The sequence below is a fragment of the Pseudoflavonifractor sp. An187 genome, assembly GCF_002160275.1.
Lineage (GTDB): Bacteria > Bacillota > Clostridia > Oscillospirales > Oscillospiraceae > Enterenecus > Enterenecus faecium.
Window position 1 is genome coordinate 1 of the sequence record NZ_NFKG01000011.1, and the last position, 56,143, is coordinate 56,143.

A 56,143-nucleotide genomic window follows, 5' to 3' on the forward strand; every position below is an offset into this window, starting at 1 on the left:
CCAGGGCAATACAAGGGAACCAACGGGCCGGGCAAGCCACGGCCCTTACCGCAGCGCAACAGGATGGTGCAGCAAAACCCCCGGCGGCGGGAACGCCGCTTCTCCAGGGGAGGCCCGGACATGGGAACTGCCCAGCTGTAGGGCCAGCTACCCAAGGTCGCCTGGTGTGGTGGCAGTGACAGAAACCACAGTAAGGGTGACGGGCCGAACCTAGGCTTGACGCAGGTCCGGCCTTGTACCCAAGGGAGGTCCTTAGGGGGGAACGCCCTAAGCGGGTTTTGGTACCTTTTGCCCGGTCAAAAGGTACCCCCAGCGGGAAGCGTCCCCGCCAGGCTGGCAAGCCGAAACCATGTGTGGTTAGAAGAACACCACATCGTCTACCTGACGGCAGACAGTCCCCCTTGCACCGAGGTGCCTTTGGGCCTGACAGATACATGAACTCCCAGGCCAGAGGGCTGGAATAGAGAACCCATAGAACGAACAAACAACGGATGCAGGTTTAACTCTGCATCCGTTGTATTTTTCCTCCCAGCCCCATTGACACCCATACTTGAATGTGCTAATATATGAGCAGATGTTCATATGTTGTTTGAAAGGAGGAGCAGACATGGACCAGGACGGGAAGAAACTGGCGGCGGAGAACTGCTGCCACGGCCACAACATGGAACAGGTGGAGGAGATGATGCCCACCGACGAGTGTTTGTACGACGTGGCGGAGCTGTTCAAGCTCTTTGGCGACTCCACCCGCATGAAGATTTTGTACGCCCTCTTTGAGTCGGAGCTGTGCGTGTGCCACATGGCCCAACTGCTGGGGCTGACCCAGTCGGCGGTATCCCACCAGCTGCGCATCCTCAAGGGCGGGCGGCTGGTGAAGCCCCGCCGGGAGGGGAAAACGGTGTATTACTCCTTGGCCGATGACCACGTACGCAAGATCATCGCCCAGGGCATGGAACATATTATGGAACAACAGGGGGTAATGGTATGAAAAAGGTATTCAAACTGGAAGAGCTGGACTGCGCCAACTGCGCCCGCAAGATGGAAGAGGCCATCGGAAAACTGCCCGGGGTACACAGTGCCTCCATCAGCTTTATGACCCAGAAGCTGACCCTGGAGGCGGAGGACGGCCGCTTTGATGAGATTGTGACGGAGGCCCAGAAGTGCATCTCCCGGGTGGAGCGTCACTGCCGTATCGTCAAGTGAGGATGTGAACAGCCATGACCAGACGGCATAAACAGACCTTGGCCCGCATCCTCGTGGCGGGCATACTGCTCATTGCGGCGGTGCTCACCCCCCAGGCGTGGGGGCTGTGGCGGCTGCCCATCTTCCTCGTCCCCTATGTTGTAGTGGGGTGGGATGTGCTGTGGGAGGCCATTTGCAACATCGCCCACGGCGAGATTTTTGACGAAAACTTCCTCATGTGCGTGGCCACCCTGGGCGCTCTGGTGCTGGGTGAGTACGCCGAGGCGGTGGGAGTTATGCTCTTCTACCAGGTGGGCGAGTTGTTCCAGAGCCTGGCGGTGAGCAAGTCCCGCCGCTCCATTGCCCAGCTCATGGACATCCGCCCGGACAGCGCCCACGTGCTGCGAAAGGGCAAAGAGGTCACTGTGGACCCGGACGAGGTGCAGGTGGGGGAGACCCTGGTGGTGCGCCCCGGCGAGCGCATCGCCCTGGACGGTGTGGTGGTGGAGGGTTCCTCCTCCCTGGACACTGCCGCCCTCACCGGCGAGTCCATGCCCCGGGACGTGGAGGAGGGCCAGGAGGTCAGCTCCGGCTGTGTCAATCTCACAGGCCTGTTGCACATTGAGGTCAGCCGTCCCTTTGGCCAGTCTACCGTGGCCCGAATTTTGGAGTTGGTGGAGAATGCCGCCGCCAAAAAGGCCAAAGCGGAGCACTTTATCACCCGTTTTGCCCGCTGGTATACCCCGGTGGTGGTGCTGGGCGCTGCGGCTCTGGCCATTGTAGGCGGCCTGGTTACCGGACACTGGGGGGAGTGGGTGCGCCGCGCTCTCATCTTCCTGGTCATCTCCTGCCCCTGCGCCCTGGTCATCTCCATTCCCATGGCCTTCTTTGGTGGCATTGGCGGGGCCTCCCGGCAGGGTGTGCTGGTGAAAGGCGGCAACTATCTGGAGCTGCTGGCTAAGACAAAAACCGTAGTCTTTGACAAGACCGGTACCCTCACCCAGGGAAAATTTGCCCTCTCCGGGCTGTATCCGGTCCGGGACGAGGAAGAGGAGCCCCTGCTGCGGTGGGCGGCTCTGGCGGAGAGCCATTCCAACCACCCCATTGCCCAGTCTCTGCGCCGTGCCTGGCAGGGAGACGTGAAGGACCACACCGTCACCGACGTGGAGGAGATTCCCGGCCGGGGCGTCTGCGCCACGGTAGACGGGGTGGAGGTGTTGGCGGGCAATGCGGTCTTTCTCTCGCAGCACGGCTTTACCCCTGCCCAGGACGTCCCCGCCGGGACGGTGGTGCACGTGGCGGCCCAGGGCCGATATCTGGGCTTTGCTCTCATTGCCGACCAGGTGAAGGACCACGCCGCTGAAACCATCGCCCAGCTCAAGGCCCAGGGCGTGCGTACCGTGATGCTCACCGGGGACAGCCGGGAGGTGGGCGAGCAGATGGCCCAACGGCTGGGGCTGGACCAGGTCCACGCCCAGCTGCTGCCCCAGGACAAGGTGGACCAGCTGGAACAGCTGCTGGAGCAAAAGCCGGAGGGTACCGCTCTGGCCTACGTGGGCGACGGAGTCAACGACGCCCCGGTGCTGTCCCGGGCGGACGTGGGTGTGGCCATGGGCGGCATGGGCTCGGATGCCGCCATTGAGGCCGCCGACGTGGTGCTCATGGACGACGACCCCGCCAAGCTGCTCACTGCCATGTCCATTGCCCGCAAGTGCCGGGCCATTGTCATTGAGAATATCGTCTTTGCTCTGGGGGTGAAGGGGCTGTTTTTGGCCATGGGCGCTTTCGGCGTGGCCACCATGTGGGAGGCGGTGTTTGCCGACGTGGGGGTGGCGGTGATCGCCATTTTGAACGCCAGCCGGATGCTGTATCATAAAAAGTCTATATAAAAAGAGACCCGCTTTCAGCGATGAAGAGCTGAAAGCGGGTTTTTCCTCATTTCAGGCTTGCCAGCCGGGGGACGCGCTCCGCTGGGCCCCATTTCTCCCGAGGAGAAATGGGGGAAAGAATCGCCTAGGGGTTGTACCCCTAGGTACCCCCTGAGGTCTCCTTACATGGCGCTGGAGTATCCCACACCGACGCTGAGGTATTGGGAATTGGCCGTCCTCCTTGCGCCGCTGTCGCTGACATCTTCTGCGTAGAACTATGGTGCTTCTTTGGTAACAGCGTCTGAATTGGGTGCAGGCGGGCATATACCACCTACGGCAGGCCCTGTCCTTCTGGGGCAAGTGCTTCCCACACTAGAACATGCAGCGGTAGCGGATATAGCGGCACAGAGTATCGGCTTATCTCTGGGCCGGTTTGGAGTGCTCCGACAGCTTAGGGCTGCTGACCCAAGGGAGGTCCTTAGGGGGGAACGCCCTAAGTGGCTTTTCGTCCATTTTGGCCAGTCAAAATGGACCCCAGCGGAGCGTTTTCTTTTTCGTACACTCCGCACATTGCAATTCCCAGTAAGGAGGTGTACAATACCGCAGTTAGCATGATAAGAGAACGAGGTGAGCGAGTATGGTTCAAGAAGAGAAGCAGAACCTCTCTTTACAACAGCTGGAGCCGGGGCAATCCGGTATCATTCGGGCCATCAACAACCCCCGGGGCCCGGTGAAGCGTCGGCTGGTGGATATGGGGCTGACCCCCGGCACCAAAGTGACGGTGCGGAAGATTGCCCCCTTTGGCGACCCCATCGAGGTCAATCTCCGGGGGTATGAGCTGTCGTTGCGCAAGGAGGATGCCTGCAACATCCTCCTGTGTGCCCCTGGGGAGGAGCCCCACGGCACGCGTCCTGAGCACACTGCCCCTGACCAGGAGACAGTGCGGCGGATGACCCAGGCCCACGAGCACCATCAGCGGGAGCACGGGGGCAGCAAGCAGGACAACCACGACGTCCGTGAGATGAAAATTGCCCTGGTGGGCAACCCCAACTGCGGCAAAACTACCCTCTTTAACGCCCTCACCGGGTCCAACCAGTATGTGGGCAACTGGCCCGGCGTCACGGTGGAGAAGAAGGAGGGCGTGGCCCATGTGGATGGCCGGGACGTGACCATCGTGGATCTGCCCGGCATCTACTCCCTCTCCCCCTACTCCATGGAGGAGATTGTGGCCCGTGACTTTGTGGTGGGGGAGCACCCCGACGCCATCATCAACATTGTGGACGCCACCAACTTAGAGCGCAACCTGTACCTCACCGCCCAGCTTCTGGAGCTGGAGCGGCCCATGGTCATTGCCCTGAACTTCATGGACGAGGTGGAAAAGCGGGGAGATAAGCTGGACCTGGTGCGGATTTCCCGGGCCCTGGGTGTCCCTGTCATCCCCATTACCGCCCGCACGGGCCAGAACATCCAGAAGCTGCTGGAGGAGGCCCACCACCAGATGCACACCGGCTTCACCGTGGAGCCCGACGACCTGTACGACGACTTTACCCACTACATCCACCACCAAGTGGACGCCCTCATCCACGACCGGGCCTACGCCGTGGGTATCCCCGCCCACTGGGCCTCCATCAAGCTCATTGAGGGGGACGAACTGGTGGAGAAGGCCCTGGGGTTGGACGAGGCCACCCGCTGGAAGGTGGACCGGGTGGCCCAGAGCTATGAACAGGCCTACCCCCTGGGTGACCGGGAGACCCTCATTGCCGACGCCCGCTACCGCTTCATTCAGCGGGTGGTGAAGGTGGGAGTGCAGCGGGGCCAGCCCCTGGGCACCATGACCCTCTCGGATAAAATTGACGCCATTGTCACCCACCGCTTCCTGGCGGTCCCCGTGTTTTTGGTGATGATGTTGGCCCTGTTCGGCATCATCTTCGGCCCCGGCCAGATTCTGGCCGACGGGGTGGACTACTTCTTCAACGACTGGCTGGCTGGCGTGGTCAGCGGCGTTTTGGACCAGGCAGGCACCGCCCCCTGGGTGTCCTCTCTGCTGGTGGACGGCGTGCTGTCCGGCGTGGGCGGCGTGCTGGTGTTCCTGCCCCAGATCGCCCTGTTGTTCCTGTTTTTGTCCTTCCTGGAGGACTCCGGGTACATGGCCCGGGCCGCCTTTATCATGGACCGGGTGCTGCGCCGCTTCGGCCTGTCCGGTAAGGCCTTCATCCCCATGCTCATGGGCTTTGGCTGTACTGTCCCCGCCATCATGGGGGCGCGGACCATGGAAAATGAGAAGGACCGCCGCATGACCATGATGCTGGTGCCCTTCATGTCCTGTTCCGCCCGTCTACCGGTGTACGGCCTGATGACCGCCGCCTTCTTCCCCAAGCATGCGGGTCTGGTGATTTTCTCCCTGTATGTGCTGGGCCTGCTGTGCGCCATTGTGTCCGGCATCATCCTGCGCCACACCATGTTCCGGGGCGAGCCCGCCGCCTTTGTGCTGGAGCTGCCCCCCTACCGCCTGCCCACCGTCCGAAACTGTCTGACCCATGTGTGGGAGCGGGTGCGGGGCTTCCTGGTGAAGGCGGGTACCCTGATTCTGGCCATGAGCGTGGTGCTGTGGTTCCTCCAGAGCTTCGGCGTCACCTCCCACGGCCTGGTGATGGTGGAGGAGCCCAGCCGTTCTATGCTGGGTACCATCGGCTCTCTGCTGGCCCCCGTGTTTGGGCCTCTGGGCTTCGGCACCTGGCAGGCCGCTGTGGCCATCCTCACCGGCCTGGTGGCCAAGGAGGCGGTGGTGTCCACCCTGTGCCTGCTCTACGGCGTGTCCACTCTGGACGCCGGGGCCACGGTGGCCACCGCTCTGTCCGGCACCTTCCACACCCCTGTAGCCGCCTACGCCTTCCTGGTGTTCATCCTGCTGTATGTGCCCTGTGTGGCGGCCGTGTCCACCATGGTGCGGGAGATGGGCAGCTTGAAGTGGACCGCTCGCTCCATCCTCTGGCAGCTGGCGGCGGCCTGGCTGGTGTCGTTTGTGGTGTTCCAGGTGGGAATGCTGCTGTTTTAAGGAGTTTTCTATGAAATATGTGATTTATGCCCTGGTGGCGGCCCTGGCGGTGTGGGCGGTGTGGTACTTGGTGCGCACCATCCGCCGCCAGCTCCGTGGCCAGTGCAGCGGCTGCTCGGGAGACTGCTCCCGCTGCGGCAAGAAATAGCGGACACGGGCGCACCCCATCAGGGGGGCGCCCGTGTTTTTTCACAAAAATACACCCTGTGAATCTGTGTGGGCTGACAAAAGTCGGTGGATTCGAGGATTCTTTCTTGACAAACCCATGTCAGTGCGCTATTCTGTCCCTGGACAATTTCAAAGGGACTTGTGACTGGTCAAGCAGGCAAGATCAAACCGATGCAGTGGGAAACCATATCCGTATATGGCAATATGGCACTGTAGGTTTGGTCTTTTTATTTTTTCTCAGAGGAGGTGAGCACATGGAAAACATTCCACCGGAAAACCAAAAGCCTGGCGCATACCGCATTGTCCGAGCCATCGGCAACAATTTTGTGTGCGCCAAAGACAGCAGCGGCCACGAGGTGGTGCTGCGTGGACCCGGCATCGGCTTTAAAAAAGCCCCAGGGGACGTGGTAGCCCCGTCCCGGGTGGAGAAGGTGTACGCCCTGCAAGACCACAGTCAATCCCAGCGCCTGACCCAGCTGATGGTGGAGCTGCCTCCGGAGTACCTGGAGGTGAGCACCCAGATCATTGAGAGCGCCGAGCGTCTGCTGGGTCGGCACCTGTCGGGGAATGTGTACATCACCCTCACCGACCATATTTCCTTTGCCCTCCAGCGGCACAAAAACGGGGTGTACTACCCCAATCAGCTGCTGTGGGAGATCAAAACCTTCTACGCCCAGGAGTACGAGGTGGGTCAGATGGCCCTGGAGATCATCGAGAGCGCCTTGGGGGTGCAGCTGCCCGAGGACGAGGCGGGCTTCATCGCCTTGCACATCGTCAACGCCCAGTTGGACGGGCGCATGTCGGACATGGTGCGCATCACCGAGCTGGTGCGTGAGATCATGGCGGAGGTGGCGGAGTTCTATGGTGCTGCCCCCTGTCAGCAGGGGCTGGACTACGAGCGGCTCATCACCCACCTGAAATTCTTGGGCCAGCGGTTGGCTCGGCCCAGGCCCCAGGCCCGGGAGGATGCCACCTTCCAGGGGATGATCCGAGAGCACTATCCCCAGGCCTTTGCCTGCGCTTTGCGGGTGAAGGAGCGGCTGAAACGGGTTTTTGACCTGGATCTGCCCGGCGAGGAACTCACCTTTCTGACCGTTCATTTACAACGCTTGGCCCTGGCCATGGGACAAGCAAAGGAGGAGAATTTCTGATGAAAGACAAAGTATTCGGCGTATTGCAGCGGGTGGGCCGCTCCTTTATGCTGCCCATCGCCATTCTGCCCGTAGCGGGCCTGTTTTTGGGCATCGGCGGGTCCTTTACCAACACCACCATGCTGGAGACCTACGGCCTCATGGGCATCATGGGCCCCGGCACCTTCATCTACGCCATTTTGCAGGTGCTCAACGCCGCCGGTTCGGTGGTCTTTGACAACCTGCCTCTGATCTTCGCCATGGGTGTGGCCATCGGTATGGCCAAGCAGGAGAAGGAAGTGGCGGCCCTGTCGGCAGCCATCGCCTTCTTCGTGATGCACGCCACCATAGGGGCCATGATCAACGCCTTCGGCGCCCCCGACCTGTCCGGCGCCACCACTACTGTGGTGGGCCTGAACTCCCTGCAAATGGGCGTGTTCGGCGGCATCATGGTGGGCCTGGGTGTGGCAGCCCTGCACAACCGGTTCTATAAGATTCAATTGCCCCAGGTGCTCTCCTTCTTCAGCGGCACCCGGTTCGTCCCCATCATCTCCGCCGCCACCTACCTGGTGGTGGGCATCGCCATGTACTACATCTGGCCCACCATCCAGACTGGCATCAATCACCTGGGCGGCTTTGTGCTGGCCAGCGGCTACGCCGGTACCTGGCTGTACGGCTTCATCGAGCGTGCCCTCATCCCCTTCGGCCTGCACCACGTGTTCTACATCCCCTTCTGGCAGACCGCTGTGGGCGGCACCGCCACCGTGGCCGGACACCTGGTGGAGGGCGCTCAGAACATCTTCTTTGCCGAGCTGGCCACCCCCGGCATTGAGCACTTCTCCGTGGCTGCTACCCGCTTCATGAGCGGTAAGTTCCCCCTGATGATCTTCGGCCTGCCTGGCGCTGCTCTGGCCATGTACCGCTGCGCCCGGCCGGAAAACCGTAAGGTGGTGGGCGGCCTGCTGCTCTCCGCCGCTCTCACCTCCATGATTACCGGTATCACTGAGCCCCTGGAGTTCACCTTCCTCTTTGTGGCTCCCGCCATGTACATCGTCCACTGCGTGTTCGCCGGTGCTGCCTACATGCTCATGCACATCTTCAACGTGGGCGTGGGTATGACCTTCTCCGGCGGCCTCATCGACCTGACCCTCTTCGGCATCATGCAGGGCAACGCCAAGACCAGCTGGATTTGGGTGGTCATCGTGGGCGCGGTCTACTTCGTGCTCTACTTCCTGGTGTTCTCCTTCATGATCAAGAAGTTCAACTACATGACTCCCGGCCGTGAGGAGAACGCCGGCGAGATCAAGCTGTACACCCGCCAGGACGTGGACGCCCAGAAGAAGGGCGCAGAGGGTACCAAGGGCGGCAACAGTGACGACGCCCTCAGCGCCGAGATCGTCCGTGGTCTGGGCGGCAAGGACAACATCTCCGACGTGGACTGCTGCATCACCCGCCTGCGCTGCACCGTCAAGGACGGTGCCAAGGTGGATCAGGCGGTTCTGAAAGCCACCGGAGCCTCCGGCGTCATCGTGGCCGGTAAGGGTGTCCAGATCGTGTACGGCCCCCGGGTGTCTGTCATCCGCTCCAACGTGGAGAGCTACCTGGCCAACTATCAGGAGCCTGCTGCTGTGGAGGCCAAGACCGAGGCCGCTCCCGCTGTGAAGGGCGGCATGGTGGCCAGCCCCTTCACCGGTAAGGTCATCCCCGTGTCTGAAGTGGGGGACGGCGTGTTCTCCGAGAAGATGGTGGGCGATGGCTTTGCCGTGGAGCCTGACGACGACAAGGTGTATTCCCCCGTGGACGGCGAAGTGACCATGGTGTTTGACACCAAGCACGCCTTCACCATCCAGACCGACGGCGGCCTGGAAGTGCTGGTGCACATGGGCATTGACACGGTGCAGCTCCAGGGCAAGCCCTTCATGCTCACCATTCGCCAGGGCGACAAGGTACGTTGCGGTGACCTCATAGGCACCATGGACCGCAAGGCCATCCAGGACGCTGGCTACCGCACCATCACCCCCGTGGTGGTGGGCAACGTGGACGACTTCGACACCTGCCAGCTGGTGACGGAGGGCCAGGTGGAGCACGGCACCGATGTGCTGGACGTGCACTAAAACCCCATAGAGATATCAGAACAGGAGCGCCGCAGCTGCGGCGCTCCTTTTGCTATGCTTCACGGCCTGAAAAATTGACCTCTTCCCGGCCTTCTCTCCGCCTTGCCAGCCTGGCGGGGACGCTCCCCGCTGGGGGTGACTTTTGCCCGGTCAAAAGTCACCAAAACCCGCCTAGGGCGTTCCCCCTAGGTACCCCCCTTGGGTACGAGGCCGGGAATGCGTCAAGTCTGGATTCGGCCCGTCACCCTTGCTGTGGCTCCTGGTACTGCCACCACACCAGGCCACCTTGGGTAGCTGGCCCTATGGCCAGGCGGTTTTCACCTCCGGGCCTGCCCTGGAGAAGCGGCGTTCCCGCCGCCGGGAGCCAGGTCGCTGTGGTAGGGGAGGGGCTTGCCCCTCCCGAATCCATCAGGGCAATGCCAGGAAAGCAGCGGGCTGGGCAAGCCTGAATCGGGGAACTACAAAGGCGAAATTTCCGTACGTTGCAAACACACCCCTGTGCTGACAGAGTAAAATGAGGTATAATCAGGATAGATAAACCGAAAGTTGTCAGGATTACTGGAAAAGGAGGAAAAAGAATGGGATATCCAGAGGATGGAGTTGTTCAGACGTGGTTGGATGCGTTGCAGGGATTAAATGTCCGGGTCAAAAAGATGTTTGGGTGCTACTGCCTGTACTGCGACAATCAGCCGGTGGGATGGCTGCATGAGGGCGTTTTGTCCCTGCGGGAAGTGGGGCTGACGTATTTGCCCGACCATTTGAAACGGCCGTCCCCGGGGGATTCGATTCAGGAAATTCCCATCCCTCTGGATGACTGCCATTGCCTATGGCTGCCGCAGGCAGTGCAAGACACCGCCGACCGACGCAAGGAGCAGGGAAAGGGACCCCATGAGAGAAAATCAAGGGGGTAAAAAGGCTGTTGTATGAAAAAAGACGGTGCAGACTGATAGGTGGTCTGCACCGTCTTTCCTTGTTTATGGGGAATGGAAACGGAAGGATTAATCCTTGTTATCCAGGATAGAAAGGATAATTTCCTTTTGGTTGGGGGGCAGCGTCTCCGCAATCTCCCGGGCACGCTGCTCCAGAGCTGGGGCCTGGTGCGCCTGCTCCTCAAACAGAGGACAGAGCTGAGAGAGCAGGGCACAGGTGAGAGCAATGCCCCAAGGTTCTTGTTCGGATTCGTAGAGGGGGAGGGCTTGGAATAGGAGTGTCAGTACTTGAGCGTAATCATTAGAATCCAGATAAAGAAAAGCTCTGCTTCGGAGTGTGTTGGCGAGTCCCAGGTTGTCCTGCTCCTGGCGATACAAGGATTCGGCCTGGGCATAGAGGTCCAGAGCTTGTTGGAGCTGCCCGGTGCGGGATAGGAGGTCGGCCCGGCTTTTGAGTGTGTTTGCAAGGCCTAGGTTGTGGTGCTCCTGGCGATACAAGGATTCGGCCTGGGCATAGAGGTCCAGGGCTTGTTGGAGCTGTCCGGTACGGCGGAGGAGGTCGGCCCGGCTTTGGAGGGTGTTGGCGAGGCCCAGGTTATTCTGCTCCTGGCGATACAAGGATTCGGCCTGGGCATAGAGGTCCAGGGCTTGTTGGGGCAGCCCGGTGCGGGATAGGAGGTCGGCCCGGCTTTGGAGGGTGTTTGCGAGGCCCAGGTTGGCCTGCTCCTGGCGATACAAGGTTTCGGCCTGGGCATAGAGGTCCAGGGCTTGTTGGAGCTGCCCGGTGCGGGTTAGGAGGTCGGCCTGTTGTTTTGAAATCAGTCCCTCCAGGGAACGGTTTTCCTGCTGCTGAATAAAGGAAAGCAGCTTTTTTAAGATGTCCAATCCTTGTGGAGTGGAAAACTGAAAATAATTATGCAGTTTTTGTGTGAATAAAGCGATGGCAGGATATAGCTGTTCTTGCCACTTTGGTGCCAGCATCCGCTCCAACAGGTGGAACAGCTGGGGCAGGTGTTCTACCACGCAGGTGTGGGATGCATGATAATTGCTATGATGTAAATCGTTGGCCTGCTCCAGAATGGGACCATAGTGGTCATACCACTGGAGGACACAGGAGACTACCGCATCCCCCTCAGCCAGCAGAAGGAACCCCTCTTTCACAGGCTGGAGCATCACCAGGGCGGCCCCAGTGTCGTCCCAGTCCACCAGACAGGCATCACACAACTGGGCAATGCTGTCTGTCCACTGCTCCCGCTCCTGCTCATTCTTGGCCAGCTCCATGAGCTGGGGGTATTCCAGGGGGCCATAGTACAGGGCGATGAGCCCCCACAGGTGAATGGCCTGGGTGGAAGGACTCAGAGCGTCCCAGACGGCTTGCAGGGCGGTGTCCAGGCTGGTGTGTCGGGGGTTGGAGGTCTTCTGCTGGGCGTGGGTCCACCGCTCCAACACGTTTTCCCAGCTGGGGGCATGGGCGGCCAGAGTGGCGGTGAGGAGGATGGAGAGGGGATGGCCGTCCAACTGCTGGAGGAGGTCCTCAAAGGCCTGTCCCTCCAGGGGCAAATGGCCTTTTTTCTCGTGATAGACGGCTTGAAAGAGTTCTCGGTCTTTGCCGTCCTTGCGATTTAAGGATTCCAACGGGAGCACATCCTGGGGGACATCATAGGAGGTGGGGGCCACCTGGCTGGAGAGCAGCACCGGGAGGTCCATCCGGCACAGTCGGGCCAGAAATTCCAGAATCGGTAGCCGTTCATCCTCCTGAGCTGCATGCCACACGTCTTCGAAGTTGTCCAAATAGAGGACGGCACCGGAGCGGGTGGACAGACCATCCTGGAGATAGTCCAGATAGCCGGGAAGATCACTGGCCTTGTCGTCAGGGAGGGTGGGAATGCCCGTCCTCTGGGCGATGGTCTGACACAGCAGAGCGGGGGACTGAATCCCGGTGGCTGGGACATAGAGAATGTTGTGGCCGTCTTTCTCCAATCGGCGCAGCACAGCATGGCACACCTCGGTCTTGCCTTGCCCAGCTATACCAGTGACAAAGACGGGGGCGGAGTGGTTGGTGCAATGCTCATAGAGGTTCTGGATGAAGACATCCCGGCCCACCAGGGAGCGGCGGAGCGCAGGGATGGGGGAACGCTTCTTGGGCGTGGGGGCCTCAGGGGGGAGCAGGGCCTGGAGAAACCAGTCCAGGGCATCATGTTGACCGCAGGGGTACCAGATGCACTGGATGTGGTGTTTGGACATAAACTTTCGACGCTGACGGTAAGCATCATTTTCTGTGCCGTCGGCGTTGACCAGCAACGGCTCCCAGGGATTGGCTTCATTTTCCGTTTCCTTGGGCAACTCCACCAGGGCGAAATAAGTGCGGTGTTCACAGCAGGCGTTCAGCACCTGTACAACCCGGTCGGTGCCCAGGGAACAGCCCAGAAAGAGGACAGGCCGGGAGCGGAAGATGGAGGACAGGGTTTTGGACAACGGGGTGGGCTCCTGGGAGCAGGGATAGACGGTGTCATAAGCCTCTTTGGTAAAGACCATGTGCTCCCGGTCTGACACACTGCCGTGGAGCTTGAACAGGATGGGGGCAGCCGTCTGGAGAGCCCGGTCAGCCTGGGGTAGGTGGTATTCGGTGTGAGGGCAGAGTACCTCCAAACGGTGGTCATAGATTTCCTCCAGGCACAAGTCCACATTGGTGGTCATCATGGGGCCGTTGAAAATCCGGAGGATGGCCTTCCGGGCCGGGGTCAGCTTTTTCATAGCGACCGGCACGGTACGGGGGCCAAAGGTTTGACATAGTTCTTCCTGAAATTCAAACTCCCCCATTTCGGCGCAGAGGGTGGAGGCGGCCTCTTCAAATTGCCCGGCATTCAGCTGGTCTTCCAGCTGGGTCTGACAGTTGGGGAAGGGTTCTGCCATCTTCTCAAGAAGGGAAGGCCAGACGGGATAGACATATCCAGTGAACCCAGCCCCGAACAAGGGAATGAGATTGTTTTTGGCCAGCTGTTCCTGAATACCCTGGAACGCCCGCTTATTTTGCTGATAAAGACGCTTTAAAGTTGGGCATTCGCCTTTGTAGTTGGCGCCCATCAAGTTCTCAAATGCCACAGTGCCACCTCCTGGTGATATGGTTCCAATGATGTTCTATGATAGCACATGGTGGGGGATTTTGCCAGGGGAGGGATAAAAAATACCGCACCGAGATGTTTCGCCCATCTCGGTGCGGTATTTTTAGAAATTGATTAGAAATCCAGCAGCACCCGCTCAATGCCCGCCACGGCTTCCTCCACCATAGCGTCAATGTCCAGGTTCTGCTCAGCCTCCACCAGCTCCTCCACTTTGGGTTTGGTGCGGGGGTGCTTGGGGGTGAACACGGTGCAGCAGTCCTCATAGGGGAGGATGGAGGTCTCAAAGGTGCCGATCTTGCGGGAAATGCGCACGATCTCCTCCTTATCCATGCCCACCACCGGGCGCAGCACGGGCACGGTGCACACGGCGTTGGTGCAGGCCATGGCCTCCAGGGTCTGGCTGGCCACCTGGCCCACGGACTCACCGGTCACCAGGGCCTGGATGCCGTTTTTCTCCGCCACCCGGCAGGCAATGCGCATCATGAAGCGGCGCATGAGGATGGTGAACAGGTTCTCCGGGCAGGAGCGGCGCAGCTCCTCCTGAATCTTGGTAAACGGCACCACGTGCACGCAGGTCTTGCCGGTGTAGGGCACCAGCAGCCGGGCCAGGTCCAGCACCTTCTCCTTGGCCTCGGGGGAGGTGTAGGGGTAGGAGTAGAAGTGGATCATGTCCACGATGACGCCCCGCTTGGCAATCATCCAGGAGGCCACGGGGGAGTCGATGCCGCCGGAGAGGAGGGACAGGGCACGGCCACCCACGCCGATGGGCAGACCGCCGGCACCTTCGGTGGGGTTGGCGTGGACAAAGGCGTCAAAGTCCCGCACCTCCACATGGACGGTGAACTGGGGATTATGCATATCGGCAATCAGGTGGGGGTAGGCGTCGTGGAGCTCGCCGCCCACGTACTGGGACAGCTGGATGGAGGTCATGGGGAAGGTCTTGTCCGCCCGCTTGGTCTCCACCTTGAAGGAGCGGGCCATGGCCAGCTGGTCCCCCAGATACTCCTTGACGCACTCCAGAATGGCGTCTTTGTCCTTGACGCAGGCCCGGGCCCGGCACAGGCCCGCCACGCCGAACAGCTTGCCCATGGCCTCCCAGGCCCCTTCAAAATCGCAGAACTCGTCCTGGGGCTCAATGTAGGTGGTGGACTGGCGGGTGTACACCTTAAAGGAGCCGTACTTTTTCAGCCGCCGCTTGGCGTTGCCCATGAGCTTCTCCTCAAAGGCCCGGCGGTTGAGGCCCTTGAGCACCATTTCGCCCTGCTTGAGCAGGATAATTTCTTTCATATTGTTACCTCCAATGAGTGGTGATGTTAGTGAGACAGGGCTTCCAGGGTCTGCTGGAAGGCCTCCAAAGTGGCGGTCAAATCCTCCCCGCTGTGGGCGTCCGAGAGGAACATGGCCTCGAACTGGGCGGGGGCCAGGTAGATGCCCCGCTGGAGCATCTCGCTGAAGTAGCGGGCGTACATCCCCACGTCACTGCCCTTGGCATCCACAAAGGTGGACACCTCGGTGGGGGTGAAGAAGGGGGAGAGGAGGGAGCCCACCTGGTTGATGGCCACAGGCACCTGAGAGGTCTCACACAGCTTGCCCATGTCCTGGGCCAGAGAGGCTCCCATGTCGTTGATGTGGGTGTACACCTGGGGATGGTCGTGGAGATAGCGCAGCTGGGCCAGACCGGCGGCCATGGCCACGGGGTTGCCGCTGAGGGTACCCGCCTGGTAGACCGGGCCGCAGGGGGCCACATGCTCCATGAGGGCCCGGCTGCCGCCGTAGGCGCCCACGGGCATGCCGCCGCCGATGATCTTGCCGTAGGTGACCAGGTCGGCCTTCACCCCAAAATACTCCTGGGCGCCGCCGGGGGCCAGACGAAACCCGGTGATCACCTCGTCGAAGATGAGCAGGGTGCCGTGCTGGTCGCACAGCTCCCGCAGCCCCTGCAGGAAGCCGGGGGCGGGACCTACCACGCCCATGTTGGCGGCCACCGGCTCTACGATGACGGCGGCCACTTCACCCCGGTTGGCCTCCAGAAGGGCTTGGACGCTGGCAAGGTCGTTAAATTGGGCGGTGAGGGTATCCTTGGCGGCCCCCACGGGCACGCCGGAGGAGGAGGGGTGGCCGCCCGCCAGAGCAGAGGACCCGGCGTTGACCAGCATGCAGTCGCTGTGGCCGTGGTAGCAGCCCTCAAACTTGATGAGCTTGTCCCGGCCTGTGGCCCCACGGGCCAGACGCAGGGCGGACATGACGGCCTCGGTGCCGGAGTTCACCATGCGCACCATCTCCAGCCCGGGCACCATCTCCACCATCAGCTGGGCAATCTCCACCTCCCGGGGGGTGGGGGCGCCGAAGCTCAGACCGTCCACCACGGCCTTCTCCACCGCCTCCCGGATGACAGGATGGTTGTGGCCCAAAATCATGGGGCCCCAGGAACATACATAGTCGATGTAGCGGCGGCCCTCCACGTCATAGATATAGCTGCCCTCCGCTCTCTGGATGAATCGGGGGGTGAGCCCCACGGAGCGGTAGGCACGCACGGGGCTGTTGACGCCGCCGGGGAGCACTTGGCAGGCGGCGGCAAAGAGTTCTTCGGAATTGTGGAGATTCATCCGATATCCCCCCGTTTCATGGCGTCTGCCAGCTCCTTGGCGGAGTAGGTGATGAGCATGTCCGCCCCCGCCCGGTAGATGGACAGGGCCGACTCGCACATCATTTTATATTCGTCCACCAGTCCGGCAGCAGCGGCGGCCTTGATCATGGCATACTCGCCGGAGACAGAGTAGGCGCACATGGGCAGGTGAAAGGCCTGCTTGCACCGATACAGCACGTCCAAATAGCTCAGAGCGGGCTTGACCATGAGAATGTCCGCCCCTTCTTCCACGTCCAGGGCGCACTCCCGCAGAGCCTCCCGGGCGTTGTGGGGGTCCATCTGGTAGCCCTTCCGGTCGCCAAAGGAGGGGGCAGAGCCGGCGGCATCCCGGAAGGGGCCGTAGAAGGAGGAGGCGTACTTGGCAGAATAGGCCATGATGGGCAGGTTGACAAATCCGGCCTCATCCAGGGCACGGCGCATGGCCCCAATGCGGCCGTCCATCATGTCGGAGGGGGCCACCATGTCCACCCCGGCCCGGGCATAGGACAGGGTGATGTCCACCAGCCGGGGGAGGGTGGCGTCGTTGTCCACGTGCTCCCCGCAGAGAATGCCACAGTGTCCGTGGCTGGTGTACTCGCACATACACACGTCGGCGATGACGTAGAAGTGGGGGTACGTTTCCTTGATGGTGCGGATGGCCTGCTGCACCACCCCGTTGTCGTCCCAGGCAGAGGAGCCAATCTCATCCTTGTGGGCGGGGAGGCCGAAGAGGATGCACTTGGTCACGCCGTGGGCCAGGCACTCCTCCACCGCCTGGCACACACTGTCCAAGCCGTAGTGGAACTGTCCGGGCAGAGAGGGGATGGGGCGGGTGCCCTGGAGGGTTTCATCCACAAAGATGGGGTAGATGAGGCTGTCGGGGGACAGCCGGGTCTCCCGACACAGGCTGCGTACCTCGGGACAGGTGCGCAGGCGGCGGGGTCTATGAGTAAGTTCCATTGGGAATTCCTCCTTCTATTACAAAGTCTGGGCCAGCCGCAGCAGGCCGGGAATGGTGGCTTCCTCCGCAATGAGCACGGGGATGCCGTGGCGCTGGGCCTCCTGGGCGGTCTGTGCGCCGATGCACAAACCCGTGATGTTGCCCAGAGGGGCATCCTCCCCCACCGAGGCCACAAAGCCCTTCACGGTGGAGGCGGAGGTGAAGGTGACATAGGACAGCTCGCCCGCTTCCAGCGCCTCTCTCAGCTCCGGGGAGCGGGGGTTGTCGTAGTGGGTGGTGTACACCGCGATTTCCTCATAGGGGATGCCACGCTGGGTGAGGGCCTGGGTGAGGAGGGGAGAACCCTCTTCCGCCCGAGGCAGCAGGACACGGCCCGTGGCGGGAATGCCCTGGCCCAGGTCCTGGGCGGAGTACACCGCGGGGACATAGTCGGCGGTGAGGCCGTACTTCTTCAAAGCGGCGGCGGTGCCGGGTCCGATGGCGGCCAGCTTCACGCTTGCCAGAGCCCGGCTGTCTTTGCCCTGCGCATTCAGGGCGTCGAAAAACACCTGTACCCCCACGGGACTGGTGAACGCAATCCACTGGTAGGCCTCCAGCCGCTCCAAAGCGGCGGTGAGGGGAGGACAGGGGGTGATGGGGGTGGTGTGGATGCAGGGGTACTCCCAAACCTTGGCCCCCAGCTCCCGCAGGCCCTGGGCCAGGGTGCCCTTGCGGGCAGCGGGGCGGGTGACCACAAAGGTGCGGCCCTTGAGGGGCAGGGCGTCAAACCAGTCGAAGGAATCCGCCAGGGCGCACACCCCACCCACTACGCTGATGGCGGGGCTTGTCACTTGATGTTCCTGGGCGGCCTGGGCCAGGGTGGCCAGGGTGGCACTGATGCGTCGCTGGGCGGGAGTGGTGCCCCGCTCCACAATGGCGGCGGGGGTGTCGGGGTCCATGCCTGCGTTCAGCAGCCCCTCACAGATCTGGGGCAGGGCGGACACGCCCATGAGGAACACCAGGGTGCCTTTGGTGGCTACCAGGGCGTCAAAGTCGATGTCCAGCGCTTTCCCTGCCCGCTGGTGTCCGGTGACGATGTGCAGGGAGGAGCAGCAGTCCCGGTGGGTCACCGGAATGCCGCCGTAGGCGGGCACCGCCAGGGCGGAGGTGACCCCAGGTACCACCTGGAAGGGCACCTGGTGCTGGGCCAGCAGCTCCAGCTCCTCGCCGCCCCGGCCAAAGAGAAAGGGGTCGCCGCCCTTGAGGCGCACCACGTTGGCGCCCCCCAGGGCCTCCCGCAAGAGAATCTGGTTGATCTCCTCCTGGGGCACCGGGTGCACATTCACCCGCTTGCCCACGTCAATGGCCTTGGCGGTGGGGGGGATGAGGGCCAGGATCTCCGGACTCACCAGGCGGTCAAACACCACCACATCGGCATGTTCAATGGCTTTTTTCCCTTTTAAGGTGAGCAGGCCGGGGTCGCCGGGGCCTGCCCCCACTAAAGTCACATGTCCCATCATGGGTGGTCCCTCCTCATACGCCGTGCCAGCTCTGCCCCCATCTCCCGGGCGTCTGCGCAGGCGGCACAGCTGGTTTCAATGTAAGATTCGCCCTCACGGTCCACATAGAACCCGGTGAGGGTGACGGTGTCCCCGTCCACGGTGGCGTGGGCGGCCACGGGGGAGGAACAGCCCCCCTCCAAAGCGCCCACAAAGGCCCGCTCGGCGGTGAGGCACACCGCCGCCACCGGGTCATGGAAGCGGGACAGGCAGGACGTGTCCACATCCGCCCGGCTCTGCACCGCCAAAATGCCCTGTCCGGCGGCGGGGAGCATCTCCTCCACGGGGAAGCGGCGGGAGATGCGATTCTCAAGGCCCAGCCGGTCCAGCCCGGCGCAGGCCAGCACCAGGGCGGAGTATTCGCCCCGGTCCAGCTTGGCCAGCCGGGTCTGCACATTGCCCCGCACCGGGGCCACCTGGTGGTGGGGGAACAGCTTACGGAGCTGGAGGGTGCGGCGCAGGGAGGCGCAGCCGATGGGGCGGGTGGGGTCCAGGGTGTCCACCCCCTGGGGGAGTACCAGGGCGTCCCGGGGGTCGGCCCGGTGGGAGAAGGCCACCAGGGGCAACTCGGGGGGAATATCCATGGGCAGGTCCTTGCTGGAGTGGACGGTGAAGTCCACCCGGCCCTCCAGAAGGGCACGGTCCAGCTCTTTGACAAACAGCCCCTTGCCGCCAATCTGGCTCAGGGGGCGGTCCAAGATGAGGTCGCCGGTGGTCTTCATGGTCACCAGCTCCACCTCGGCGGTGGGGTCATAGGCCCGGATGGAATCAATGACCATCTCGCTTTGTATCACGGCCAGCCGACTGTCTCGGCTTCCAATGCGTATTTTCATATAGAGTCCTCCAAGAGTTCTCGAATCTGTCGGGCACAGCGGGCGGTTTTGGCGTGGTCGGTGCCGTCGCCTACCACCCCCGCCACCAGTCCCTCTCCCACGCACAGGGCGGGGAAGAAAAAGGTGCACGCTGTGGGGGCGTCCGCCACACTGATGGGGATGCCCCGGTCTCGGGCCTCCTGGGCCACCTGCCCGTTGGTCTCCCGGCAGTCGGTGGCAGCTACGGCTAGGGTTGCCCCTTCCAAGTCGCCGGGGCGATAGGGGCGGGATATGTGGGTCACCGGGGGCATGTCCGGGTGCAGAGTGGGGGCAATCACCACCACGTCCGCCCCGCACTGTTGCAGGGTACGGACCCGGCGCAGGGCCACCTTGCCGCCGCCCACCAGCACCACCTTCTGGCCCGTCAGGTCGAGAAATAGGGGAAAGCGGGGGTAGCCGCTCATGACGGGGCCCCCTTCCCTGTGGTGTGGGCCCGAATTTTCTGGGCGCACTGGCGCAGGCTGTCCGGGTCAGGCGGCGTGGGCAGGCCGCCCAGCAGCAGCTCCACGGTGCGCTGCACCGTCAGGGCGATGACCTCCTCCTGGTCCAGCTCCTCCTCCTGGAGCTGGGGAGCGGCGGCCAGGCGCTGGACGATGGACAGCTTCAGCTCCTCTTGCAGGGGGAGGCTGACTTTATAATTGAGCCAGCGGTAAAATTGCCGCTGGTGCTTGTCCAAAATTTCCGTCACCTCGGGAGGGACGGTGTGGAGGGGGGCGGTGTCCATCAGGTCGTCCACATTGAAGAGCTTCACGCCCTCCAGCTGACCCACCTGGGGCTCAATGTCCCGGGGGATGGCCAAATCCACCATCACCTGGGGCAGCTGGGCCACCGATTCCAGCTGTTCCACCGTAATGGTGTAGTGGGGGCTGGCGGTGGCGGAGACCAGAATGTCCACCCCGTCCAGCAGCTCCAAGCGGCGGTCATAGGGCTGGGCCTCGCACCCCGAGGGGACCACCGTCTCCCCGTGGCGGTAGGTGCGCAGGGTCACCATCACCCGGCACCCGGCCTCATGGAGCAGCCGGGCGGACAGCTTGCCCATCTCCCCGTTGCCGATGACGATGGCCCGTTTTCCCTCCAGGCTGCCCAGGTGCTGGCGCAGCAGGGCCACCCCCTGGCTGGCGGCCGAGGTGGGCAGGGAGGTCAGGCGTACGGTGGAGCGAACCTCCTTCCCGGCGGAGATGGCGGAGTGGAACAGGGTCTCCAGCATGGGGTGGGCGGCTCCCGCCTCCCGGGACAGGGTGATGGCCCGCTTGACCTGGGCCAGAATCTGGTCCTCCCCCCATACCCGGGAGCGCAGACCTGCCGCCACCTGCATCAGGTGTTCCACCGCCTCCCCGCCTTGGCGGGTGACAAAGGCGGCGGAGAAGGGGGCAAACTCCACCCCGGCGGCGTGGCACAGCATTTGGCCCGGGTGGCAGGTGTCGGCACAGCACAGGTAGATTTCCGTGCGGTTGCAGGTGGACAAAATCACACAGCCGTGGATGTTGGGCAGCTGGGCGATGTGGGCGTCCAGCCGCTGCACGTGGGTGGCGGTGAAGGACAGGGCCTCCCGCAGGTCGATGGGGGCCAGATGGTGTTCCAGGCTGGACATGACAACGAGCATAGAGGATCCTCATTTCTCTCTCTGAGTGAAAAATTCGTTCCCTGCTGCCTCCAGGGCGTGGGCCACAAAGAGGCGGCGGATGGCAGGGCAGTCCCCCAGCCCTTGGGAGACGGCGGACACCGGAACGCCCAGGCGCTCCAGCTGTCCGCACCAGCTTTGTTCCCCGGCCAGCAAGTCCCGGGTGGCGTGGACGCCGCACACCACCATGAGGGGGTGGACGTGGAGCCGGGTGACGGCCCCGGCCTCACGGATGTGGCGGGCGGTCTCCGCCGGGGTGGGACCGTCCTGGAGGGTGCCCACGAAGGAGCGGGTGTGGCCCTGGCGGTGCAGGGCCTGTTCCAGCTGGGCATAGACCCCGTGGGCCTCATGGCTGGCGCCGTGGCCCAGAAACAGCGCCCCCTCCTGGGGGTCCAGGGGAGGCAGACAGGTGGGCAGGGCTTTTGCCACGGCCTCAATGTCCTGGGGCGTAGCCAGCAGGGGCTGGCCCACCCACAGGTCCAGCCGCTGGGCGTAGGGCTCCAGCTGGGCCATCATGGCCTGGTATTCCCCGGCAAACAGCAGATAGGTGGGCTGGATTAGCACATGCTGGACTCCATCTTGGGTGAGTTGGGCCAGGGCCTCGGACACCAGGGGAACCCGGGGGCCGCCGCCCCGTACCAGGGCGTCCCGGAGTCGGGGGTGGGCAAAGGCGTGGATGAGGGGCAGGCGGGGGAAGGCCGCCCCGATTTCTCGGGCCAGATTGGCCAGAGTGGGCAGGGCGGAGACTTGGCTGGTGCCATAGGACACCACCAAAACCGCGGCGGGGTGTTCCATGTCCGTTCCTCCTCTCCCCGCAGAGCATTCACATTCCAGTATACTATATTTTCCCCGCCTGTCCACCCCTTTTCCCTATAAAAGAGTGAAAAACGGTGGAAGCCATGGGGCTTCCACCTTGGTGTAAACGTATATTGTTTTGTATCTGTGGAGAGAGGAAGAGGGCCTGCTCCTCTCCACGTTCGATTCCAGCCCTCCGGCCTGGTGGGGACGCTCCCCGCTGGGGGTTCCTTTTGCTCGGTCAAAAGGAACCAAAACCCGCTTAGGGCGTTCCCCCCTAAGGACCTCCCTGGGGTACGAGGCTGGACCTGCGTCAAGTCTAAATTCGGCCCGTCACCCTTGCTGTGGCTCCTGGTACTGCCACCACACCAGGCCACTCTGGGCAGCTGGCCCTACGGCCAGGTGGTTTCCACATCCGGGCCTACCCTGGCCAAGCGGCGTTCCCGCCGCCGTCAGCCAGGCAATCGGCAACTGGGAACAGTTGCACACCAGGGTAAGGCCCTGGCGATAGAAGTACTGTCTGCCAGAGGAGCAGGCACGTTCTGTAGAATGTCCACGCCGTCTATATGACCTCGCCGGGCCAAGGGCCGAATAGAGGGGGACGCAGGGACAGCCAGTACCGCGGGGTGGATTCCACAAGGCGGGGGAAGGCCCCGCCTTTGGCGGTCTTTGGTGACTTTCTGGCGGCAGAAAGTCACCCCAGCGGAGCGTCCCCGGCGGGGGCGCAGGTCTGCACCTGAGAAATGGGAGAAGGACCGCCCCTCACTCTGCCTGATGGCAGAAACATGAACCCCCAGCGGGTAGCGTCCCCACCAGGCTGGCAAGCCTGCGTCTGGGCCTTGGAGACGGTCAGGCCACGGGAAAAGACAAGGTAATGACCAGCTGCCCCTCCTGATATTTGGCCTCCAAAGTGCCCTCCATCTGCTGGGTGAGCAGCTTGGCGATGGACAGACCCAGGCCGGTGGAGTGGCGGGCGGTCTCCACGGTAAAAAAGCGGTCGAAGAGCCGCTGTACCAGCACCGGGTTCAGGTCCGGGGCGGAGTTGGCAAAGGTAATGACCCCGTCCGGGGTCATGGTGACGGCAAAGTCCCCGGCGCTGTACTTTAGGGCGTTGCTGATGAGGTTGCTCAACACCCGCCCCGCCGCCGTGGGGTCCAGATTCCGCTCCACCCGGCCCGCTGGCAGCTGGATGGTGGGCTCCATGCCCTGCTGCTCCATGGCCCCGCAGTAGGACAGCAGCGCCTCCTCCACCAGGCCTCGCAGGTTCACCCGCTGGGGGTGGAGGGGCTGGGGGGCGGTGAGCAGGGCGTAGGCAAACAGCTCCTCGGACAGCTGGTGGAGCACCTGGGTGCGGTTGGAGATCTGGGACAGGTACCGCTCCACCGTCTCCGACTTCTCCTCCCCCTCCAGCAGGGCCAGATAGCCCACGATGGCGGTGAGAGGGGTGCGCAGGTCGTGGGAGATGTTGGTGATGGCCTCTTTCAGCTCCAGGTCCCCGTGCTGGTACCGCTGCCGCTCCGCTCGCAGCTGGGCCAGCTGCCCGTTGAGGGCGTCGGCCAGAGCCCGCATCTCCCGGTCCCCGGAGGACACAGAGAGCAGGGTGTTGGTCTCACGCTCCAGCTGTTGGGCCATCCCCTCCCGGAGCTGCCGGGCGGATTTGTGCAGCGTGTACACCTTCCCGGCCAAAATCAGGAGGAGAACCCCCAAAAGAGCCACCAAAATCCAGGGTAACAGCTTCATAAGCCCTCCTCGGTCAGTTCAAATCTTTCCGCCGGAACCCCCACAGCCCCGCCCCCGTGGTCACCACGGTGAGGGCGGCGGAGTATACGGGCAGAAGGGGCAGGTTGGGAGCGTCCCAGACTACGCACTGCATGATCTGTCCCCCAGGGGTCACGTCGCACAGCAGCTGGAATATCTCCCGCTTGGTGCCCTCCAGATAAAAGGGGTATGGCGCTTCTTTTTCCTCCAACTCCCCCGAGACCGAGTTATAGGTCACTTGGATGTAGGTGGGCGGATAGTTCAAATAGGAGTAAAGGTAGCTGCCGGAGATTAGCAGGGTAAAAGACAGCACCAGGGCTACCACGGCAGACACGGCCCGGTTTGAAATGAGCATGGCCAGCATGGTGTATAGAGAGGCCAGGGCCACGGTGAGCACCAGCGTGGCGCCCAGATAGGCCAGAACGGTGCCCATATCGGTCTCCAAAGGGCCAAACAGCGGGGTACCCACCGCCAGATAGGGCAGAAGGTAGCCCGCACACATCAACAGACAGGCCACGGTGCAGGTGACCAGGTGGCTGAGGTAGATTTCCCAGCGGCGGTGCCCCACCACCAGTTTGTTGCGCACAGAGCCGTCGCTGTAATCGGTGCCGATAAACAGAGCACAAAAGAGGGCGAAGAGAATGCACACAAAGGGGATAAAGTTCAAAAACTCTGCATCCAGGTGCTGAGAATAGGGAATGGGATGCCGGAGTTCATACAGATAGCAGGACACCGGGACAAAGGCACCTGTCCCCACCTGGAAGATCATACACGCCCAGAAGCTCTTGCTCCGCCACAGGCGGAAGAAGTCGGCCCGCAGCAGGTTACTCATGCCCCTCACCTCCCACCAGGCTCATGTAATAGCTCTCCAGGCTCTCGTCCTGCTGGTGCATGGCGGACACCTGGCACCCAGCGTCCGCCAGGGCCTGCACCAGCTCCGTCACATGGGGATGGGCGTAGATGTTGGCGGTGTGGGGGGAGTCAATGGTGTAGTCCAGCCCCATCCCGTCCAGCACCCGGGCCAAAATGGCCACGTCGGACACCTCTACATGGGTGCATTTGCGGCAGGCGGCCTCCACCGCTCCAGCGCTGACCTCCTGGACCATGCGACCCCGGTCCAAAAAGCCGTAGTGGGTGGCCAGGCGGGCCAGCTCGTCCAGAATGTGGCTGGAGAGGAGAATGGTGATCTGGTGCTCTCGGTTCAGCTGCAGCAGCAGCTCGCGAATTTCCACAATCCCCTGGGGGTCCAGGCCGTTCACCGGCTCGTCCAGCACCAAAAAGTCGGGACTTCCCACCAGGGCCATGGCAATCCCCAGCCGCTGGCGCATGCCTAGGGAGAAGTGGCGCACGGTTTTCTTCCCCGGGTTCTCCAGCCCCACCAGCTCCAGCAGGTGGGGAAGGTCCTGATAAGAGGGCAGGCCCAGAACCTGGGCCTGCAATTTTAGATTATGGATGGCGGACAGGTCCTGATAGATGGCGGGGGACTCCACCACCGCCCCCATCCGCCGCCGGACCTGCTGGATGGCGGGGTCCCGAAATGGGGTCCCATACAGGCAGTAGCTCCCGGCGGTGGGGGATTGCAGCCCGCAGAGGATACGAATCAGGGTGGTTTTTCCCGCCCCATTCCGCCCCACTAGGCCGTAGATGGACCCTTTGGGCACCTGCATGGTGAGGTTTTGCAGGGCGTAGGTGTGGCCGTATCGTTTCGACAGGCCGTGGGCTTGGCAGACCAGTTCCATGCTCACGCCTCCTGCTGAATCCACACCCGGGCGTGTACTGTCACGTAGTCCGCCACGTAGTCCAGCACCAGGGCCAGGGCCACGCCGCAGAACAGGTCAATGACGCTGTGCTGCCGCAGCAGTACCGTGGAGGCCAGAATGGACAGATTCAAAAGTTGCATACACCCCCACACCACCCGGCGCTGGGTGGAGGGCTTGGCCTTGGCCCAGCGGTGATAGCTCAGGGCCACGGTCATGGAGTTAAAGGCGTGGATGGAGGGCCAGACGTTGGTGTCGGTGTCCACCCCCCACAGCTGCCGCACCACCTGGGTAAAGAAGTCGTTGCCGGGGATGGAGTCCGGGCGCAGGTCCACTCCATTGGGGATGAGGGCGCACAGGGCCACGCACAGAGTCATGCCCCCGAACAGGGGCAGACACAGCCGCCAGAACTCTTGCCGGGGCTGGGTGAACAGAAGCCAGAACAAGGTGGCGGGCACCCACACAAACCAGGCGAAGTAGGGGATGACGGCATACTTACAGAAGGGAATCCAGTCGTCCAGAAAACAGTGGACAATCCACTCCGGTTTGATAAAGTGCTCCAGGGCTCCAAAGCACACCAGGTAGAACACCAGATACCCGGCCATAAAGAGGATGGGATGACGTTTACACCAGTCGATCATAATTTATCTCCTTGCGCTTGATGGGGATAGTGTACCAGAGAGGGGTCAAGGAAGCGGTGAAGAAATGGGTCAAGAAATCATCAAGATTTTAAGAAGCGGTCAGGCGAAAGCCAATGCCCCACACGGACTGGAGGTACTCTTTGCCGCTGGCCTGACGCAGCTTCTTCCGCAGGTTGCTCATGTGCTGTTTCAGGGAGCTGTCGGTGCAGTCCGGGGTGTCCAGGCTGATGCGCTCCAAAATGACGCTCTTGGACAGGGCCTGATTGGGGTGCTGGAGAAACAGCTTCAAAATGGCGTACTCCGTCTTGGTCAGGTGTACCTCCTGCCCGGCCACCGTCACCTGGCGGGAGAGGGGGTCCAGGCTCAGTTCCCCCACGGTGAGCACCTGGCCTTCCTCCTCTCCACGGGGGCGGCGGAGATGCACCCCAATGCGGGCCAGCAGTTCCTGGGGGTGAAAGGGCTTGGTGATGTAGTCCACCGCGCCTGCCTGGAGCAGTTCCACCTTGTTCTCCACGTCCCCCTTGGCGCTGAGGATGATGACGGGGAAACTCTGGATTTTGGGCAGTACCTCCTCCCCGGACAGGCCGGGAAGCATCAGGTCCAGCAGCACCAGGTCGGGCCGCTGCTGGGAGAGCAGGTAGAGGGCCTCGGTGCCCGAGTATGCCCGCAGCACTTGATAGCCTTCCCGGTGCAGCAGCTGCTCCAGGACATCTCCAATGTGGATGTCGTCGTCAATGATGGCGATGGTTTTCATAGGGCACCTCCCAGCCGATGAATGGTCACGGATACCACACATTATAGTGACGGAGCGGGGAAAAGGCAAGAGGGGAGGCTGTGCTGTACCAAGACAGGGAGCCAATAAAAATTTCCCAGCCCTATTGACAAGACTGTGGCTACTGTATATACTGTGTATACACAGAAAGCAAACGAGGTGATGGTTTGAATCTCTACATTGACAACCGCAGTGGGTCCCCCATCTACGATCAGATTTACACCCAGATCAAAAATCAGATCATCAGCGGGGAGCTGGAGGCGGACCAGGCCCTCCCCTCCATCCGAAACCTGGCCAAGGACCTGCGCATCAGCGTCATCACCACCAAGCGGGCCTATGAGGAGTTGGAGCGGGAGGGATTTATTTACACGCTCCCCGCCAAGGGCTGTTTTGTGGCCCCCAAGAATGTGGAGCTGTTGCGGGAGGAGACCTTGAAGCAAATTGAGGCTCACATGGAGGAGATTGGGAAGCTGGCGGCCAGCTGCCAGTTGACGAAAGAGGAACTGCTGGAGATGTTCCGCCTGAGTATGGAGGAGTGAGACCATGAACGCACTGGAAATTCGGAATTTAACCAAAGACTACGGGGAGTTTACCCTGGATCATTTAAATCTCACCCTGCCCTGTGGGTGTATCATGGGCCTTATCGGCGAGAATGGAGCGGGCAAGAGCACCACCATCAAGCTGATTCTGGACATGATTCACCGGGACGAGGGCACCATCACTCTCCTGGGCCGGGACAACCGGGAGGATATGCTTCTCACCAAGCAGGACATCGGGGTGGTGCTGGACGAGGTGGGCATTCCCTCTTGCTTGAGCGCCGTGCAGGTGGGAAAAATCATGGCTCACACCTATACCAAGTGGGATAAAGAGCTGTACGCTCAGTACCTCAAAAAGCTGAATCTCCCGGGAAAACGCCCCTTTAAGGAGTATTCCAAGGGCATGAAGATGAAGTTGGGCATTGCGGTGGCCCTGTCCCACCACCCCAAACTGCTTATTTTGGACGAGGCCACCTCGGGGCTGGACCCGGTGGTGCGGGACGAAGTGGTGGAGATGTTCAGCGAGTTTACCCGGGACGAGAGCCACGCCGTGCTCATTTCCTCCCACATTGTCAGCGATTTGGAGAAAATCTGTGACTACATCGCCTTTTTGCACAAGGGAAAGCTGATGCTGTGTGAGGAGAAGGACCGACTGCTGGAGGAGTACGGGCTCATCCACTGCTCCAAGGAGCAGCTCTCTGAGTTGGATGCCCAGGCGGTGCGTGGGGTCAAGGCGTCCCCCTACGGGGTGGAGGCTCTGGTGCGCCGGGACGGGGTGCCTGCCGGGATGCAGGTGAGCCCTGTGAGCATCGAAGAGCTGTTTATCTTTATGGTGAAGGAGGCGGCGTAACATGAAAGGGCTGCTTTTGAAGGATTTTTATCTGTCGTGGCGGTATTGCCGGGCGTTTCTTGTAATCGTGGCGGTGTTTTTGGCCGTATCGTTTACGGGCGATGATAATATCTTTTTCCTGATTTACCCCATCATGATTGCCAGCGTGATACCCATGACCTTGCTTTCCTACGACGAGCATGACAAGTGGACGGCTTACAGTGGGACGCTGCCCTACACCCGGGTGCAGTTGGTGAGCGCCAAGTATTTGGTGGGCCTGTGTTTCGGAGCGGTGGCATTTCTCGTTTCCATGGCAGCCACTACTGTGCGTATGCTGACGGGAGAGGGATTTGTTCTGGAGCAGTTTGCTTTGGTGGGAACCGCCCTGTTGGTGTTGGGGTGCATAGGGCCTGCCGTGATCCTGCCTTATGTATTCAAGTATGGGGCGGAGAAGGGGCGTATGGCCTTTTACATTACCATTGGTCTGTTTACCGCCGCGGCTACTGTGCTGGCCGGAATGGGGTTCCAGGTGCAGGTGATGGGAGGCGGGCTGTGGCCTCTGGCCGCAGTGGCCGGGGTGGCAGTGTTGATCTACCTCGGCTCCTGGTGGCTGTCCATCCGCTTCTACCAGAAGCGAGAACTGTGACAAGAGGCAAATTCGACAAAAATACCCTCCATTTCTCGTGCGGGAAATGGAGGGTGTTTTTTGAGAAAATCCTTGTTTGACGGTGGGATATGTGATAAAATTTCGGGGATAATGTGTAAAGAGGGAGGATGGCTTCCGGGTGGCCGGGAGCCGACGTGTGAGGATGGCAAATAAAATCGGTTTTGACAATCAAAAGTACCTGGAGATGCAGTCCGCCCACATTCGGGAGCGAATTTCCCAGTTTGGCGGCAAGCTGTACCTGGAGTTTGGCGGCAAGCTCTTTGACGACTACCATGCCTCCCGGGTGCTGCCTGGGTTTGCCCCGGACAGCAAAATCCGCATGCTGTTGGAGCTGCGGGACAGCGTAGAGGTGGTCATTGCCATCGCTGCCGCCGCCATTGAGCAGAACAAGGTGCGGGGCGATCTGGGCATCACCTACGACGAGGACGTGCTGCGCCTCATTGACACCTTCCGCTCCAAGGGCCTGTATGTGGGCAGCGTGGTCATCACCCAGTACGCCGGGCAGCCCGCCGCCGACGCCTTCAAGCGCCGCCTGGAGGACCTGGGTGTCACGGTGTACCTCCACTATCCCATTGCCGGGTACCCCCACGACATTCCCCACATCGTCTCCGACAAGGGCTATGGCCGCAACGACTACATTGAGACCACCCGGCCCCTGGTGGTGGTCACGGCTCCCGGCCCTGGCTCTGGCAAAATGGCCACCTGTCTGTCCCAGCTCTATCACCACCACCGCCGTGGGGTGAAGGCGGGCTATGCCAAGTTTGAGACCTTCCCCATCTGGAACCTGCCCCTCCAGCACCCGGTGAACCTGGCCTATGAGGCCGCCACCGTGGACCTCAACGACGTGAACATGATCGACCACTTCCACCTCCAGGCCTACGGCCAGACCACGGTGAACTACAACCGGGATATTGAGGTGTTCCCCGTGCTCCGGGCCATGTTCGAGCAGATCATGGGAGAGAGCCCCTACAAGTCTCCCACCGACATGGGCGTGAACATGGCGGGCAACTGCATCGTGGACGACGAAGTGGTGCGAGCCGCCGCCTGTCAGGAGATCATCCGCCGCTACTACACCGCCCTGTGTGACGTGCGCCGGGGCCAGGGGGACAAGGAGAGCGTGTACAAGCTGGAGCTGCTGATGAAGCAGGCCGGAGTGTCCACCGCCGACCGCCCCGTGGTGGCCGCCGCTGAGGCCCGGGCCGAGGAGACGGGAGAGCCTGCCGCCGCCATCGAGCTGCCCGACGGCACCATCGTCACCGGCAAGACCACCGAGCTCATGGGCTCCTCCTCTGCCGCCCTGCTCAACGCGTTGAAGAAGCTGGCCGGGCTGGGGGATGAGGTGCACATGATCTCCCGAGAGGCCATTGAGCCCATCCAGAAGGTGAAGATTCAGCACCTGGGCAGCCAGAACCCCCGGCTGCACAGCGACGAGGTACTCATTGCCCTGGCCATCTCCGCCGCTACCGATCCCCAGGCGGATCTGGCCCTGTCCCAGCTGGACAAGCTGCGGGGCTGCGACGCCCACTCCTCGGTGATTCTCTCCGCCGCGGACAGCAATGTGTATCAGAAGCTGGGCCTGCGCATGACCTGCACCCCCCACTATCAGAGCAATAAGCTGTATCATAAGTGAGAAAAGAAGGTCTATAAAATGTCTAAATACAGAGTGATGATGCACTATTCAGATGGAACCAGCGAAATGGAAGATGAAGTTTTTGAAACCGAAGAAGCCGCCGCAGATCATGGAGCTTATATGTGCGCTTGCGTTGAGCAGGGCGCAGAAGATAGATATAACTCAAATCCGGGTGATTATCCTCTTGAAGATGCCGTCAGTGCTGATTATGAAGTAATCGAAATTGGCGATTAATTTTTTGCTTTTTATTATCAAAATTGATATAAAGAATATCCATAGAAAAACAGGAGACTACCCCAAAGGGTGGTCTCTTGTTCTAAATAAAGATGTTTGGCTTCCCTGTGTAAAGGGAGCTGGTAGCTGTAGGGCTGACAAGGAGTTGACCATCTAACCGCCTATGGTTCCGGCTTGCCAGCCTGGCAGGGACGCTCCGCTGGGGTAACTTTCTGCCGCCAGAAAGTCACCAAAGACCGCCAAAGGCGGGGCCTTCCCCCGCCTTGTGGAATCCACCCCGCGGTACTGGGTGTCCCTGCGTCCTCCTCTTTGCGGCCCTGGACTGGTTCCTGTCACATAGATGGCGTAGACATTCTGTGGGTGGTGCCTGCTCCTCTGTATAATGGTACTTCTATTCCCAGGGTCTTACTCTGGTGAGCCGCTGTTCCCAGCGGTCGGGGGCTTGGCTTCCGGTAACTGCCAGACTCAAAGCCTCCCTCCCGGAGGGAGCCAAAGAGATGTGCAGCCCTAAATAACAAAAAGCACCCCCGGAAGCCAACGCTTCCGGGGGTGCTTCATCGGTTATTTACGGTTGTCAAACTGGGCCAGGGCGGAACATGCCAATCCGATGCCCAACATGCCCATACCGTTGGAGACGGTCAACTCGTTCAGGAGCAGCAGCACCACCACCGCCACCCCCATGGCCAGAGCCACGGCTCGTGCGATGGTGGACAGATGGATGGACACCTCATGTTCTTGCTTCTCCGGGGTGTAGGTCTGCATCAAGTCATCCAGGGATACTCCCAGCACGTCAGCCAGACGGTGGACCGTGTTGATGTCGGGGCAGGACAGGTCACGCTCCCATTTGGACACCGCTTTATCTGTAACCCCCATCTGTTGCGCCAGCTCCAGCTGGGTCATTCCCTTTTCTTTGCGCAGCTCTGCAATGCGTGCGCCCAGCGTCTTTGCCATGACCAGACCACTCCCTTGTCGTTGATAACGTCATGATAGCAAAATCAGGGGTGGAATGCAACCGACGGACAGTTTCCTTCCCTCGACTTCTGGTTGACTCAGGGGTAGAGAGGGAATTTCATGATAGCTTGGTGACATTCGCCCCGTGCTGCTCCCCCCACGCCGCGTCCCGGCTGTGACAGGAGAAGAGAAGCACTTGCCGCTCCCGGGCTTGCTGGGCCAGCAGCTCCAGGGCAGCGGCGGCCCGGGTATCGTCGAAGTTTGCCAGGGTGTCGTCCAGCACCAGAGGGGCCTGGGGGGCGGTGAGGTCACAGAGGGCCAAACGCAGGGCCAGATACAGCTGCTCCTGGGCACCCGCAGAGAGAAACAGCTGGGAGTGGGGCAGCTGCACCCCCTCCTGCTCCACCTGGGCGGACAGGTCCCGGGCCAGGGTAAGGCCCTTATGCCGTCCCCCGGTGAGTCGGCCCAGGAGCTGCCCCGCCTTCTCATTCAAAGCGGGGGAGAACCGCTGGCGCAGGGTGGCATTGGCCTCCTCCAGCCCCTCCAGGGCCAGGGTCAGGGCCTGATACTCCTCCTGTCGCTGGGCAATCTGCCCCGCCAGCTCGTCCCGGCGGCTCTCCGTTTCCAGCGTGTCCCGGCCCAAAGCCCCGGTGGCCTGGTCCAGGCGGGTTTGCCACTGGGCCATCTGGCCCTCCACCTGCCGCAGCTGGGCGGTGAGCACGTGGGGGTCTGCGGTGGGGGGCGTCACCGAAGCGGTGGGGCGCTGGGCCCCCTGGGCCTCCAAGTCTGCCACCCGTTCCCCGGCGTGGCCCGCCTGGGCCTCCAGCTGTTGCCGCTGGGTCAGCCAGTCCAGATAGCGCTGCAACGCCTCCTGCATATTCTCCCCCTGGGGTGGGGCGGGGGCGTACAGAATTTTATCATATTTACCCATTTTGGCCACCAATACCATGGCCACAAGGACAGCCACCGCCATGCACCCGAAGCCCACAAAGGACAGGGGGTACAGGGTGAGAAAAAAGCCCAGGATGATGAGCAGCAGGCCCACCACACCCAGTATCGGCACCCACAGCCTCAAAGCGGCGGACAGGCGGTTCCGGCTGGCCTTGGCCTGCTGCCGCTGGCGGCTGTGCTCCTGGCCCTGTTGGTTGAAGTTTCCCGCCTGCTCCATGGCCTGGGCGGCGGTGAGCCCCCGGAAGCGGGGGTCCGGGGCGGGGAGAGACTCCAGAGCCTGTTGGGCCTGGGCCTGCTGCTGGAGGGCCTGGGCATACCGCTGGTTGAGGGCCTGCTGGCGGTAGGCCTGGTGCTGCTCCAGTTGACGCTCCAGCTGCTGCTTGCGCACTTGCAGTCCAGCCAGCTCCTGCCGAGCTTGGGCCTGGGTCTGCCGAGCCTGGGCGGTGTCCTCCAGGGTGCGGCGCACCTGCCCCAGTTCTCCCTCCAGCTGGGGGATGAGCCCGGTGGAGCGGTTGGCCTGGCGGCGGTTGCGCCAGTCCTTCAAGGTGCGCACGGTGGCGGAGTAGGAGACCTCCTCCTCTCCGGTGGTGGCCAGAGCGGCGATGCGCCGCTCCAAATCCGGGGCGGCGGTGACGGCGGTGTCCCCCTGGCCCACCAGGGCGCAGCGGACAAACACCTCCCGGCTCACCCCTGTGAGGGTCTCTCCCACGTTGGCGGAGGTGAGGAAGGGCACCGGGTCCCCGGTGGCGGTGTACACCGCCTCAAAGCCCCCGAAGGGGCCGGAGCGGTTGGCAAAGCGGCGCAGAGTGATGCGCTGCCCCTGCCACTCCAACCGGAGTTCCCCCGCCATGGCGGCCCCAGACCAGGGCTGATACTTAGTTTTCTGGGCCAGGTGTCCCGCCTTATCCCGCTCCCGGGTGTCGATGCCGTAGAGCATGGCGGTGAGGAAGGCCGCCCAGGTGGATTTTCCACACTCGTTGGGGGCGGTGAGGATGTTGAGACCGGGGGAGAGGGTGAGGGTGGCCCCCTCCAGCTTGCCGAAGGTGGCGGTCATGGAGATGATGTTCATGCTCGAATGTCCTCCTCTCCCTCCAGAGCAGCCAGCCCGAAGCGGGTGGCCAAGATGAGCCGGGCCTGCTCCTCCGGGGGAGCCACCCGAATTTTTTCCGACATGGTGCGCAGGAAAAGGCCCGTCAGCGAGTCCTCTCCCGCCCGCTGCCACAGCTGTTTGGGCAGGGTGGTGGCATCGGTGACCTCCACGTAGAAGAAATAGGGGGCCGCCTGCTGGGTGATGGAGGCCAGAGACGGCACCGTTTCCGCCTCTCCCGTGAGGGTGAGGCGTACCAGGTCGTCGGAGTACTCCAGCCCCGCCAAGGTCTGGTACAGGGTGGAGATGTCCACTTCCTGGGTGCGGTACTCCCGGCAGCACAGGGGGACGAATTTGGCGGTAGTCCCCTGGTGGGTCACGTCGACAATGAGACAGCCCTTTTCTCCCGCCTCGTCAAAGCCCCGGCCCTCGGGACAGCCGGGGTAGGCCCAAAAGGTATTCCCCTCCCGCTGCAATCCCGAGCAGCGGTGAACGTGGCCCAAAGCGGCGTAGTGTGCCCCGGTGGCACCCAGTTGACCGGGCAAAATGGGAGCGTAGCGGCCCATGGGGGCCACCTCCCCGTGGACGCAGAGGAGGTGCAGCCGCCCGTCCTCTGGCACGGTGTACCCGGACAGGGGGGAGTCCTCCCGGTGGGGAGCAGTAAAGGCGCAGCCGTGGACCACGGCATTCAGGGCAGGAAGTTCCACAGCTTCCATCTGGGGTGTGGAAAAGATGTGTACGTTGGTGGGCCACTGGGCGGTGACGTAGGGGGACTGGGGAGTGTAGGGGTCATGGTTGCCGGGGGCGATGAAGACGGGGACGGACAGTTCCCCCAGGGCCTGGGTGAGGGCCTGGATGGACTGGGGGTAGACCCGCTCTGCATCCAACAAATCTCCCCCCAGCAGCACCAGGTCTGCCCCCTCCGCCTGGGCCAGTTGGGCCAGACGGCGGGGGAGGTCCCGCAGTTCCCGCCGCCGTTGGGCGGCCTGGGGGGCGGGGAGGCTGCTGAGGGGGGAGTCCAGGTGGAGGTCCGCGGCGTGTAGAATACGCATGGGGAGTCCTCCTTATCCGTCAATGTCCACCCGCTCCACGCTGAGGCAGCGGCGGGTGTTGGTGTCGATGGTAAACAGCACCCCGTCCATGCCGCAGGGGCCGTCGGCGGGCTGGAACCGCTGGGGCAGGCCGCCCAGGAAGCGGTTGATGGCCTGGGAGGGGTGGATGCCGATCACCGACTGGGTGGGTCCGGTCATGCCCAGGTCGGTGACAAAGCCCAGCCCCTTGGGAAAGACCTGGGTGTCGGCGGTGGGCACATGGGTGTGGGTGCCCCACAGGGCCTGGACCCGCCCATCCAGATACCAGCCCAGGGCGATTTTCTCGCTGGTGGCCTCGGCGTGGAAGTCCACCAGGGTGAGGGTGGCGTCCCCCTCCTTCAAAATCTCGTCCATTTTGGTGAAGGGGTTGTCGAAGTTGGAGTCCATGGAGCAGCGGCCAATGAGGTTGACCACCCGGATGGTGGTGCCCCGGGGGCCGTCGAAGATGCCCCAGCCCCGGCCGGGGGCCCGGCTGGTGTAGTTGGCGGGGCGGAGAATGTAGGGGTTGCGCTCCATCTCGTCTACGATCTGGCGCTTGCCCCAGGTGTGGTTGCCCATGGTAATGACGTCCGCCCCGGCGGAGAAGATGTCCCGGGCCTGCTGGGGCATCAGACCGTTGGAGGCGGCGTTCTCCCCGTTGACCACGGTAAAATGAATGTCATACTGGCGGCGGAGGGTGGGCAGGTGGCGGCAGAGAAAGTCCACGCCGCTCTCGCCTACCACGTCTCCGATGGCCAGAACACGAAGTTCCATAAAAAAGCCTCCCGGTTAGGAATTGGCCCCGTCCATGGTCTGCTGGATGATGTCGTCAAACACCTCCCGGGACTGTGCTCCCATGATATAGCCATAGACGTTGCCGTTTTTGTCGATCATAAAGGTGGTGGGGAAGGAGGAGATGCCGTAGGAGTAGAAGAGGCTGGCATCTTCATTCATGAGGGTGGGGTAGGTGTACCCGTTTTTCTCCAAAAAGGCAGAGATGTCCTCCGCCGAGCCCTCCTGGCCCAGATTGGGGGCAGCTACCCCCAGCACCACCAGGTCCTTCTCGTTTTTGCCGTAGTCCTCGTAGACCGCCTGCAAGTCGGGCATCTCACTGCGGCAGGGCCCGCACCAGGTGGCCCAGAAGTTCAGCAAAATGGTCTTTCCCTTGTATTGATCCAGGGTGTGGGTGTTGCCAAACTGGTCGGTGAGGGCGAAGTCCAAGGCGGGAATGGGGGCCTGGCTCTCCTCTGGGGCGTCGGTGGCCTCTGGAGTGTCTGTGACTTCCGGCTGCTGGGTCACCTGGACGGTGGGGGTGGCCTGGGGATCAGAGCCCGCCAGGGACCCGGACAGGGTGTCCATCCACCCGGTGACCATGAGAAGGCCGATGACCACCAGCAGCGCTCCGCCCACCTTCACGGTGTAGCGCACCACGTTGCGGTGCTTCTGAAACAGCTTCAACAGTCCCCCGGCAAACAGAGCCACCGCCAGGAAGGGCAGGACAAAGCCCAAGGTGTACAGGCCGATGAGGGCGAAGCCCTGGAGGGCGGTGTCCGCGGAGCCCGCCATGAGCAGCACGCTGGCCAGGGCGGGGCCCACGCAGGGGGTCCAGGCAAAGGAGAAGGTGAAGCCGAACACCAGGGCCACCAGGGGGCTCATGGCCAGCTTTTGCAGGGGGAAGCGGATGCGCCGGTCCTGCTCCAGGGCCATGGGGCGAAAGACCCCCAGCTGGAACAGACCAAAGGCGATGATGAGGATGCCCCCCACCTGGATGATGATCTTCTGATACTGGTGCAGGGCCTGGCCCAGGGCGGTCATACCCAGCGCCAGCAGGAAGAAGGCGGCGGAAATGCCGATGACAAAGAACAGGGTGTTCACCAGGGTTTTCACCCTTGAGGTCTGGGCCCCCTGGGCGTCCCCCATGCTGCCGGACAGGTAGCCCAGGTAGAGGGGGAGGAGGGGGAGGACGCAGGGGGAGAAAAAACTCAGAATGCCCTGGACAAAGACGGTGACCAGGGAGATGGATACGGAAAGGTCAAATCCAGACATACATACCTTCCTTCAAACGAGAATTTAGCTGTTTTCGCCGTCTACCAGCATGAGACAGCCATCCTTATCATATTTCAAAAGCTGGATATCCATGCGGGTGTTGCGGGCAATGTCCCGCATCCGCACCGCCTCGGTCACCGAGGCCACCAGGGTGTAGGCCACGCCATGGCGCTTGGCCCGACCGGTACGGCCCACCCGGTGGACGTAGTTTTCCTGCTCGTCGGGCACGTCGTAGTTAAACACCACGTCCACGTCGTCAATGTCCAGGCCACGGGCGGCCACGTCGGTGGCCACCAGCACCCGCAGCTGTCCAGCCTTGAACTGCTGGAGGGTCTTCTCCCGCACCCGCTGCTGGATGTCGCCGTGGATGGCCTTGCAGGAGATGCCACGCATGGACAGCAGGCCCGCCAGGCGGTCGGTCATGTTTTTGGTGTTGCAGAAGGCAATGGCCCGCTCATACTCCCCGCCCTCCAGCAGGGCGATGAGAGTCTCCAATTTCTGTTCCCGGCCCTCCAAATCAATGCGGTATTGCTGAATATCCGGGCGGTTCTCCTCCACGGGACGCACCGTGATCTCCACCGGGTCCCGCTGGTACACCCAGGAGATGTCCATCACCTCCCGGCTGATGGTGGCAGAGAAGAGGCCTAAGTTTTTCCGGTGTGGGATTTTGTCCAGGATGCGGGTGACGTCCTGGATAAAGCCCATGTCCAGCATCCGGTCGGCCTCGTCCAGCACCACGGTCTGCACCCCGTCCAGGCGCACGGTGCGCCGCTTCATGTGGTCCATGAGGCGGCCGGGGGTGGCCACCACGATCTGGGGCCGGTTTTTCAGCTGGGTAATCTGCTTGTCAATGGGCTGGCCGCCGTACAGGCACACAATGCGCACCCCCTCCCGGAAGGCGCACAGGTCCCGCAGCTCGTCCCGAATCTGCACCGCCAGCTCCCGGGTGGGGGCCAGGATGAGGCCCTGCACCTGGTCGGACTCCGGGTCCACATGTTCCACCATGGGGATGCCGAAGGCGTAGGTTTTGCCGGTGCCGGTGGGGGCCTTGGCCACCACGTCCCGTCCCTGCATGAAGTAGGGGATGGCCCCGCCCTGGATGGCGGTGGCCTGGGTGAAGCCCTTTTTGTCCAGGGCCTTCATAATGGCCTCGGACAGGTTCATATCTTTGTAAAAGTAGGTATCTTGTACCACAACTCCATCAATTTCCATGGTATAGGTCCTTTCTATCTCGTACAATTAGAGTCTAAAGTAGTATATCATATCCCCCGGCATACCGTAAAGCCCAACCTCCATGGATTTCTCCGGCCCAGACCTGCCCGGTAAGACAGAAAAAGCCGGAAGCAGCGGTTTTGCTGCTTCCGGCGAAACATCACTTATTGAGGCTTGAAGCTGTCCTTCAGGGACACGGCTCGGTTGAACACCAGGTGCTCGGGGCTGCTGTCCCGGCTGTCGGCACAGAAGTAGCCCTGACGCATGAACTGGAAGCGGTCGGCCTTCTGGGCACCTGCCAGGCTGGCCTCCACCTTGGCACCCTGGAGCACCTCCAGAGAGTGGGGGTTCAGGCAGTCCAGGAAGTTCTTGTCTCCGGCGTCGGGGTCAGGGTCGGAGAACAGGTTGTCATACAGGCGAATCTCCGCATCCAGAGCGGTGGCGGCGTCCACCCAGTGGATGGTGGCGCCCTTCACCTTGCGGCCGTCGGCGGGGTTGCCGCCTCGGGACTCGGGGTCATAGGTGGCCAGAACCTCCACCACGTTGCCGTTTTCGTCCTTGACGCATCCGGTACAGGTGATGAGGTAGGCACCCTTCAAACGGCACTCCAGGCCGTTGGGGGTCAGGCGCTTGTACTTGGGGATGGGAGTCTCCAGGAAGTCCTCCGCCTCAATGTACAGGTTGCGGGAGAAGGTGACGGTGCGGGTGCCGTCCTCGGGACGGTTGGGGTTGTTCTCCACCTCGAAGGTCTCGCTCTGACCCTCGGGATAGTTGGTGATGGTCAGCTTCACGGGACGCAGCACCGCCATCACCCGCTGGGCGGTCTCGTTCAGGTCCTCCCGCAGGCAGTACTCCAAAAAGGCGTACTCAATGGTATTGGTGGCCTTGGCCACGCCGATGCGCTCGCAGAAGTTGCGGATGGAACGGGGGGTGTAGCCACGGCGGCGCAGGCCGCACAGGGTGGGCATACGGGGGTCGTCCCAGCCGGACACCCGGTGCTCCTCCACCAGCTGGCGCAGCTTGCGCTTGCTCATCACGGTGTAGTTGATACCCAGTCGGGCAAACTCGATCTGGCGGGGCTTGTGGTAGGGGATGGACACGTTGGACACCACCCAGTCGTACAGGGGGCGGTGGTCCTCAAACTCCAGGGAGCACAGGGAGTGGGTAATCCCCTCCAGGGCGTCCTCAATGGGGTGGGCGAAGTCGTACATGGGGTAGATGCACCACTTGTTGCCCTGGCGGTGGTGATGGGCGTGGTTGATGCGGTAAATCACCGGGTCCCGCATGTTGAAGTTGCCGCTATTGAGGTCGATCTTGGCACGCAGGGTATATTTGCCGTTTTCAAACTCTCCGGCCCGCATCCGGGCGAACAGGTCCAGAGACTCCTCGATGGGACGGTCACGCCAGGGAGAGGTGGCGGGGACGCCGATGGAGCCGCGGTTGGCACGGAACTCCTCGGGAGTCAGCTCGCACACGTAGGCCAGGCCCTTCTTGATGAGCTCCACGGCATACTCGTACATCTTCTCAAAATAGTCCGAGGCGTAGAAGAATCGGTCGCCCCAGTCAAAGCCCAGCCAGTGGATGTCCTCCTGGATGGCCTCCACGTACTCGGTATCCTCCTTGGCGGGGTTGGTGTCGTCCATACGCAAGTTGCACAGACCGCCGTACTTCTCGGCAGTGCCGAAGTCGATGGTCAGGGCCTTGCAGTGGCCGATGTGGAGATAGCCGTTGGGCTCGGGGGGAAAACGGGTGTGGACGGTCATGCCTTGGTACTGGCCGCCCTGTGCAATATCCTCATCAATGAAATTGTGGATAAAATTCTGGGACACTACGGGGTTGAGTTCCTCAGGCATAGGGACACGCTCCTTCATTCGTTAATAACCTACTCATTATACCGTCACAGGCGGGAAAAAGCAACGAATTTTTCCAGGCCTGTGGGCAGTTAGAGAATCTGGGTGCTGTTGCGGAGCTGGTCTTGGAGCCGCTGGTAGAAGGAAATGTAATATTCCAGCCGCTGCACCCACAGAGTGGTGGCCGTGGTTGCGCTGTGCCTCCTGGGTGGGCATTTCCTCACAGTATGCAATGTCATGGAGCAGCCCGGCGATGACGGCGTCGGTCACGTCCAGGCCCTCCTGCTGGGCGATGTACTTGGCCAGATTGGCCACCCGATAGGAGTGCTGGATGCGGTATTCCCAGTCGGTGGGGTGGGCTTGTAGGTATACACTGTTGGAAAAGGTGTCTTTGAGAAATTGTTCCGTACGTTCCACTAACGCTTGGTCCATGGGGGACTCCTCCTATGTATCGGAAAGTTACAGCTTTACTGCCACCGGCTCGGCCATCGTTAAGGTGTCCGGGGTGACGGTGCACCCCAGAGCCAACACCTGCACCCCCGCCGCTGCGGCTTGGCGCAGGGCGGCGCCAAACTCCGGGTGGGTGGCGTCGTTGGGGGCGAAATCTTTCATGCCTGCCATCTGAATGACAAAGCACACGGCGGCTTCATAGCCCTCTTGCAGGCTGGCTTCCAACTCTTGCAGGTGGCGCACGCCTCGGGTGGTGGGGGCATCGGGGAAGCGGCAGTGGCCATCCTCCTCCAGGGTGCACCCCTTCACCTCCACAAAGCCCCGGCGGTCCCCCGCCTCCCAGTAGAAGTCGAAGCGGGAGTTGCCCCAGGTGGTCTCCGGGCGCAGCAGGGTGAGGCCGGGGACGAAGTGTCCCGCCTTGGCCCACTCGGCAAAGACCTGGTTGGGGGCCTGGGCGTCCATGTTCACCAGCAGGCCGTCCTTGTCCACGGCGATGAGGTCATAGGGGGTCTTGCGCTTGGGGTTATTGCCTGGGGTGAGGTAGACGGTGCGGCCTGGAATGAGCAGTTCCCGGCACCGCCCGGTGTTTTTTACATGGACGGTTTCCGTGCGTCCGTCCACCTCCACCTGGGCCACAAAGCGGTTGGGGCGGGAGAGAAAACGGGCGGGAAGGACCTGAGTATATGTCATGATTTGGGCTCCTTGGGTGTGGTGTCGGTGGTGGCAGGGGGCTCGGCAGGGGCGGCAACCTCTTCCGGCTTGGGGTGGTAGGGCAGCAGCAGGTCGATGACACAGGTCACCGCCACGCCCGCCAGGGTGTCCACCATACGCTGGAGGGCGAAGAGGGCGGGGGAGCTGTCCGTGTTGTGGTTGACGGTGACGCACAGAAACACCACGCAGGACAGAGAGGCGCTGGAGGGCCGCTTGAGCACCAGGGCGGTGCGAATGAGGGGGATGATGGTGAGGGACACCAGGGTATAGCGCAGCAAGTCCAGATTCTCGGCGTGGAAGAACTCCAGGCCGTAGAGGATAATGATACCGTACAGGCCGCCCACCAGGGTGCCGATGGCCCGGTTCACCGAGGAGGTGATGGTCTTGTCGGTGGAGTTCTGCATGCAGATGACCGCGGCAATCATAGAATAAAAGGCGGGCTCGCCCCGCACATAGCCGAAGATACCGCAGATAAACACGGCAATGACGGTCTTTACCATGCGCATGCCCACCCAGTGATGGCGCTGCTTTGGCATAAACAGCCCTCCTCTCCAAAGTCGATATCAGTATGATAAACGACCGGGAGAAAAAAAGCAAGGCGGGGACGCTTTCCATTTCCCCGTCCCCGTGGTATGATGGGAAAAAACATCAAGGAGGACCCTCCATGCACATTCCCAGCGGCGCAACCAGCTTGCTTGAGCTGTTGCCCTTCCAAGAGGCCCTGGACCAGGCGCTCACCCCCAAAGAGGACTATGACGTCAATCGGTGGCTGTACGTGCCCCCCTTCTACTGCGAATACCGATACATTCTGGCCACCCGGGGCAAGCGGCCCCTCATCTGTGTGGGCATCAACCCTTCCACTGCCGCCCCCGACGATCTGGACAACACCTTGAAGTCGGTGGAGCGGGTGGCCCTCCACAACGGCTTTGACAGCTTTGTCATGTTCAACGTCTACCCCCAGCGGGCCACCGACCCGGATCACATGGAAAAGCACTGCAATGAGGCGCTCCACCAGGAGAACATGAAGGCCTTTGACTATGTCCTCTCCCTCTACGAGGACACTCAGCCTGCCATCTGGGCGGCCTGGGGCACCATCATCGAAAAGCGGGACTATCTGCCCGCCTGTGTTCGGGACATGATCGCCATCGGCCAGACCCATGGGGCGGCCTGGTACACCGCCGGGAAGCGGTCTAAAAAGGGCCACCCCCACCACCCCCTGTATCTCCGTAAGGACAGCGGCCTGGACCCCTTCGACGTAGAGGAGTATCTCAACAGTCTTGACTAAAAAAATCTGCACCGGGAAATCGGTGCAGATTTTTTTACTTGGGCAGGATATAAAAGGTGGGAGTATGTTTGCTCAGGTCCAGGAAAACTACCATATCCGGGGGGAAGAAGGTGAACCAGATCATCATCCAACCCACCGCCAGAGCCGCCACCAGGCAGAGGGTGGGAAGGAAGGGCCGCTGGGTGAGCGGGGCCAGGACCTGAGCCAGCACAAACCCTGCCACCATGAGTACCACATACAACATGAGGTCAAAGGCCATCCCTTCGCCCTGGAAGGGGACGTGGTAGAGGTAGCTCAGCAGCAGCATGGCCCCGCCGATGATGGGCAGGGTCAGCAGCCAGGGGGCCAGACCGTCCAGGCCCCGACCATGGGTGAGATACAGCCCGGACAGCAGCAGGGGGATGAGGAGGATTTTCAGATGTTCCCACAGGCTCTCCCGCACCGGAGAGACCAGAGCGGTGATGGGGCTGGGCAGCCAGGAGAAGAGAAAATGAAGCCCTACCCCCAGGATCAGGGCGGAAATCAGGGTAAAAATCGTCTTTTTTTGAAAAAATTTCACAGCTCTCACCTCGTTTCTTACTACAAGTTATGCCCGCAGTGGGGCAAACTATGAATGAAACCGTGGTGAAACACAAAAGTTTTTTCGCTTCATTTCGGGCTTTTCCAAAAGGCCCTCCCTTTTCCACGGAAGAAACCCCGCCGTCTCAGGCACATTAAGGATTGGGCGAACGCCCAAATTGTGAACGAAGAGGCGGTGAGGATCATTGAACGAAGAGATCAAACCATGGGTGGGGATGACCCAGGCGGTGCTGCGGGTCGTCCTGGTGGTGCTGGTGGTAGCTCTGGCCCTGTGGCCAGTCCTGGGCAGCGCCAGAGCCGACACCTTGAACGTGGTCCCAGTGGGGCGTGCCGTGGGCATCAAGCTCTTCTCCGATGGCGTTGTGGTGGTGGGAACTTCGGAAATTTCCACCCAGAACGGGGCGGTGAATCCGGCCAAGGACTGCGGTCTGCGGGAGGGGGACATCATCACCCATATCAACTCCACCGAGGTGGATACCATTGAGGAGGTGTCCGCCCTCTTGCAGGAGCTGGAGGGGGAGACCATGAGCATCCGGGCCATCCGCAATGAGGAGCAGGTGCAGCTGACCGCCCAGGCGGTGCTGTGCTCCGCCGACGGGGCGTATAAGCTGGGGGCCTGGATTCGGGACTCCATGGCGGGCATTGGTACCGTCACCTTCTATTGTCCCCAGACCGGGACCTTCGGGGCCCTGGGCCACGGCATCAACGACGTGGACACTGCCCTGCTCATGCCCCTGGAGAGCGGCAGCATTCTGCCCGCCACGGTTTCCGGGGTGGACAAGGGTCAGTGTGGAACTCCGGGACAGCTGCGGGGCATCTTTGAGGCGGACGTGACCCTGGGTGAGCTGGACGACAACACCTCCTGTGGCATTTACGGTACCATGACCGACACCAGCTGGTTTTCCGGCCAGGCGGTGGAGGTGGCCAGCCGGGACGAGGTGAAGGCGGGGAAAGCCACCATCCTCAGCAACATCTCCGGCAACCAGGTGGAGGAGTACGAGATTGAGATTCTCAAGGTCTACCCGGACAGCCAGGACGGGGGCCGGGACTACCTCATCCACGTCACTGACCCCCGGCTGCTGGACAAAACCGGAGGCATTGTCCAGGGCATGAGCGGCTCCCCCATTCTCCAAAACGGAAAGATCATCGGGGCCGTCACCCATGTCATGGTGGATGACCCCACCTCTGGCTATGGCATCTATATTGGAGATATGCTCCAGGCGGCAGGATAAGACCAGGGCGAGGACACGAGTTGAGTGTCCTCGCCCTTCTTATATAAGATATATAAAATTTAATGTTTATCGTTAAAAATATATTGACAAAGATATATACCACTCGTATAATGCAAGTAGAGAAATCCACAAAATAAGGAGGGAGCTATATGGAGAAAATTATGAAATCCACCAAGCTGGTGCAGAAAATCCTGCGAATTCTGTTTTGGATTGTCGTCGTTGTCAGCGTTGTCTCTGCATGTATCATGATTGCATCGTTGATTTTTATGGATGATACAGCAGTCATCCAGGGTGTTTCCATTACGATTGGAAATTACAGGTTGAAACTCAGCCAGGGGTACTCCCGCGCACAACTGATCAACATTTTATGGATGTCCTTGGCGAACATTGTCCTTTACGGGGGCCTTTCCTGTTACGCGATCCGAATCCTTCAAGGTATTTTTGAACCAATGACACAGGGAAAACCGTTCAACACGGCGGTGAGCGACGGGTTGAAAAAGCTATCCTATACGGTCTTGATTTTTGGTGTGGTTCGACTGATTCTTCAACTGGCAACAAACATGGTTTACGACCAGATGATTGATATTTCTTCCCTGTTTGCTGCAAACATGGTGGAATCCTGCTCCTTAACCGTGGTAGGAGATGGTGATTTTATTATTTGGTTCTTTTTGATTCGGCTGTTTCGGCGCATTTTTATCTACGGGGAGACCTTGCAGCAGCTGTCCGACGAGACGCTGTAACGTGGAATGAGGAGAAACTTATGCCCATTGTATTACGATTGGATCGGGTGATGGCAGACCGGAAAATGTCCCTCAATGCCCTGGCGGAAAAGGTTGGTATCGCCAATGTAAACCTGTCGAAAATCAAGACGGGGAAGGTCAGCGCCATCCGCTTTTCCACCTTGGAGGCCATTTGTGAGGCGCTGCACTGTCAGCCGGGGGATATTTTGGAGTACATGCCGTCTCAGACCGATGAGGACGGGAAGGACGAATAACATGGAGATACAAAAGCAGGATGGTGTAGGCCATCCTGCTTTTGCCATAGCCCGAGTATTCTGAAAAAAGTTCGTGACTAGTGAGGAAAAGCATAGTACAATATAGGCGTTTATCCGTGTTGTTTGAATGGAAACAGACAAAATATTGCATAAATGGAAGGGAGTGTTCCACGATGAAAGACAGGCTGTCCAAACTGACCGTTGCCAGTGGAATCCTGGGACTTGTCCTCTTGTTTGGGGTCATGCTGTCTGGAGCGGCATATCCCAGTTTGGTGTTTCGCATCGGTGCCCCCTTGGGATTGCTGTTTGTCTTTCTCAGCGTGGGGCTGCTGGGTTTGCGGTATTTGCGGGACATCTGTGAGGCCGTTCGGGAGAAACAATGGATGTTGGCCGTGGCGCTGGTGATGATGTTATTGGTCGTAGGCGTGCTGATGCTGATTTGAGCGGAGAAAGGAACTAAAATATATGTTAAATCACCTGGAATTTGACCTTTGGGCAGACGGCTACGACAAGAGCGTGGCTGTATCAGAAGAAAACGACGAATACCCCTTTGCGGGCTATGGGCAGATTTTAAATACCATTTACAATCACGTGTTGACCAACCCCGGCCGACAGGTGCTGGATATTGGCTTCGGTACAGGGACTCTGACCACCAAGCTCTATGAGCAGGGCTGCACCATCTATGGGCAGGACTTTTCCCAGCGGATGATCGACCTGGCCCAGGAGAAAATGCCGGAGGCCCACCTATATCAGGGGGACTTTACCCTGGGGCTGGCAAACGAGCTGATGGGGCGGCAATACGATTCCATTATTGCCACCTATTCCCTGCACCACCTGTCCGACACGCAAAAGGTCCACTTTTTCCGGGCCTTGTTGGGGCTGCTGGCCCCCAATGGCTGTATTTACGTGGGCGATGTGGCCTTTCGCACCCGGGAGGAGTTGGAGGCCTGCCGCCGCCGGATGGCAGAGAAGTGGGACGAGGACGAAATCTATTTTGTCTTTGAGGAGCTAAACGAGGCGTTCCCACAGCTGGAATTTGAACCGGTTACCTACTGCTCCGGCGTGCTGTACTTGAAAAGAGAAGGCTAGAGACAATTTTACACCCTTTATATGGCACCCCAAGCACAGGTGTGGTACAATGTCAGGAGAGAGAAAAACGGGAAAGGTAGGTGTGACTATGCAGCGTCTGAGAGAGTTGAATGGGTATCAAAAGGGTGTGTTGATTTTGATGGCGGCTATGGTGCTGGTGTTCACCGTGCTCTATCCGATCCTCACCTCCCGCCAGGCCTATTCCTACCGGGATGGCCTGTTGCTGCGTACCCAGGAGGGAGAGAATACGGTGTACCAGGGGAAGGTGTATGGAGAAACGGCCCGCTTCACCGTGTCCCCGGACCAGACCGTGGAGTTTTACTACGGGGAGAAGACCTACGGCCCCTATACCGTCCAGGAAGACCCGAACCTGGTGGATTTGCCGGAGGGAGTGCGGGGCATCCAGTTGCAGCGGAGAGGGGAGACCTTCTTTTACGGCGGTGTATCCGGGGAGGGTGAGACCTTCCGTGTGTACCGTCAGGATGGCAGCCAGATGCATCGGGACAGCTCCATGGAGATATCCTTCGATGCATACGGGAATCTTACAAGTATGATGGAGCCTTCGGCCTACACCATCCTGGAGGTGATGTACGGCCCGGAGCTGACCCATCCGGGAAGCTGGTGGGGTTGGGTGTTAGGCGTGGTCATCTGTGTGGCCACGGCCCTCACCATCCTGTATGCCGACGAGCTGTTCCGCTTCCATCTTCTTTTTGAAATTAGCAACGTGGAGGAGGCAGAGCCCTCCGGGTGGGAGATGGCCAGCCGATATATCTCCTGGACGCTCCTGCCTGTGTTGGCACTGGCGGTCTTTATCATAGGATTATTGTACTGGTAAAACAGGGCGGAAGCTGGATCGCTTCCGCCTTATGTTTTCCCTCTGTCTTTTTTGGAGACTTTATGGTAGAATAAACCTAATACAGATGAGGCAGGTGCAGACCTTGGACACTTGGAAATTGTTGATCGGGCTAGTTGTGGTGCTGGTGCTCTCGGGTGTGGCGGTGATTGTGTGGGCGGTTCTCCCGTCCCACCGGAACAGACGCTCGGGTCCCCCCAGCGGAAAGCCCGCCTGGCGGGAGAAGCAGTACGATGAAGAGGGGTATGATCCCCGAGGTTACGACCGGGAAGGCTATGACCGCCTGGGGTACGACACCCGGGGCTATGACCGCAACGGGTATGATTGGCAGGGGTATGATTCCCGGGGCTACAATCGAGAGGGCTATGACCGATTTGGCTATGATAAGCAGGGCTATGATCGGGACGGCTACGACCGCCGGGGATATAATATCCATGGCAAGGACCTCCAGGGGCGGTATAATCGCCTCTACGATGTGGCCGATTATGCAGACTCCTTGTACAGCTCCGAGGGCTTTCTCAGCCCCCAGCGCTATCCGGTGGGGGTGACGGTCCACGCCAAGGAGCGCATGCTGGAGCGGATGCAGGGAAAGACGGTGGAGAACCTCCAGGACCTGGCCATGAAGGCCTACTGCTTCGGCAAAAGCGCCCGGCAGCTCAAACGCACCTCCGCCCGGCTGGTGCAGGAGATTCAGGAGCAGCACGGGGACGGCGTGGTGCTGATCTACCACGGCTATGTGTACATTTTCTCCAGCGACAACCAGCTGATTACCGTCTACCGGAATGAGCGCATTCCTTTGTGATGAGGGAAGGAGGAACTACGTTAATGGAACAGGAAAAGGAACTTCAGAGCCCCCGCAGCCGTCGGGAGCATGTGAGCACCTTCCGGCGCTATCGGCTGGGGTGGGTGCTGCTGGGCATGATCGCCACGGAGGTGGCGGTGGTGTTGGCCAATGGCAGCGTTGCAGCGGCCATCATGCTGCCCCTGATTGTGGGCGCCTTTATTTTCCGTTCGGCCCTAGTGGAAAACTACAACCGAAGACAGGCCGAGGAAACCCAAGAGAACCCGTGAGAGCAGCCAAGAGGCGGGATGTGTCCGCCTCTTGGCTGGTTGTTTCTGTGGGTGAAAGGAAATCTTTTTTGCAAAAACCCTTGACCTTCCACCAGGTGAAAGGTGTATTTTGACACCAGAGCCAGAGAGGAGGCGCATGATATGAACATCAAAGAGGCAGAGAAACTGACGGGAATTTCCAAGCGCAACATCCGATTTTATGAGCAGAAGGGAATGCTGCACCCCGCCCGCAATCAGGACAACGACTACCGGGACTACTCGTCCCAGGATATTGAGCGGCTCAAGCTCATCCGGGCTCTGCGCATGGTGGATATGCCCTTGGAGGAGATTCAAAAGGTACTGGATGGGAAGACGTCCCTGGAGGACGCCGCCACGGCCCAGGAGCGGCAGCTGCGGGAGCGGGTGCAGGAGGTACAGACCGCCATCCGGTTTTGTAAATCCCTCCAAGGACTGAGCGGGGACGTGGAGGTAGACGCAATTTTGCGGGAGATGGACCGGGAGGAGAACCGGAAGCACCTGTTTACCCAGTGGAGAGAGGACTACAAAAAGATGTGCAAGTTTCTCCAGAAGGCCACCTTTACCTACATCCCCGAGGGGGCCGTGACCAACGCCCGGGAGTTTACCCAGGCGCTGTTGGACTTCGCCCGGGAGAACCAGGTGGACATCACCATCACCAAAGAGGGGATGTACCCGGAGTTTATGCTGGATGGGGTGGAGTATACCGCAGAGCGGCTGTACACCCAGATGGGCCGGGCGCCGGTTGCCACGGTGCGCTGCACCGCCAAGCACCCGGAGACCTTGGAGCCGGACCTGCCCGCCGGAAAGAAGCGGCTGATGAAGCTGCTGCACTTTGCCTGGATCCCCCCTGGCCGTGGTCCTGATGTCGGTGGCCATGGTGGCCCGCAATGGCGGACTGCCCTTCCTGGCCACCCTGGACGGGGTGGTGCTGGGGATCGTCTTTCCCCTGGTGGTGGGGGTCATGTTGTACCGCTCCATGCTCTTTTACTACAATAACAAGAACAAATAACGAAACTTCAATCATCCTGTAGGAAAAACAGCGGCTGAGAGATTACAAAATTTGACAATCCTGTCGAACGAAAGTGGAAACTATGGCTTGCCAGATCGGGCATTCTGTGGTATTTTAGAGGTACAGGAAAAAGATGGTAAAACCAGACTGACTCCACTTGAGAAAGGATTGTCACACAGATGAGCGATGTGAAGAAGATCATCATTGCGGATGCCTCAGAGGAATACCGCAGATTGCTGGCGGATGCCCTGGGGGACCGTGAGGATATGGAGGTCGTGGCCCAGACCGGGGACGGGGAAGCTCTGTTGGACCTGGTGGCCAAGCATCAGCCCCAGGGGATTATTATGGACTTGATGCTCACCGGGATGGACGGGTTGGAGGTACTGGAGCAGCTGGGGCCCAATCGGCCCAGGGTGGTGGTGCTCTCCGCCTTTTCCCATTCCGCCCTGGCCCAGCAGGTGAAGGAGCGGGGGGCGGACTACTGTATGCTCAAGCCCTGCCGTCTGTCTGCGGTGGTGGAGCGCATGGCCCAGCTGTGCGATCAGACCCAGGAGCGCCAGACCCACCAGGAGGAGGAAGAGTGGGATTTAGAACGGAAGATCACCTCCATCATCCATGAGATCGGGGTGCCCGCCCACATCAAGGGCTACCAGTATCTCCGGGTGGCCATTGCCATGGCGGTGGAGGATATGGGGATGATCAACGCCGTGACCAAGGTGCTCTATCCCGAGGTGGCCAAGCGGTTCGGTACCACCGCCAGCCGGGTGGAGCGGGCCATTCGCCACGCCATTGAGGTGGCCTGGGACCGGGGCGACCTGGAGGTGCTGCAGTGGTACTTCGGCTACACCGTGTCCAACACCAAGGGCAAGCCCACCAACAGCGAATTTATTGCCATGATCGCCGACCGGATCTCCCTGCAAAAGGACAAGCGGGCAGGGTGAGCTGTGCCCCGGAGGGACGATGTTGGTGAAAATGAATAATGAAGAATGAATAATTGAGGTGTGCCGCTTTGCGGCACGGATTTTGATTTGTTGGGCCGTAGGGGCGGCACAGGAAGGCTGGCAGGCCGGAACCTTGGGCGGTTAGACGGACAATCCCTCCGCCCCGGCTTGCGCCGGGCCACCTCCCTTTGCACAAGGGAGGCTTTTGGCCATATCCAATCAGAAAAAATGGATGCAGCCCACGGGGCTGCATCCATTCAGACTGTCGAAAAGCCTCACGTCAATGCAAGAAGGACAGATGATCTTGCATCGTCAAAAAGCCCTCGGCAGAGTTTTTCCATCCGAAGATGGAAAAATAAATTGAATTCACTTTTCTCTGCACTTAATCCCGTAATTACCACGGCTTCCAGGTTCATAGCCCCTATATATTTCATAGAGTTTGTCGTTTATTACAACTTCGTCATCACCTTTAAAAGAGTATGAGTCGCCGTTCTCATCACAATACTTGGAAATTGCTTGGTGCGCTTTAACAACAGTAGGATAGACGTTTCCTTCGTCATATGGTACCCAAAAAGCTTTTTTAGACATATTAAACATTAATGTCACTCCTTTCGAAATTTTTTGAACACATTCCGACTACTTACTGAGATTATTATACTACGAGGCACATTGTCAAGTCAAGTGCAACACATCGTGGTAAAAGACTTCGAATGGGGAACGCCAGCCTAAACATTTGCGGGGCCTGAGGTTGAGGCGGTGAACAAAGGCAGCGATCAAATCATCTGGCACAGGAGAAATGTCGCAGTGTTTTGGTAAATATTCGCGTAACAGACCATTAGTATTCTCATTTGTCCCTCGTTGCCACGGTGCGTATGGGTCAGGAAAGTAAAACTGGACTTTATGCAGACGGACAGCTATTTGCTCAAAGTTTGCAAACTCACTACCACGATCTGGTGTAATGGACAAAACGTATTGAGGCTTGATCTGCTCCAGCAGCTGAATCATTTTTTCTGAAACTTCATGTGCGGTATTGCGATCCACTTTAGCTGCAAGCAGAAATCGGGAGCGTCGATCCGTAAGAGTAAGAATGCAAGCACCTCCCTTTATCCCCGCTACAGTATCTGCCTCCCAATGCCCAATACAGCTACGGTCATTAGCTTGCTGCGGACGTTGGCTGATATGGGGAGCATCCGGAAACCGTACTCGGCGTCGATCTGCACTCTTTTTGTACTTTTTTCCCTTTTTTCGCAGAAAGCGTAAATATCTATCCTGTTTTTTAACATAGCTGTGGCTTTTCTTAGGGTCAAACATTCCGGAGTAGATTGCTCTGTATATGCTTGAATAACTAATCTGTATGTCACTGTTCTCCAGCTTTAGTCGGTTGGAAATCTGCTCTGGTGACCACTGATATTTCTCTATCAAGATACGAATTTTTTCCTGGTATTTGGCTTGTGACATCAGATGTTTACGGCCACAGCGCTTACGTCTCATGATATATTGGGCCTGGGCTTCTGAGGGACGATATGTCGCCTTTTGTCGCACCCCCCGCTTTAGCTCCCGGCTGATTGTCGATGGGGCACGCCCCATCTTCTCAGCGATTTTACGAATCCCAACCCCAAGGTTTTTGAGCAAGTATAGATTTTCTCGCTCCTCTATGCTAAGATGTTTGTAGTGACTCATGGAAATAGGCTCCTTTCTGGTTGTCCGCAAACACCATTTTAGCTGCTTATCGCCCATGAGTCACTCTTTTTATGTTATGTGTTGCACTTGTATTGTAAATCTACCCGATCTGTTTTTTTTCGGGGACATGAGCATCGAAAAAAACACTTCTCAGCCCGCCAGTGTGGAATCGGGTCGTCCTTTGACCCGATTCTGCGCGCAGCGGGCTGCATCCCCTCGAAAAAATGCTTGCATTTTTGAGAAGCGTGTCGAACTTTTTCGACACGCTCAGCCGATGTAGACAGCAAAACCGTCTACATCGGCTCTTTTGCGTATTTAATAGGCGAGCTGCTCCACCGTCCAGCCTTTGATGACATCGGCGTAGTAGCGGCACTGGGCTTTTGCCAAATCCACATCCAGGTTGATGTAGTTGCCGCACTCCACCGCCGACTTGCCCGGCATCTCTCCGGCGTAGTTGGCCCCCGCCTCAAAGACGGACTGGATGAGGGCGATGCAGTGGGCCATGGACAGCTGGGCGCCATCCAGCAGGACGTAAAACCCGGTCTGGCACCCCATGGGGCCAAAGTAGATCACCGCGTCCTTCTGGGGGGAGTTGCGCAGCAGGGTGGCGATGATGTGCTCCATCGAGTGCATCTCGGCGTTGGTGAGCAGATCCCCGGTGTTGGGCACCTTGAAGCGCAGGTCAAACGTGACCACGTTCCCGTCCCGGCGGGAGAGGTACATCCCGGGGCGCAGGGTGGTGTGGTCCACCTGAAAGCTTGCGATTTTTTCCATGTTAAGTCCTCCACAGCAGGGCCGCCAGGGCCTGGTTGAGCTTGTCCACCACCTGGGGCACGTTTTGGGCGTACTCCTCCCCCTGGGCGGGGTGGAACAGGTGGTCGGAGACGATTTTCAGAGCATAAAACGGCACCTGGTTGCGCAGGCACACCTGGGCCACCGCCCCCGCCTCCATGTCGCACACGGTGGCGGAAAAGTGGTCCCGCAGCAGGGCCGCCCGGTCATAGTCCCGGCCGAACCAGTCCCCGGTGGCCACCACTCCGGTGCGGGGTGCAAAGCCTGCCTGGGTGAGCCGCTCCACATGCTCCTCCACCCTCTGGCAGGGCAGTTCGATGAGGTTCAGGGCGGGGATGAGACCCAACGGGTCGCCCACGGCAGAGATGTCCATGTCGTGCTGGACGCAGTGGCGGGCCACCACCAGGGTGCCCACGGGGAAGTCGTGGAAGCACCCGGCTACCCCGGCGTTCCACACCTCATCCACTCCAAAGCGGTCCAGAAGCGCCTGGGTGCCCATGGCGGCGTTGACCTTACCCACGCCGCAGATGCACACCACGGTGTCCGGGTCCAGGGGGTAGAAGTCCATCCCGGCGATGGTCTGCACCTGGCCGGAGGGGCGCAGAGCCCCCGCCACCTCCTTGTGCATGGCGTATACAATGCCTCGCATGGCGCACCTCAGGAGTTGTGAGACAGCAGCTGAGCCCGCACGTCCCACAGCTTTTGGGACAGGTCCACATAGTAGTTGTGGGGGTTCTCAAACCGCTTGACCTCGTCCCACAGGCTGTCCACCTCCCGGGCGCAGTACACCCGGGTCTCCTGGATGGTGGGAGCCTGGTACACCAGCTGGCCGCCCTGGAAGATGGGCACCAGCAGGGGGCGGGCGGTGTAGTTGGTGATGGTCTTGCGCTTCCAAACGGCCTCGGGGTCAAAGAGCTCCAGGGGCTGGGTGAAGTCGGGGTGCTCGTCGTGGAGGCAGATATAGTCGGCCAGGGCCTTTCCCGTCTCGATCTCGTACAGGCGGTACACCTTCTTGAAGTGGGGGATGGTCATTTTGGCGGGGTTCTCGCTGATCTTGATTTTGGGCACGATGGTGCCGTCCTTGCCCTCAATGGCCGCCAGCTTGTACACGCCGCCGAACACCGGCTCACTCTTGGAGGTGATGAGCCGCTCACCCACTCCGAAGCCGTCAATGGCGGCCCCCTGGGTCAGCAGGTCCCGGATGATATACTCGTCCAGGGAGTTGGAGGCGATGATCATGATGTCGGTGAGGCCCGCCTCGTCCAGCATCTTCCGGGCCTTCTTGGACAGATAGGTCAAATCGCCGGAGTCGATGCGGATGCCGCCCTGGGTGATGCCCAGCTCCTGGAACACCCGGATGGCGTTGGGCACGCCGGACTTGAGCACGTTGTAGGTGTCCACCAGCAGGGTGGCGGCGTGGGGGTAGATCTCACAGTAGGTTTTGAAAGCGGTGTACTCGTCGGGGAACATCTGCACCCAGGAGTGGGCCATGGTGCCGGTGGCGGGGGTGTCAAACATCTGGTCGGCCATGGCGCAGGCGGTGCCGGAGGCCCCGGCGATATAGCTGGCCCGGGCGCCCAGCAGTGCGCCGTCCGCACCCTGGGCCCGGCGGGAGCCGAACTCCGCCACAGGCTTGCCCTGGGCAGCCCGGACGATGCGGTTGGACTTGGTGGCGATGAGGGACTGGTGGTTCAGGGTCAGCAGCAGATAGGTCTCCACGAACTGGGCCTCAATGGCAGGGGCCCGCACGGTGAGAATGGGCTCCCGGGGGAAGATGGGGGTGCCCTCCGGCACGGCCCAGATGTCTCCAGTGAAGTGGAAGGTGCGCAGATACTCCAAAAACTCCTCCGAGAAGGTGTTCTTGGAGCGCAGGTATGCAATGTCATCCTCATCGAAGTGGAGGTCCCGGATGTAGGAGATCACCTGCTCCAGTCCGGCGGCAATGGCGAAGCCGCCGCCGTCGGGGACACTGCGGAAGAAGATATCGAAATAGCAGATTTGATCGGCCACGCCGGTCTGAAAATAGCCGTTGCCCATGGTCAGCTCATAGAAGTCGGTGAGCATGGTGTAGTTGACGTGATGTTGCACAGGGATGGCCCCCTTTAACTAAAATCGTAGCCTCTATTATAAGCTGTCTTGACACAAAATGCAATCATTCCTTCTGTAGTTCTTCCAGAAGTCACCACTCGGAAGGGGCGGAATACACTGGGATGAGGGCGGTGTCGGAAGGCAAACGGCCCCGGAGAGGAGCATGGGAAGGAACATGGAACGAACGCACATCTGGGTCATTGGAGGAGATCAGCGGCAGAGCATCTTAGCCGGGCTGCTGCGAGACGACGGCCACAGGGTACATACCTTGGGGCTGGGGGAGGAGGAGGCAGAGGGGCCGGACCTGGATGGCATCGGGGAGGCCCACTGCGTCATTCTCCCCCTGCCGGCGCAGCGGCCGGAGGGGTGGGTGTACACCCCGCTGAGCCCCCTTCGGCTGTCGGTGGAGCAGGTGCTGGAGCACATGCAGCCGGGGCAACTGGTGTGCGGCGGGCTGCTCACCCCCCGCTTCCTCCACCAGGCCCAGGCGTTGAATCTGCGGGTCATAGACTATTATGCCCGAGAAGAGCTGACGTTGCTCAACGCCATTCCCACCGCAGAAGGGGCCATCCAGCTGGCCATGGAGCGCATGCCCACCACCATCCACAACGCCCGCATCTGGATTTTGGGCTTTGGACGGGTGGGGCAGGCATTGGCCGTGCGCCTCCGCGCTCTGGGGGCCAAGGTGTGCATTCTGGCCCGAAACCCCGCCCAGCGGGCCCTGGCCCGTAGCTTAGGCCTGGAGGCCGAGCCCATCCGGGGTATGGGGGAGTGGCTGCACTGCCCCCATCTGGTGGTGAACACTGTGCCTGCCCCCCTGCTGGGAGTGGAGGAGCTGTCCGCTCTGCGGGAGGGGGCCTGGGTGATGGACCTGGCCTCGGAGCCGGGGGGCGTGGACCATCCCGCGGCCCAGGCCCTGGGCGTGCCCGTGGTGTGGGCCAGAGGCCTGCCGGGCAAGGTGGCTCCCCACACGGCGGCGGAGTACCTCAAAGACACCGTCTATCACATTATGGAGGAGTTGGGAGTGTAAGAATGGAAGCGAAAAACATTGGGTTTGCCTTTTGCGGCTCCTTTTGTACCATGGCCAGGGCTCTGGATACCCTGGAGCAGCTGGCGGGAAAATACACCCAAATCTGGCCCATTGTCTCCGAGACCGTGGCCAGCACCGATACCCGCTTTGGCAACAGCCATGATTTTATGCGGGAGATGGAGCGGATATGCGGGAGAAGGGTCATCCATACCGTGGCGGAGGCTGAGCCCATTGGGCCCCGGAAGCTGCTGGACGCCCTGGTTATCTGTCCCTGCACGGGCAACACCCTGGCCAAGCTGGCCCACGGCGTCACCGACGGCACGGTGACCATGGCCGCCAAGGCCCATCTGCG

Annotated in this window: 56 protein-coding genes (1 of these 56 cut by a window edge); 26 read left to right on the forward strand and 30 right to left on the reverse strand. The window is 60.6% G+C overall.

Annotation, left to right across the window (positions count from 1 at the left end):
- Positions 1-607: 607 nt before the first annotated feature.
- The 8 genes from B5F22_RS06375 to B5F22_RS06405 all read left to right on the forward strand — a co-directional run bounded on the left by B5F22_RS06375 (position 608) and on the right by B5F22_RS06405 (position 10,425).
- Positions 608-985, forward strand: coding sequence for a metalloregulator ArsR/SmtB family transcription factor (locus B5F22_RS06375; RefSeq protein ID WP_087391860.1), 378 nt, complete (start codon positions 608-610; stop codon positions 983-985).
- Positions 982-1,200, forward strand: coding sequence for a heavy metal-associated domain-containing protein (locus B5F22_RS06380; protein ID WP_087233992.1), 219 nt, complete (start codon positions 982-984; stop codon positions 1,198-1,200). Before B5F22_RS06375 ends, B5F22_RS06380 begins: the two co-directional genes overlap by 4 nt.
- A gap of 14 nt (positions 1,201-1,214) precedes the next feature.
- Entirely contained in the window at positions 1,215-3,068 is a 1,854-nt protein-coding gene (locus B5F22_RS06385) for a heavy metal translocating P-type ATPase (protein WP_087391862.1), read from the forward strand.
- A gap of 616 nt (positions 3,069-3,684) precedes the next feature.
- A complete protein-coding gene (feoB, locus tag B5F22_RS06390; protein ID WP_087391864.1) occupies positions 3,685-6,102 on the forward strand; it encodes a ferrous iron transport protein B in 2,418 nt (805 codons plus the stop codon).
- A gap of 10 nt (positions 6,103-6,112) precedes the next feature.
- Positions 6,113-6,250 carry a FeoB-associated Cys-rich membrane protein gene (locus B5F22_RS12010; protein ID WP_143482199.1) on the forward strand — a complete coding sequence of 46 codons (138 nt, stop codon included), beginning with the start codon at positions 6,113-6,115 and terminating at the stop codon, positions 6,248-6,250.
- A gap of 274 nt (positions 6,251-6,524) precedes the next feature.
- A complete protein-coding gene (locus B5F22_RS06395; RefSeq protein WP_087233998.1) occupies positions 6,525-7,421 on the forward strand; it encodes a PRD domain-containing protein in 897 nt (298 codons plus the stop codon).
- Positions 7,421-9,514, forward strand: coding sequence for a PTS transporter subunit IIABC (locus B5F22_RS06400; RefSeq protein ID WP_087391867.1), 2,094 nt, complete (start codon positions 7,421-7,423; stop codon positions 9,512-9,514). The genes B5F22_RS06395 and B5F22_RS06400 overlap by 1 nt, the downstream gene beginning before the upstream one ends.
- Positions 9,515-10,092: 578 nt before the next feature.
- The gene (locus B5F22_RS06405; RefSeq protein ID WP_087234002.1) at positions 10,093-10,425 is read left to right on the forward strand and encodes a hypothetical protein; all 333 of its coding nucleotides are present in this window, start codon (positions 10,093-10,095) and stop codon (positions 10,423-10,425) included.
- A gap of 87 nt (positions 10,426-10,512) precedes the next feature.
- Here the strand turns inward: B5F22_RS06405 and B5F22_RS06410 are convergent, their stop codons facing one another.
- From B5F22_RS06410 to B5F22_RS06470, 14 genes are all read right to left on the reverse strand, one after another.
- Positions 10,513-13,545: a tetratricopeptide repeat protein gene (locus tag B5F22_RS06410; RefSeq protein ID WP_087391869.1), complete on the reverse strand. Its 3,033-nt coding sequence runs from the start codon at positions 13,543-13,545 to the stop codon at positions 10,513-10,515.
- A gap of 134 nt (positions 13,546-13,679) precedes the next feature.
- On the reverse strand, positions 13,680-14,852 hold the full coding sequence (gene thiI, locus B5F22_RS06415) for a tRNA uracil 4-sulfurtransferase ThiI (protein WP_087391871.1): 1,173 nt from the start codon (positions 14,850-14,852) through the stop codon (positions 13,680-13,682).
- A gap of 26 nt (positions 14,853-14,878) precedes the next feature.
- Complete coding sequence (hemL, locus tag B5F22_RS06420; RefSeq protein ID WP_087391873.1) at positions 14,879-16,171, reverse strand: glutamate-1-semialdehyde 2,1-aminomutase; 1,293 nt, start codon at positions 16,169-16,171, stop codon at positions 14,879-14,881.
- Entirely contained in the window at positions 16,168-17,151 is a 984-nt protein-coding gene (hemB, locus tag B5F22_RS06425; RefSeq protein WP_087391875.1) for a porphobilinogen synthase, read from the reverse strand. Before hemB ends, hemL begins: the two co-directional genes overlap by 4 nt.
- 18 nt (positions 17,152-17,169) lie before the next feature.
- Entirely contained in the window at positions 17,170-18,651 is a 1,482-nt protein-coding gene (cobA, locus tag B5F22_RS06430) for a uroporphyrinogen-III C-methyltransferase (RefSeq protein WP_087391877.1), read from the reverse strand.
- Positions 18,648-19,523, reverse strand: coding sequence for a hydroxymethylbilane synthase (gene hemC / locus B5F22_RS06435; RefSeq protein ID WP_087391879.1), 876 nt, complete (start codon positions 19,521-19,523; stop codon positions 18,648-18,650). Before hemC ends, cobA begins: the two co-directional genes overlap by 4 nt.
- Positions 19,520-19,966: a bifunctional precorrin-2 dehydrogenase/sirohydrochlorin ferrochelatase gene (locus B5F22_RS12570; protein WP_242955070.1), complete on the reverse strand. Its 447-nt coding sequence runs from the start codon at positions 19,964-19,966 to the stop codon at positions 19,520-19,522. Before B5F22_RS12570 ends, hemC begins: the two co-directional genes overlap by 4 nt.
- Positions 19,963-21,165, reverse strand: coding sequence for a glutamyl-tRNA reductase (gene hemA, locus B5F22_RS12575; protein ID WP_275532479.1), 1,203 nt, complete (start codon positions 21,163-21,165; stop codon positions 19,963-19,965). Before hemA ends, B5F22_RS12570 begins: the two co-directional genes overlap by 4 nt.
- 9 nt (positions 21,166-21,174) lie before the next feature.
- Positions 21,175-21,978 carry a sirohydrochlorin cobaltochelatase gene (locus B5F22_RS06445; protein ID WP_087391881.1) on the reverse strand — a complete coding sequence of 268 codons (804 nt, stop codon included), beginning with the start codon at positions 21,976-21,978 and terminating at the stop codon, positions 21,175-21,177.
- Between the two features lie 849 nt (positions 21,979-22,827).
- Complete coding sequence (locus tag B5F22_RS06450) at positions 22,828-23,718, reverse strand: HAMP domain-containing sensor histidine kinase (RefSeq protein ID WP_087391883.1); 891 nt, start codon at positions 23,716-23,718, stop codon at positions 22,828-22,830.
- Positions 23,719-23,731: 13 nt separating this feature from the next.
- Complete coding sequence (locus B5F22_RS06455) at positions 23,732-24,568, reverse strand: ABC transporter permease subunit (protein ID WP_087391885.1); 837 nt, start codon at positions 24,566-24,568, stop codon at positions 23,732-23,734.
- Positions 24,561-25,475, reverse strand: a complete 915-nt coding sequence (locus B5F22_RS06460) for an ABC transporter ATP-binding protein (RefSeq protein WP_087391887.1) — start codon at positions 25,473-25,475, stop codon at positions 24,561-24,563. Before B5F22_RS06460 ends, B5F22_RS06455 begins: the two co-directional genes overlap by 8 nt.
- Positions 25,476-25,477: 2 nt before the next feature.
- Positions 25,478-26,134 carry a phosphatase PAP2 family protein gene (locus tag B5F22_RS06465; RefSeq protein ID WP_087391889.1) on the reverse strand — a complete coding sequence of 219 codons (657 nt, stop codon included), beginning with the start codon at positions 26,132-26,134 and terminating at the stop codon, positions 25,478-25,480.
- A gap of 88 nt (positions 26,135-26,222) precedes the next feature.
- Positions 26,223-26,888, reverse strand: coding sequence for a response regulator transcription factor (locus B5F22_RS06470; protein WP_087391891.1), 666 nt, complete (start codon positions 26,886-26,888; stop codon positions 26,223-26,225).
- Between the two features lie 185 nt (positions 26,889-27,073).
- Here B5F22_RS06470 and B5F22_RS06475 point away from each other — a divergent pair, with 185 nt between their 5' ends.
- From B5F22_RS06475 to B5F22_RS06495, 5 genes are all read left to right on the forward strand, one after another.
- Positions 27,074-27,445 (forward strand): GntR family transcriptional regulator, encoded by a 372-nt coding sequence (locus B5F22_RS06475; protein WP_087372489.1) that lies wholly within the window; start codon positions 27,074-27,076, stop codon positions 27,443-27,445.
- Between the two features lie 4 nt (positions 27,446-27,449).
- Positions 27,450-28,292 (forward strand): ABC transporter ATP-binding protein, encoded by an 843-nt coding sequence (locus B5F22_RS06480; protein WP_087391893.1) that lies wholly within the window; start codon positions 27,450-27,452, stop codon positions 28,290-28,292.
- A 1-nt stretch (position 28,293) separates the two neighbouring features.
- Positions 28,294-28,917, forward strand: a complete 624-nt coding sequence (locus tag B5F22_RS06485; protein WP_087391895.1) for an ABC-2 transporter permease — start codon at positions 28,294-28,296, stop codon at positions 28,915-28,917.
- Positions 28,918-29,080: 163 nt separating this feature from the next.
- Positions 29,081-30,568, forward strand: a complete 1,488-nt coding sequence (locus B5F22_RS06490) for a DUF1846 domain-containing protein (protein WP_087391897.1) — start codon at positions 29,081-29,083, stop codon at positions 30,566-30,568.
- Positions 30,569-30,586: 18 nt separating this feature from the next.
- Positions 30,587-30,802 carry a hypothetical protein gene (locus B5F22_RS06495; RefSeq protein WP_087391899.1) on the forward strand — a complete coding sequence of 72 codons (216 nt, stop codon included), beginning with the start codon at positions 30,587-30,589 and terminating at the stop codon, positions 30,800-30,802.
- 561 nt (positions 30,803-31,363) lie between these two features.
- On the opposite strand, the gene B5F22_RS06500 is transcribed toward B5F22_RS06495, so the two are convergent.
- From B5F22_RS06500 to B5F22_RS06545, 10 genes are all read right to left on the reverse strand, one after another.
- A complete protein-coding gene (locus B5F22_RS06500; protein WP_087391901.1) occupies positions 31,364-31,753 on the reverse strand; it encodes a helix-turn-helix transcriptional regulator in 390 nt (129 codons plus the stop codon).
- A 118-nt stretch (positions 31,754-31,871) separates the two neighbouring features.
- Entirely contained in the window at positions 31,872-33,773 is a 1,902-nt protein-coding gene (locus tag B5F22_RS12465) for an AAA family ATPase (RefSeq protein ID WP_204210544.1), read from the reverse strand.
- A complete protein-coding gene (locus tag B5F22_RS06510; RefSeq protein WP_087391903.1) occupies positions 33,770-34,843 on the reverse strand; it encodes a metallophosphoesterase in 1,074 nt (357 codons plus the stop codon). The genes B5F22_RS12465 and B5F22_RS06510 overlap by 4 nt, the downstream gene beginning before the upstream one ends.
- Before the next feature lie 12 nt (positions 34,844-34,855).
- A complete protein-coding gene (locus B5F22_RS06515) occupies positions 34,856-35,635 on the reverse strand; it encodes a TIGR00282 family metallophosphoesterase (protein WP_087391905.1) in 780 nt (259 codons plus the stop codon).
- 15 nt (positions 35,636-35,650) lie between these two features.
- Positions 35,651-36,907 (reverse strand): cytochrome c biogenesis protein CcdA, encoded by a 1,257-nt coding sequence (locus B5F22_RS06520; RefSeq protein WP_087391907.1) that lies wholly within the window; start codon positions 36,905-36,907, stop codon positions 35,651-35,653.
- Positions 36,908-36,931: 24 nt separating this feature from the next.
- The gene (locus B5F22_RS06525) at positions 36,932-38,119 is read right to left on the reverse strand and encodes a DEAD/DEAH box helicase (protein WP_087391909.1); all 1,188 of its coding nucleotides are present in this window, start codon (positions 38,117-38,119) and stop codon (positions 36,932-36,934) included.
- A 164-nt stretch (positions 38,120-38,283) separates the two neighbouring features.
- The gene (locus B5F22_RS06530; protein WP_087233641.1) at positions 38,284-39,972 is read right to left on the reverse strand and encodes a glutamine--tRNA ligase/YqeY domain fusion protein; all 1,689 of its coding nucleotides are present in this window, start codon (positions 39,970-39,972) and stop codon (positions 38,284-38,286) included.
- A gap of 36 nt (positions 39,973-40,008) precedes the next feature.
- Positions 40,009-40,401 (reverse strand): HD domain-containing protein, encoded by a 393-nt coding sequence (locus B5F22_RS06535; RefSeq protein ID WP_087391911.1) that lies wholly within the window; start codon positions 40,399-40,401, stop codon positions 40,009-40,011.
- A gap of 27 nt (positions 40,402-40,428) precedes the next feature.
- The gene (gene sfsA, locus B5F22_RS06540) at positions 40,429-41,109 is read right to left on the reverse strand and encodes a DNA/RNA nuclease SfsA (RefSeq protein WP_087391913.1); all 681 of its coding nucleotides are present in this window, start codon (positions 41,107-41,109) and stop codon (positions 40,429-40,431) included.
- Entirely contained in the window at positions 41,106-41,666 is a 561-nt protein-coding gene (locus B5F22_RS06545) for an FUSC family protein (RefSeq protein WP_087391915.1), read from the reverse strand. The genes sfsA and B5F22_RS06545 overlap by 4 nt, the downstream gene beginning before the upstream one ends.
- 128 nt (positions 41,667-41,794) lie before the next feature.
- Here B5F22_RS06545 and B5F22_RS06550 point away from each other — a divergent pair, with 128 nt between their 5' ends.
- Positions 41,795-42,415: a DUF1643 domain-containing protein gene (locus B5F22_RS06550; RefSeq protein WP_087391917.1), complete on the forward strand. Its 621-nt coding sequence runs from the start codon at positions 41,795-41,797 to the stop codon at positions 42,413-42,415.
- A gap of 34 nt (positions 42,416-42,449) precedes the next feature.
- On the opposite strand, the gene B5F22_RS06555 is transcribed toward B5F22_RS06550, so the two are convergent.
- Positions 42,450-42,974 carry a DUF6512 family protein gene (locus B5F22_RS06555; RefSeq protein WP_087391919.1) on the reverse strand — a complete coding sequence of 175 codons (525 nt, stop codon included), beginning with the start codon at positions 42,972-42,974 and terminating at the stop codon, positions 42,450-42,452.
- Between the two features lie 205 nt (positions 42,975-43,179).
- Here B5F22_RS06555 and spoIVB point away from each other — a divergent pair, with 205 nt between their 5' ends.
- From spoIVB to spo0A, 10 genes are all read left to right on the forward strand, one after another.
- Positions 43,180-44,226: a SpoIVB peptidase gene (gene spoIVB, locus B5F22_RS06560; protein WP_242955071.1), complete on the forward strand. Its 1,047-nt coding sequence runs from the start codon at positions 43,180-43,182 to the stop codon at positions 44,224-44,226.
- A 149-nt stretch (positions 44,227-44,375) separates the two neighbouring features.
- A complete protein-coding gene (locus B5F22_RS06565) occupies positions 44,376-44,966 on the forward strand; it encodes a hypothetical protein (RefSeq protein ID WP_087372662.1) in 591 nt (196 codons plus the stop codon).
- Positions 44,967-44,986: 20 nt separating this feature from the next.
- Positions 44,987-45,220, forward strand: a complete 234-nt coding sequence (locus B5F22_RS06570) for a helix-turn-helix transcriptional regulator (RefSeq protein WP_087233622.1) — start codon at positions 44,987-44,989, stop codon at positions 45,218-45,220.
- A 173-nt stretch (positions 45,221-45,393) separates the two neighbouring features.
- Positions 45,394-45,663, forward strand: a complete 270-nt coding sequence (locus B5F22_RS06575; RefSeq protein ID WP_087391921.1) for a hypothetical protein — start codon at positions 45,394-45,396, stop codon at positions 45,661-45,663.
- A 22-nt stretch (positions 45,664-45,685) separates the two neighbouring features.
- Complete coding sequence (locus tag B5F22_RS06580) at positions 45,686-46,309, forward strand: class I SAM-dependent methyltransferase (protein ID WP_087391923.1); 624 nt, start codon at positions 45,686-45,688, stop codon at positions 46,307-46,309.
- Positions 46,310-46,397: 88 nt separating this feature from the next.
- Positions 46,398-47,144, forward strand: a complete 747-nt coding sequence (locus B5F22_RS06585) for a hypothetical protein (RefSeq protein WP_087391925.1) — start codon at positions 46,398-46,400, stop codon at positions 47,142-47,144.
- Positions 47,145-47,265: 121 nt separating this feature from the next.
- Positions 47,266-47,964: a hypothetical protein gene (locus B5F22_RS06590; protein ID WP_143482201.1), complete on the forward strand. Its 699-nt coding sequence runs from the start codon at positions 47,266-47,268 to the stop codon at positions 47,962-47,964.
- Positions 47,965-47,987: 23 nt separating this feature from the next.
- A complete protein-coding gene (locus B5F22_RS06595; RefSeq protein WP_087391929.1) occupies positions 47,988-48,233 on the forward strand; it encodes a hypothetical protein in 246 nt (81 codons plus the stop codon).
- A 141-nt stretch (positions 48,234-48,374) separates the two neighbouring features.
- Positions 48,375-49,247: a MerR family transcriptional regulator gene (locus B5F22_RS06600; RefSeq protein ID WP_087391931.1), complete on the forward strand. Its 873-nt coding sequence runs from the start codon at positions 48,375-48,377 to the stop codon at positions 49,245-49,247.
- A gap of 192 nt (positions 49,248-49,439) precedes the next feature.
- Positions 49,440-50,201, forward strand: coding sequence for a sporulation transcription factor Spo0A (gene spo0A, locus B5F22_RS06605; protein ID WP_087391933.1), 762 nt, complete (start codon positions 49,440-49,442; stop codon positions 50,199-50,201).
- Between the two features lie 366 nt (positions 50,202-50,567).
- Here spo0A and B5F22_RS06610 read toward each other — a convergent pair whose 3' ends face one another.
- From B5F22_RS06610 to B5F22_RS06630, 5 genes are all read right to left on the reverse strand, one after another.
- Positions 50,568-50,789, reverse strand: a complete 222-nt coding sequence (locus B5F22_RS06610; protein ID WP_087391967.1) for a DUF4318 domain-containing protein — start codon at positions 50,787-50,789, stop codon at positions 50,568-50,570.
- A gap of 84 nt (positions 50,790-50,873) precedes the next feature.
- The gene (locus B5F22_RS06615) at positions 50,874-51,881 is read right to left on the reverse strand and encodes an IS30 family transposase (protein WP_087391935.1); all 1,008 of its coding nucleotides are present in this window, start codon (positions 51,879-51,881) and stop codon (positions 50,874-50,876) included.
- Between the two features lie 315 nt (positions 51,882-52,196).
- A complete protein-coding gene (locus B5F22_RS06620) occupies positions 52,197-52,655 on the reverse strand; it encodes an S-ribosylhomocysteine lyase (protein WP_087391937.1) in 459 nt (152 codons plus the stop codon).
- A 1-nt stretch (position 52,656) separates the two neighbouring features.
- Positions 52,657-53,322 carry a 5'-methylthioadenosine/S-adenosylhomocysteine nucleosidase gene (gene mtnN, locus B5F22_RS06625; protein ID WP_087391939.1) on the reverse strand — a complete coding sequence of 222 codons (666 nt, stop codon included), beginning with the start codon at positions 53,320-53,322 and terminating at the stop codon, positions 52,657-52,659.
- Positions 53,323-53,330: 8 nt separating this feature from the next.
- Complete coding sequence (locus B5F22_RS06630; protein WP_087233367.1) at positions 53,331-54,737, reverse strand: nicotinate phosphoribosyltransferase; 1,407 nt, start codon at positions 54,735-54,737, stop codon at positions 53,331-53,333.
- 199 nt (positions 54,738-54,936) lie between these two features.
- Between B5F22_RS06630 and B5F22_RS06635 the strand changes: the two genes are divergently transcribed.
- Together B5F22_RS06635 and B5F22_RS06640 are read left to right on the forward strand one after the other, a co-directional pair.
- Positions 54,937-55,791: a dipicolinate synthase subunit DpsA gene (locus B5F22_RS06635; RefSeq protein WP_087391941.1), complete on the forward strand. Its 855-nt coding sequence runs from the start codon at positions 54,937-54,939 to the stop codon at positions 55,789-55,791.
- A 2-nt stretch (positions 55,792-55,793) separates the two neighbouring features.
- Positions 55,794-56,143, forward strand: the 5' portion of a protein-coding gene (locus tag B5F22_RS06640) for a dipicolinate synthase subunit B (protein ID WP_087391943.1). The gene runs 232 nt beyond the window's last position; 350 of the gene's 582 nt are visible here — the first part of the coding sequence; its start codon is at positions 55,794-55,796; the stop codon falls past the right edge of the window.

Excerpts from the sequence above, each read along its gene's own strand:
- B5F22_RS06375 (WP_087391860.1), top strand. The coding sequence starts at position 608 with ATGGACCAGGACGGGAAGAAACTGGCGGCGGAGAACTGCTGCCACGGC.
- B5F22_RS06380 (WP_087233992.1), top strand. The coding sequence starts at position 982 with ATGAAAAAGGTATTCAAACTGGAAGAGCTGGACTGCGCCAACTGCGCC.
- B5F22_RS06385 (WP_087391862.1), top strand. The coding sequence starts at position 1,215 with ATGACCAGACGGCATAAACAGACCTTGGCCCGCATCCTCGTGGCGGGC.
- feoB (WP_087391864.1), top strand. The coding sequence starts at position 3,685 with ATGGTTCAAGAAGAGAAGCAGAACCTCTCTTTACAACAGCTGGAGCCG.
- B5F22_RS12010 (WP_143482199.1), top strand. The coding sequence starts at position 6,113 with ATGAAATATGTGATTTATGCCCTGGTGGCGGCCCTGGCGGTGTGGGCG.
- B5F22_RS06395 (WP_087233998.1), top strand. The coding sequence starts at position 6,525 with ATGGAAAACATTCCACCGGAAAACCAAAAGCCTGGCGCATACCGCATT.
- B5F22_RS06400 (WP_087391867.1), top strand. The coding sequence starts at position 7,421 with ATGAAAGACAAAGTATTCGGCGTATTGCAGCGGGTGGGCCGCTCCTTT.
- B5F22_RS06405 (WP_087234002.1), top strand. The coding sequence starts at position 10,093 with ATGGGATATCCAGAGGATGGAGTTGTTCAGACGTGGTTGGATGCGTTG.
- thiI (WP_087391871.1), bottom strand. The coding sequence starts at position 14,852 with ATGAAAGAAATTATCCTGCTCAAGCAGGGCGAAATGGTGCTCAAGGGC.
- hemL (WP_087391873.1), bottom strand. The coding sequence starts at position 16,171 with ATGAATCTCCACAATTCCGAAGAACTCTTTGCCGCCGCCTGCCAAGTG.
- hemB (WP_087391875.1), bottom strand. The coding sequence starts at position 17,151 with ATGGAACTTACTCATAGACCCCGCCGCCTGCGCACCTGTCCCGAGGTA.
- cobA (WP_087391877.1), bottom strand. The coding sequence starts at position 18,651 with ATGATGGGACATGTGACTTTAGTGGGGGCAGGCCCCGGCGACCCCGGC.
- hemC (WP_087391879.1), bottom strand. The coding sequence starts at position 19,523 with ATGAAAATACGCATTGGAAGCCGAGACAGTCGGCTGGCCGTGATACAA.
- B5F22_RS12570 (WP_242955070.1), bottom strand. The coding sequence starts at position 19,966 with ATGAGCGGCTACCCCCGCTTTCCCCTATTTCTCGACCTGACGGGCCAG.
- hemA (WP_275532479.1), bottom strand. The coding sequence starts at position 21,165 with ATGCTCGTTGTCATGTCCAGCCTGGAACACCATCTGGCCCCCATCGAC.
- B5F22_RS06445 (WP_087391881.1), bottom strand. The coding sequence starts at position 21,978 with ATGGAACACCCCGCCGCGGTTTTGGTGGTGTCCTATGGCACCAGCCAA.
- B5F22_RS06450 (WP_087391883.1), bottom strand. The coding sequence starts at position 23,718 with ATGAAGCTGTTACCCTGGATTTTGGTGGCTCTTTTGGGGGTTCTCCTC.
- B5F22_RS06455 (WP_087391885.1), bottom strand. The coding sequence starts at position 24,568 with ATGAGTAACCTGCTGCGGGCCGACTTCTTCCGCCTGTGGCGGAGCAAG.
- B5F22_RS06460 (WP_087391887.1), bottom strand. The coding sequence starts at position 25,475 with ATGGAACTGGTCTGCCAAGCCCACGGCCTGTCGAAACGATACGGCCAC.
- B5F22_RS06465 (WP_087391889.1), bottom strand. The coding sequence starts at position 26,134 with ATGATCGACTGGTGTAAACGTCATCCCATCCTCTTTATGGCCGGGTAT.
- B5F22_RS06470 (WP_087391891.1), bottom strand. The coding sequence starts at position 26,888 with ATGAAAACCATCGCCATCATTGACGACGACATCCACATTGGAGATGTC.
- B5F22_RS06480 (WP_087391893.1), top strand. The coding sequence starts at position 27,450 with ATGAACGCACTGGAAATTCGGAATTTAACCAAAGACTACGGGGAGTTT.
- B5F22_RS06485 (WP_087391895.1), top strand. The coding sequence starts at position 28,294 with ATGAAAGGGCTGCTTTTGAAGGATTTTTATCTGTCGTGGCGGTATTGC.
- B5F22_RS06490 (WP_087391897.1), top strand. The coding sequence starts at position 29,081 with ATGGCAAATAAAATCGGTTTTGACAATCAAAAGTACCTGGAGATGCAG.
- B5F22_RS06495 (WP_087391899.1), top strand. The coding sequence starts at position 30,587 with ATGTCTAAATACAGAGTGATGATGCACTATTCAGATGGAACCAGCGAA.
- B5F22_RS06500 (WP_087391901.1), bottom strand. The coding sequence starts at position 31,753 with ATGGCAAAGACGCTGGGCGCACGCATTGCAGAGCTGCGCAAAGAAAAG.
- B5F22_RS12465 (WP_204210544.1), bottom strand. The coding sequence starts at position 33,773 with ATGAACATCATCTCCATGACCGCCACCTTCGGCAAGCTGGAGGGGGCC.
- B5F22_RS06510 (WP_087391903.1), bottom strand. The coding sequence starts at position 34,843 with ATGCGTATTCTACACGCCGCGGACCTCCACCTGGACTCCCCCCTCAGC.
- B5F22_RS06515 (WP_087391905.1), bottom strand. The coding sequence starts at position 35,635 with ATGGAACTTCGTGTTCTGGCCATCGGAGACGTGGTAGGCGAGAGCGGC.
- B5F22_RS06520 (WP_087391907.1), bottom strand. The coding sequence starts at position 36,907 with ATGTCTGGATTTGACCTTTCCGTATCCATCTCCCTGGTCACCGTCTTT.
- B5F22_RS06525 (WP_087391909.1), bottom strand. The coding sequence starts at position 38,119 with ATGGAAATTGATGGAGTTGTGGTACAAGATACCTACTTTTACAAAGAT.
- B5F22_RS06530 (WP_087233641.1), bottom strand. The coding sequence starts at position 39,972 with ATGCCTGAGGAACTCAACCCCGTAGTGTCCCAGAATTTTATCCACAAT.
- B5F22_RS06535 (WP_087391911.1), bottom strand. The coding sequence starts at position 40,401 with ATGGACCAAGCGTTAGTGGAACGTACGGAACAATTTCTCAAAGACACC.
- sfsA (WP_087391913.1), bottom strand. The coding sequence starts at position 41,109 with ATGACATATACTCAGGTCCTTCCCGCCCGTTTTCTCTCCCGCCCCAAC.
- B5F22_RS06545 (WP_087391915.1), bottom strand. The coding sequence starts at position 41,666 with ATGCCAAAGCAGCGCCATCACTGGGTGGGCATGCGCATGGTAAAGACC.
- B5F22_RS06550 (WP_087391917.1), top strand. The coding sequence starts at position 41,795 with ATGCACATTCCCAGCGGCGCAACCAGCTTGCTTGAGCTGTTGCCCTTC.
- B5F22_RS06565 (WP_087372662.1), top strand. The coding sequence starts at position 44,376 with ATGGAGAAAATTATGAAATCCACCAAGCTGGTGCAGAAAATCCTGCGA.
- B5F22_RS06570 (WP_087233622.1), top strand. The coding sequence starts at position 44,987 with ATGCCCATTGTATTACGATTGGATCGGGTGATGGCAGACCGGAAAATG.
- B5F22_RS06575 (WP_087391921.1), top strand. The coding sequence starts at position 45,394 with ATGAAAGACAGGCTGTCCAAACTGACCGTTGCCAGTGGAATCCTGGGA.
- B5F22_RS06580 (WP_087391923.1), top strand. The coding sequence starts at position 45,686 with ATGTTAAATCACCTGGAATTTGACCTTTGGGCAGACGGCTACGACAAG.
- B5F22_RS06585 (WP_087391925.1), top strand. The coding sequence starts at position 46,398 with ATGCAGCGTCTGAGAGAGTTGAATGGGTATCAAAAGGGTGTGTTGATT.
- B5F22_RS06595 (WP_087391929.1), top strand. The coding sequence starts at position 47,988 with ATGGAACAGGAAAAGGAACTTCAGAGCCCCCGCAGCCGTCGGGAGCAT.
- B5F22_RS06600 (WP_087391931.1), top strand. The coding sequence starts at position 48,375 with ATGAACATCAAAGAGGCAGAGAAACTGACGGGAATTTCCAAGCGCAAC.
- spo0A (WP_087391933.1), top strand. The coding sequence starts at position 49,440 with ATGAGCGATGTGAAGAAGATCATCATTGCGGATGCCTCAGAGGAATAC.
- B5F22_RS06610 (WP_087391967.1), bottom strand. The coding sequence starts at position 50,789 with ATGTCTAAAAAAGCTTTTTGGGTACCATATGACGAAGGAAACGTCTAT.
- B5F22_RS06615 (WP_087391935.1), bottom strand. The coding sequence starts at position 51,881 with ATGAGTCACTACAAACATCTTAGCATAGAGGAGCGAGAAAATCTATAC.
- B5F22_RS06620 (WP_087391937.1), bottom strand. The coding sequence starts at position 52,655 with ATGGAAAAAATCGCAAGCTTTCAGGTGGACCACACCACCCTGCGCCCC.
- mtnN (WP_087391939.1), bottom strand. The coding sequence starts at position 53,322 with ATGCGAGGCATTGTATACGCCATGCACAAGGAGGTGGCGGGGGCTCTG.
- B5F22_RS06630 (WP_087233367.1), bottom strand. The coding sequence starts at position 54,737 with ATGCTCACCGACTTCTATGAGCTGACCATGGGCAACGGCTATTTTCAG.
- B5F22_RS06635 (WP_087391941.1), top strand. The coding sequence starts at position 54,937 with ATGGAACGAACGCACATCTGGGTCATTGGAGGAGATCAGCGGCAGAGC.